This is a genomic window from Streptomyces sp. NPDC054887, assembly GCF_053610585.1.
Genome location: NZ_JBSGYQ010000040.1, coordinates 1 through 57,671, shown reverse-complemented (window position 1 = coordinate 57,671; position 57,671 = coordinate 1). Strand labels below are relative to the sequence as shown.

The following is a 57,671-nucleotide window of genomic DNA, read 5'->3' as shown; positions in this document are numbered from 1 at the left end:
AACAGAGAGCCACCATGAACTGGCCTGCGAACACCATCGGCCATGACCACCAATAGGCCGGGCCGCCGCTCGCGTAGCCGAAGTAGAACAGCTGAAAGGTGCCGGTGAGGATCGAGATGTACGAGATCCCCGCCGCGAAGGTGTGGAAGTTGCCCAGTGTGCGCTTGAGTTCCGGCCGGTAACCGAACTCCGCAAGTTCGGCGTCATCGTCCGCGGGGGCAGCGACTTGCGGCCGTCCGGGGGGTGCAGTGGTCATAATCTGCTCCTGGGTGAAGGGGGGGGGAGGGAGGGGACGGTTTGCTTCGCTAACCGGAGAACCAGCGCTGTGGCCGGGGGGCGATGTTCTGCCAGATGTGCTTGGGCTCGCGGTACTCGTCGAGACCGGCCGGCCCCAACTCGCGCCCGATCCCGGAGCGGCCGAAACCACCCCACTCCGCCTGCGGCAGATACGGGTGGTAGTCATTGATCCACACCGTTCCGTGCCGCAATCGGTGGGCCACGCGCTGCGCCTTGCCGGCGTCTTGTGTCCACACAGCCCCGGCAAGCCCGAATTCGGTGTCATTAGCGATGCGGACGGCGTCATCCTCGTCCGTGAACCGTTCGACGGTCAGCACCGGTCCGAAGGACTCCTCGTGCACCACTCTCATCCCTTGGTGACATTCGTCAAGGACGGTCGGCTGGTAGTAATACCCCCGGGCCAGACGCTCATCGTCCGGGCGGCGGCCCCCACACCGGAGAACCGCTCCTTCGTCGATCCCTGCCGCGACGTAATCCTCGACCTTGGCACGGTGCGCCTCCGATATCAGCGGACCGGTCTCGGCGTGGCTGTCGAACGGTCCACCGAGCCGAATCAGTTGGGCACGACGCACCAGTTCGTCGACGAAGGTGTCATGCAGCGAGTCCTCCACGACCAGGCGGGCCCCGGCGGAACACACCTGGCCGGAGTGGAGGAACACGGCGGTGAGTGCGAAGTCCAATGCCGCCTCGACATCGGCGTCACGGAAGACGACGTTGGGATTCTTGCCGCCCAGCTCGAGTGCGACCTTCTTCACCGTGGCAGCGCTGGACGCCATGATCCTTTTCCCGGTTTCCAGCCCTCCAGTGAAGGAGACCAGGTCCACCTCGGGATGCTCGGCGAGCGGCGCTCCGACCTCGCCACCCGCACCCAGGACGAGATTTCCCACTCCGGGCGGCAGACCGGCTTCCTCCAGCAGCCCCATCAGCATCACCGATGTCGACGGAGTCAGTTCGCTGGGCTTGAGCACGAAGGTGTTGCCCGCCACAAGCGCGGGGGCCACCTTCCAAGCCGCCTGGAGAAGGGGGTAGTTCCAGGGCGTAATCAGACCGCAGACGCCCACGGGTTCGTAGACGATGCGGCTGATGGCGTCCGCCCGCCCGGTGTCAACCACGCGACCCGGGCTGGTTCCGGCAATGGAGCCGAAGTAGCGGAAGCACGCCACGACGTCGGCGACATCGTACTCACTTTCCACCAGGCGTTTGCCCGTGTCGAGCGACTCCGCCCGGGCGACGTCACCGGCCCGTTCCTCCAGCAGGTCGGCGACGCGCAACAGCAGCATTCCACGTTCACGCTCCGGGGTGTGGCGCCAAGGGCCTTCGTCGAAGGCCCGACGCGCCGCGCGGATTGCGTCCTCCGCGTCACTCCGCGCTCCCTCGGACACTGAGGCGACGTGCCTGCCGTCCGCCGGACAGTGGATGTCCCTCTGTCCGGCGGTCGCAGATTCACGCCACTTGCCATCCACATACAGGTCTGCCATGTGTGGTCCTTCAAGCAGGTCATGCACGATTATCGTTGCGTATAACGCATCTCATTGCTCGTGATGGAACACATTCACGTACAGGACTGCACCCGTCAAGACAACGGCGCACCCGATTAAATGCGGGCCTTCCCTAGGTGACACCCCCCTTGACCGGCCCACCGGAACCCGCCCAACATGTTGCGTATAAATCAACGCGTTGTGCAATCAGCACCAGTTGGAGGCTTCATGGCTACTCAGCACAGGCCCGGCCGGGAGTTCGTACTGACCCTCTCCTGCCCTGACAGGCCAGGCCTCGTCCACGCCGTGAGCGGATTCCTCGTCGAGCACGGCGGAAACATCCTCGAGAATCAGCAGTTCGACGACCGACGGGAAGGCCGCTTCTTCATGCGGGTTCACTTCGAGGTGGCGGCCGGTGACGCGACACTCGACGTACTGGCGGCCGGCTTCGGCGCGGTGGCGGAGGCCTACCGGATCGACTGGCGCCTGCAGGACGTCTCGACCCGCACCCGCACGCTGATCATGGTTTCGAAATTCGGACACTGTCTCAACGATCTCCTCTTCCGCCGGCGCACCGGGGGGCTCCACGTCGACATCCCGGCGATCGTCTCCAATCACCGGGATTTCGAGGGGCTGTCGAAGAGCTACGGGATTCCCTTCCACCACATCCCGGTGACACCCCAGACAAAGGCGGAGGCAGAGGCGCGCCTGCTGCACCTGGTCGACCAGCTCGGCGTCGACCTCGTGGTGCTGGCCCGTTACATGCAGATCCTTTCCGACGACACCTGTAAGCAGCTCGAAGGAAGAGCCATCAACATTCACCACTCGTTCCTGCCGAGCTTCAAGGGAGCCCGCCCGTACGACCAGGCACATCTGCGAGGCGTGAAGCTCGTGGGCGCCACGGCCCATTACGTCACGGGGGATCTCGACGAAGGGCCCATCATCGAACAGGACGTCGTGCGGGTGAATCACGCCCACACGCCCGAGGAGCTCGTCGCTCTCGGCAGGGACGTGGAAGCCCAAGTCCTGGCCCGGGCCGTTGCCTGGCACAGCGAGAGTCGCGTGATGACCCGGGGGAACCGCACCGTCGTATTCCGCTGATGCGACGCCAAAGGGGGGAGGCACGCTCGAAGCGTGCCTCCCCCCTTTGGCGTGACCGGGACGGCGGACACCTCAGGGCCGGCCGGCGCGTGTCAGCATGGCCCGACGCCAGCTCTCCGTCTCGGCCAACTGATTGAACGTAAAGACGTGCAGGCCCGCCACACCCATGCCCGGCGCGGTGAGGACTGGAGCACCCGGGTGGAGCAGGCGCTCAGGCACGTAACCTCCGGGCGCCGCGAAGCGCAGGAACCACGAGGGGTGCCGGGCAAGGAATCTGGTCGACTCCCCCACACCGATCTTGACCGCCACAGCAAGCAGCTTGGTCCGGTCGACGGGGCCGGCCACTCCGACGTATACCGGCAGCGTCACTCGACGCCGCCGCACGCGCCTCAGCCATGCCGTCAGAACGCGAGCGTCGAAGCAGAGGTTACTGACGATATACGTAGAGAATGCGCGCTTGTCCCACATGGCCTGGATCGTGACATCGTCATCGATCCGCGGGTGGCTCTCGGGGTAGCCTGTGATGCCCACGTGCTCAAAGGGACCGCCGAGCTCGGCGATACGGCGCAGCAACGGAAGGGCCGCGTCGTACCGGCCGGCCGGGCGATCCGCGTCGCCGGCCGGCACGAACACATCACGGATACCTGCCGCCCGCAAGCTCCCTACGATCTCGTCCAGGTGCCCCTCACTCTCGATCAGCCGGGCCGGGACGTGCGGAATCATGGTGTATCCATGCCGGGCAAGGCGGGTCGTAAGTTTCAGCGTCGGCCCCAGCCCCTTGACGGGCGAGGCGGTGACAGCCAGTGGCACCTCCGCCGGAACATGCCGGAGCACCTTCTCCTCCGTGCTCCGGGCGGGCAGGATCTCGTACCTCATCCCCCTGAGCAGCGGCTGCAGCGCTGACGCCCCGCGCTGCCGCTCGGCACGGTCCCACAGTTCTACGAAACGGCTCACGGCCCGCCCCTCCTCTACCGATTCCCCGGAGCGTTGCCCTGCCCCGCCTCCCTGTGGCGGTAGAACTCCGCCGCGGAGGGAGCCAACGGCTTGTTGCCGAGGATCAGGTCGGCGGCCTTTTCGGCGACCATCATCACAGGGGCATAGATGTTTCCGTTGGTGACGTACGGCAGCACCGACGCGTCGACCACCCGCAGCCCTTGCAGACCGTGGACCTTCATGGTCGCGGGATCGACCACCGACATCTCGTCGACTCCCATCTTGCACGAGCAGGAGGGATGCAGCGCGGTCTCGCCTTCCTTCGCCACCCAGTCAAGGATCTGCTCGTCCGTCTCGACCTGCGGCCCCGGGGACACCTCCCCACCGTTGTAGGGGTCCATGGCCGACTGTCCCAGAATGTTGCGGGACACGCGGATCGCCTCGACCCATTCACGGCGGTCCTGCTCGGTGGAGAGGTAGTTGAACCTCAGCGCCGGGTGGACTGAGGGGTCTTTACTCTTGATCTTCACGGAACCGATCGCGTCCGAGTACATGGGGCCGACGTGTACCTGGTAACCATGGCCGCCGGACGGGGATGAGCCGTCGTATCGCACCGCGATGGGCAGGAAGTGGAACATGAGGTTCGGGTAGTCCACATCCTCATTGCTGCGCGCGAATCCGCCGGCCTCGAAGTGGTTTGTCGCACCCGGGCCCTTGCGGAAGAGCCACTGGAGCCCTACCCAGGGCCGGTGTCGCCACTTCAAGTAGGGCTGCATCGACACGGGCTTCTTGCACGCGTACTGCACGTACACCTCGAGGTGGTCCTGGAGGTTCTCCCCCACACCGGGCACGTGCGCCACCACGTCTATGCCGAGGTTGCGGAGCTCCTCGGCGTTGCCGACGCCCGAGAGCTGCAGCAGCTGGGGACTGTTGATGGCGCCACCCGAGAGGATCACTTCACCGGCCCGCACTCGGTGTGTCTTGCCGCCCCGGGAGCGGTACTCCACGCCGATGGCCCGCTTCCCCGAGAACAGCACGCGGGTAACGAGGGCTCCTGTCCGAACCTCGAGGTTGGGCCGCTTCATGGCCGGGTGGAGATAGGCACGCGCCGCGGAGAGCCTGCGACCCCGGTGGATGTTGCGGTCGAAATGGGCGAAGCCCTCCTGCCGATACCCGTTGACATCGTCGGTCAAGGGGTAGCCGGCCTGCTGCACCGCTTCGAGGAACGCAGAAAAAAGGGGATTGGTGGCCGGGCCGCGTTCGAGAACCAGCGGCCCCGAGTGTCCACGGAACTCGTCGTTGGGGTCGGCCGCCAGACAGTTCTCCATCCTATTGAAGTAGGGCAGGCAATGTGCGTAATCCCAGTCGCCCATGCCGGGATCGCGGCCCCAGCGCTCGTAGTCCATGGGGTTGCCACGCTGGAAGATCATGCCGTTGATGCTGCTCGAGCCGCCCAGGACCTTGCCGCGAGCATGGTAGATGCGCCGACCCCCCATGTGCGGCTCGGGCTCGGACTCGTATTTCCAGTCGTAGAACCGGCTACCGATGGGGAAGGGCAGCGCTGCGGGCATGTGAATGAATACGTCCCAGAGAGGGTCGGATCGTCCCGCCTCGAGCACCAGAACCTGATTGCCGGGCTCGGCAGAGAGCCGGTTCGCCAGGGCACAGCCTGCCGATCCCCCACCGACGATGACGAAGTCGTACTGCTTGAGCGCCATGGATGCCTCGTTCCGCTCGCGCTGTGGATACGCGCCGCATGCTATAGCGAGTAGCGAATTACGCACTAGGTTGCAGAACGCGCAACTTATTGGCGAGTTGAACAGGGGGTCCCCACCCGGCTCACTGTTGAGTTCTTTGCGTATAGTTTCGGTATGAGCAACGACACGACAGCTTCCGAAGCCGCGCACGGCGCTGCGGGCGGCGTCCAGTCCGTCGACCGCGCGGTCACCGTGCTGGAGATCTTGGCCCAGCGGGGCGAGGCCGGCGTGAGTGAGGTCGCGACGACCATCGACGTGCACAAGTCGACGGCATTCCGCCTGTTGGGCGCCCTGGAGGCACGCGGACTGGTGGAGCAGGCTGCCGAGCGCGGCAAGTACCGACTCGGGTTCGGCATCGTACGCCTCGCCGGGGCCGTGAGCCGGAGGATCGACATCACGGAGCAGGGCCGCCCAGTCTGCGAGCGGCTGGCCGAGGAAATCGGCGAGACGGTGAACGTGGCCGTGCGAGAGGCTCACTACGCGATCAACCTGTATCAGGTCCACGGCCCCGGAGCAGTCACCGCCAACAACTGGGTGGGACAGCTCACCCCGCTTTACGCCACCTCCAGCGGCAAGATACTTCTGGCCCAGCTGCCCACGAAGGAGCGGTCCGCGATCCTGGCTCAGTCCGGCATCAAGAAGATCACCCCACACACCATCACCGCGAAGACCAAACTGGAGAAGGAGCTCACGGAGACCCGCAAGAGGGGATACGCCACGAATTACGAGGAATTCGAGATCGGGCTGCACGCCATGGCGGCGCCGGTCCGCTCTCGTGACGGCGATGTCATCGCCGCCATCAGCGCCTCGGGACCTGCCTACCGCTTCACCCGTGAGCGGATGGACGAGCTGGCTCCCCTCCTGGTGAAGGGCGCCGAGGAGATCAGCTTCCGAATGGGTTACCTGGGATAGCGGTCGGGGGCTCCAGCCGGACGACGATGCTCTTGGACGTCGGCGTATTCGACACATCGGCCACAGAACCGAGCGGGACCAGTACGTTCGTCTCGGGGAAGTAGGCCGCACAACACCCCCGTGGGGTGTCGTAAGCGATCGCCCGAAAGGCTGGAGCCCGGCGCTCCGTACCGTCGGACCACTCACTGACCAGATCCAACAGGTCACCGTCTGCGAAACCCCGATCGGCAAGATCATCGGCATGGACGAAAACCACGCGCCGCCCTCCCTTGATCCCGCGATAACGGTCATCGAGTCCGTAGATCGTTGTGTTGTACTGATCGTGACTGCGCAGCGTCTGCAGCAGCAGCCTGCCCGGAGGTACCCGGGGCGCGTACAGCTCGTTCACGGTGAAGTGCGCCCTGCCCGTCGGCGTGGCGAAGCGGCGCTGGTCGCGGGGGCCGTGAGGCAGCACGAACCCTCCGGGACGCCGCACCCTACTATTGAATGCCTCGAACCCGGGGATCACTCGCTCGATGCGCTCACGGATGGCGTCGTAGTCGGCTTCGAAGTCGCCCCACGGAATCGCCGGACCGTTCCCGCCACCGGGGCCGAAGAGTGCTCTGGCCAGCCGGCAGACGATCGCTACCTCCGACAGCAGGTGGGGAGAGGCGGGTGGCAGGTTTCCCCGTGAGGCGTGCACAACGCCCATGGAGTCCTCGACAGTGATGAAGCGTTCCCTGCCGTTCGGTGCCTGGTCCCGTTCGGTGCGACCGAGCGTGGGCAGGATGAGCGCCTCGCGCCCGCACACGCCGTGTGAGCGGTTGAGTTTCGTGGACACCTGCACGGTGAGCGCGCAGCGCCGCAAGGCCTCTTCCGTGGCAGCGGTGTCCGGAGCAGCGGAGACGAAGTTCCCGCCCATGGCGAAGAACACGCGCACTCGACCGTCCCGCATGGCGTGAATGGTCTCCACGGCGTCATATCCGGGATGGTGGGGCGGATCGAAGCCGAACTCCGCACCCAGCGCGTCGAGGAAGTCCTCCGACGGCTTCTCGTAGATGCCCATGGTCCGGTCGCCCTGTACGTTCGAGTGGCCTCGGACGGGGCAGACGCCCGCCCCGGAACGTCCAATGTTGCCCCGCAGCAGTAGGAAGTTGACCACTTCGCGAATGGTGGGTACCGAGTGCTTGTGCTGTGTGAGCCCCATGGCCCAGCAGACCACCACGGACCGGGCTTCGATGACGTCGCGAACAGTGGCCGCTATCTCCTCGTGCGTGAGGGCCGTGGCCTCCAGCACAGCGTCCCAGTCGAGTGAGCGGAGGTGGCTCGCGTATGCCTCGAACCCGTCCGTGTGCGCGGTGACGAAGTCGTGGTCGAGAACCGTCCCCGGGGCGGCGTCCTCGGCGTCCAAAAGCAGACGGGAGAGTCCCTGGAAGAGCCCCAGATCACCACCCAAGCGTATCTGCAGGAAGCGGTCGGCGAGACTGGTCCCACGACCGACAAGGCCGCGTACGTTCTGCGGATTTTTGAAGGCGAGCAGGCCCGACTCCGGGAGGGGGTTCACGGCGATGACGCGTGCACCACCGCGCTTCGCCCGCTCCAGGGCGGACAGCATGCGCGGATGGTTGGTACCTGGGTTCTGGCCGACGACGAGGATCAGATCGGCGCGGTGCAGGTCCTCCAGGTGCACGCTCCCTTTGCCGATACCGATCGTTTCCGTCAGCGCCGACCCGCTGGACTCATGGCACATGTTGGAGCAGTCGGGCAGGTTGTTCGTCCCCAGACTGCGGACCATGAGCTGGTAGGCGAAGGCCGCTTCGTTGGACGTGCGGCCAGAGGTGTAGAACGCGGCACCGTCAGGGCCGTCCAGCTGGCGGAGGTGGCGCGCGATCAGGTCGAACGCCGCCTCCCAGGTAATCTTCACGTAATGCTCGGCGCCGGGGGCCCGGTATACAGGTTCGGTCAGCCGGCCCTGCTGCCCCAGCCAGTAGTCGCTGCGTGCTCCTAGTTCTGCCACCGAGTGACCAGCGAAGAACTCCGCTCCCACCCTCCGCAGTGTGGCCTCCTCGGCCACTGCCTTGGCTCCGTTCTCGCAGAACTCCGCTCGGCTGCGGTGGTCGCTCTCCGGCCACGCGCATCCCGGGCAGTCGAAGCCGTTCTTCTGGTTGACCTTGAGGAGGGTGAGGGCGGTTCGCCGAAGCCCCATCTGGTCATGGGCCATTGTCAGCGCGTGGGAGACGGCCGGTATTCCGGCCGCCCATTGCTTCGCGGGCCCCACGGACAGATGACGCTCGTCAGGGTCTTCCCGCGGGGCCTTGCCTGCCATGACTACCTTTCAAGTGCCACTGTGGGGGGGGGGGGTTGCTACTGCACGGGGCCGATCCGGGATTCCACCCAGCTGTGGAACGCGCCGATGTGGTGCTCGCTCGGCACGAGGACTCCCCCGTGCTTGTACAGGCGTGAACTCATCGTGGGCTGGCAGCGTTCGCAGGCCTCGAAGTCCTGCCGGTTGACCCGGTCGAACAGCTCAACGGAGCGGCTCACGTCCTTGCCCGAGGCGACGACGTCCTTCAGGTAGAGCCAGTCACACTCCACGATCGTGCGGTCCTCGGACACGGGATACATGCGGTGGAAGATGACGTGGTCCGGCACGAGGTTGATGAAAACCTGCGGCCGGACGGTAATGGCGTAGTAGCGGCGGTCCTGGTCCTCGGTGATAGTCGGGATGCGGTCCACACCCTCGGAGCCGTCCACGGTGAAGCCCTTAACCTCGTCCCCGAACTCTGCGCCGTGTCCCACGTAGTACTGAGCCGCGTAACCGTCCGCGAACTCGGGAAGCACTTCGGTGAGTTCGGGGTGGATCGTGGCGCAGTGGTAGCACTCCATGAAGTTCTCGATGATCAGCTTCCAGTTCGCCTTGACGTCGTAGACGATCCGTCGGCCCACTTCCAGCGAATCCACGTCGTACCGCTCAAGCGCCCCGACATCACCCAGGCGGTCCACCACGTCGGCGATGACGGTCTCGTCGAACGACGGGGCATCCTCGGCGGTGCACACCCACACGTAGCCGAGCCACTCCCGGACGTGAACCGCGCTCAGCCCGTACTCCGTGCGGCCGACGTCCGGCATCTTGGTGAGGTTGGGCGCGGCGACGAGTTTGCCTTCCAGGTCGTACGTCCATGCATGGTAGGGGCATTGGAAGGCCCGCTTCACCTCCCCCGTCTCCTCGGTGCACAGTTTGGCGCCACGGTGCCGGCAGACGTTGAGGTAGGCTCGGATGCCTCCGTCTCTGGCCCGTGTGACAAGCACGCTCTCCCTTCCGACGTCCACTGTCTTGAAAGCTCCAGGCTTGGGGAGTTCTGAGGATCGGGCAACGCAGAACCACATCGCCTCGAAGATCCGCTCCTGCTCCAGCCGGAACACTTCGGGGTCCGTGTAGTAGTGGCCGGGGAGGGTCGCTATCAGGCTCTCCGGCAGATTGGTGATGGTCACGGCGCTCCTCGCAAGAGACGTCGAGAACTGGTAGGGGTAGCGGACCCAGCAGTCGAGACGTGGATCCGGCCGACGCCCTTGGGCGACAGCTAGTGTGCACATAAAGAAACGAATTGCAGTGCGCGCAACGCAAGTGTGTTGACGCCCCCTGCCGCTGTCAAGCGGTCCCGCAGCCACTTAGCTCAGCTTCGACCGTTCCTTCATGCGCAACGTCATGCGCGTATTGGAACAGCTTCGCGGGCGTTTCGTGGCCTGGAGGCGTACCCATCCTTGATGTTTGCCGGGACCGCTATCGACTACGCATTGACAACACGCGGCTCGATCAACTTCCGTTGCTCATCACACGATGCATTGCGCATAACGGAACGTTGGGAGTCTCCGTATGACCGGTACTCGCGCACGGAAGCGCACGTCCCTCGCCGTCAAGGCCGCAGCCACTCTGGTGGCCGGGGCATCGCTCCTCGCGATCAGCCAGGCGGGAGAGGCCGCACCCGGGCCCGCCCAGGGGGAGAAGCGGACGGAACTCAAAGCCTGGCCCCAGGCCCAAGGTGACCAGCTGGAGCGGGTCATCAACAAGCATGCCGGCCGAGGGGACTACGCCGTCTTCGACGCGGACAACACCATCTGGCGTTATGACCTCGAGGAGTCGCTGCTGCCCTTCCTCGAGATGAAGGGGGTACTGACCCGGGAGAACATCGACCCGTCCCTGAAACTGCAGCCGTTCCGGGAGAACGAGAGCCTGTACTCGTACTACTCACGGCTCTGCGAGATCGATGACAAGGTGTGCTTCCCCTGGATCGCGCAGGTCTTCTCGGGGCTCACCCTCGCCGAGCTTAAGAAGCACGTGGACGATCTCTACGCCTACACCAAGCCCATCCCCGTGCGGTACTACGACGGCGACAAGGTGGTGGACGGTACCGTCCAGGCGCCCCGCATCTACCCGGCTCAGCGGGAGCTGATCAACGAGCTGAAGCGGCGGGACATAACCGTCTACGTGATGACGGCCGCACACGAAGAGCTCGTACGGATGGTGGTGTCCGACCCGAAGTACGGCCTGAATGTCGACCCGGCGAAGGTCATCGGTGTCACCACCCTGCTCAAGGACACCAAGACCGGCCGGCTGACCACCGCGCGCAAGCAGATCGAGGACGGGCACTTCCTCGACGCGGAGTACACAAAGAATCAGCACATGAGCATGGAGGTCACGCCGTACCTGTGGACTCCTGGCACGTGGTACGTCGGGAAGCTGGCAGGGATCAAGGAGTACATCCATCCCTACGACCGTCCCATGCTCGTTGCCGGGGACGCACCGACCGACTGGTACATGCTCTTCGACGTGGACATCCAGGATGGGGGCGCCCGAGTGTGGGTCAATCGCAAGCAGAAGTACACCGACGCCCTGGAGGAAGAGAAGTCCAAGCGCGCTGCCCAGCAGCGGGAAGCCGGCGTCCTGGTTGACGCCAAGCGCGACTGGATCACCGTGAAGCCGGAGGAGATCGGCGGATAGGTGCCCTGCGCAACAACAACTGTGACTCTGCCCGCCGTCGGGGACGGCGGGCAGAGTCTTTCGTGCTGGGGCCGGAATGCTCAATGGCCCCGCTTGACCCAGGCCTCCAAGTCGGTTGCCTCGTCACCGATGGTGGTGGAGTCCCCATGGCCTGGGTGGACCACGGTCGCCGCGGGCAGGCTCAGCAGCCGCTCGCCTATGGACATGATGATTGTCCCGAAGTCGCTGAAGGAGCGCCCAGTGGCCCCCGGACCGCCGGCGAACAGGGTGTCACCGCTGAACAGCACGCCTAGGGATGGAGCGTAGAGGCAGACGGCTCCCGGGGCGTGACCGGGCGTGTGTAGGACACTCAGTTGCGTCCCCGCGACGTCCAGCTCATCACCGTGCCCCAGGGGACCATCAGGCTTCCGGTGCGGGTGCGTCATCCGCCACAGGACGTCGTCATCCGGGTGGAGCAGAATCGGCGCGCCTGTTCGGTCGGCGACCTCGGGAGCGATCCCGACGTGATCGTTATGGGCGTGGGTGCAGACGATAGCCCTCAGGCGGCGGCCGTCCACCGCCGCGATCACCGCGTCAGCGTCGTGGGCCGCGTCAATGACCAGCACCTCGTCGTCGTTGCCGATCAGCCACACGTTATTGTCCACGTCCCAGCTGCCCCCGTCGAGTGAGAAACGGCCGCTGGTGACGATTCGTTCTATCTGTACGAAGCTCACAGGACGACCACCGAGCGCAGCACATCTCCCCGCTTCATCCGTTCGAACGCCTCCTCCACTTCGCCGAGTTCTACGGTCTCCGTGACGAAGGCACTCAGATCGAACCGTCCTTGCAGGAAAAGATCGACCAGTGCCGGGAAGTCCCGCGACGGCAAGCAGTCACCGTACCAACTCGACTTGAGCGCCCCGCCCCGCCCGAACACGTCCAGGAGCGGCAGCTCAAGCGTTGTGTCGGGGGCCGGTACACCGACGAGCACGACGGTCCCCGCGAGGTCACGGGCATAGAACGCCTGCTTGTAGGTCTCCGGGCGGCCGACCGCATCGATGACCACATCCGCGCCGAAGCCCTCGGTCATCTCGCGCACGGCCTCGACCACATCGTTCCCCGCGGCGCGGACGGTGTGGGTTGCGCCCATCTCCTGAGCACGGCCGAGCTTTCGCTCGTCGAGGTCAATGGCGATGATCTTCGATGCGCCGGCGAGCCGTGCACCCGCGACCGCCGCCATGCCTACTCCCCCACAGCCGATGACAGCAACGGAGTCGCCGCGGGAAACCGCACCAGTGTTCACTGCGGCTCCGAAGCCCGCCATCACACCACATCCCAGCAGCCCGGCGGCAGTGGCGGGGGCCGCCGGGTCAACCTTGGTGCACTGCCCGGCCGCGACGAGGGTCTTCTCGGCGAACGCACCGATCCCGAGCGCCGGCGACAGGGGCGTCCCGTCGGCCAGGGTCATGGGCTGCTTGGCGTTGTGCGTGGCGAAGCAGTACCACGGCCTGCCCCTCCGGCAAGCGCGGCACTGGCCGCAGACGGCACGCCAGTTGAGGATGACGAAGTCCCCCGGTGCCACCTCTGTGACACCCTCGCCGATTGATTCCACTCGGCCTGCCGCCTCATGGCCGAGGAGGAAGGGGAATTCATCACCAATACCCCCCTCGCGGTAGTGCAAGTCGGTGTGGCAGACGCCGCAGGCCTCCACCTTCACCAGCGCCTCGCCCGGTCCCGGGTCGGGGACGATAATCGTCTCCAGAGAGACGGGGTCGCCCTTCCGCCGGGCGATGACAGCGCGGACTTCATGAGCCATGGGTACTCCTGTGCAGCTCGCACGACTGGGAACCGCCATCGCCAGTTGCTTATGACGGCACGCGTCTCATTCGACGCAACTCAATCGGAAGGATTGAGGAGCGACGCCGCCAGGTCAAGAGCCGAAGCCGGTTACGCGAGGGGATCCGCACAACATGGGTACGGCGGCGAGACCCGCACCTCACCCACTACGAAACGCTATCGCCACTCTCGTTCCCGTTACCACCCAATGCAGCCCTGCGGCAATAACCCCGTGCTTCCCGCATTGCAGCGCAACTCATCCAACGGCTTTCCTAGGGGAAGGAACACACCAGCTCAGAGTAGATGGGACAGGGCCATGGCCTTCACATCTTCGCCTCCGACCTCCCTAGGGCGCAGCGCCGCCTACCTCCGCTGCTACCCGGCCGCCCCTTGGGGAATGCCCAGCCACGAGATGGCCCTCCGTGAGTACGCTGTCCAGCTTCGTATACCTGAGCCCTTCATATATTTCGACAACGGCACACGCTCCGATGCGGCACTCCCGGCCCTGGGGCGGATGATTCGCGCTGTGCAGACGGGGCTGCATCCTGTAGTGCTGATTCCTGGCCCCTGGGTGTTTCACCTCCACCCGGAGCCGGCCCGCCGGACTATCGAGATGCTGCAGGAGAACGGGTGCGATGTTCTCCAGCTACCAACTGGCTGGCGACCCGCCCGGAGCCGCCGCCCAGGCACACGGACATCTGCGCCAGTCACATCTGTAACGGGTTTCGAAGGGTCGGGAGCACTGTGATCTCGGCAACCGATGCAGCATGGGCCATATGGGTCGGACATATCGTGTTGCATGACAAGGAGAGTCTCTGTCTGGTCGTGGCGGCGCGGCGATTCGGACGCTGTGACCGGCTGACTCTGCGCACCGCGACCGGCACGCTGATCACAACGAACTCCCGGCACGTAGTTGGTCTGACGGCGCTGGCGTCGCTCGACGCCGGGGGCCGGGCAGCCTTCCTCAGCAGGTTGGCACGGGTGGGCGCCGCGCCGCGCCACCGAGCAACACGGAACGCTCTGAGTGCGGCCGCCCGCTGAGGCACGGGCACCACTGGCTGCGGTGGCTACCTTTCCCGGAACTGTGGCACCCATACGCCGAATTGTGCTCCATACCCATCTCGGCGATGTCTTCAAGCTGCTCCGGTAAGCCTCCCAGCGTCTGGCCCCGAACTGCAACCGCCATGGAACAGGCGGACTCGACTTGCCCTGGCAGCCGTCCTGCCGGCCTTGAAGAGTATGGAGTGCCGGATAGGCGGGCACGTCCGTCCCCGCGGTCGGCCAACGTGGGCGACATCCACAAGCCGGATGCTGCCGATTACTCTCAGCTTTACATCCGAGGTTCCGAACCTTGTTCGACTCGAGGCCTCCCGGCATGGTCGGTTTGCAGGCCCCCTTCACGTACACCTGAAGCGGTCGTTGGGCGAGCAGGCCGGGTCCTCCGCTCACAGCCCAGGAGAGGGGCAGTCCACGATCCACAAGCCTTCTACCATGAGCACCTTCACCCACAACGAATTGGCCCTCAAGGCCTCACGCGCATGGTAGACGGGTCTGTCCAGTAAACGGCTCTGGCTCGTAGTCGGTGGTGAGCCCGGGCAGTCATCCGCGATCATGATCTTGTGATGGTGTCGACTCCCTTATCGGGACGGTGTTGCCTGGACTGTAGGCCCTGCGAGGACGCGACGGACGACGGTGACAAGGTGGTGGTCACGGCCTGCACCCAGGATGGGGGGTGCCGTGTCCGGTGTGCCGAACGGCGACGGCGAGGGTGCACGGGTACCACCGTCGGACGGTGCGGGACGTGCGGGTCGACGGCCGCCCGGTCGTCGTCCACCTGCGCGTACGTAGGCTGGTCTGTCCGGGGCTGGGTTGCTCCCGGCAGACCTTCCGTGAGCAGGTTCCCGGACTGCTGAAGCGTCACCAGCGCCGCACTGTGCCTCTCGCTGGGCAGATATCGCAGGTGGCGCGGGAGTTATGCGGCCGGGCAGCCGCACGCCTCGCCGCTCTGCTGGCCGTTGCCCGTCTCCCGCAGCACCGCACTGCGCCATCTACGGCGCCTGCCGCTGCCGCAGCAGGCCATCCCGCGGGTGATCGGCGTGCACAGTTTCGCCCTGCGCCGCCGCCACGCCACGATCGTCACGGATGCCGAGACCGGCCGACGCGTCGCGGTCCTGCCCGACCGCGAGGCCGCCACGCTGGAGTCCTGGCTGCGCGTGCATCCCGGGATCGAGGACGTGTGCCGGGACGGCTCGGCCACCTACGCCGAGTCCGTCCGCCGCGCCCTGCCCGACGCGGTGCAGGTCAGCGACCGATGGCACCTCTGGCGCAACCTCTGCGACAAAGCCCCACTCGCGGTCCGCGCGCATGCCGGCTGCTGAGCCACGATCAATCCGCCTCCTCCCGGCGGAGTACGCGAGCAGACCACCCGCGAACGTCGGCCAAGGTATCGGCCTGCTCGACTGCTCTCGTCGCCTGGGCCTGGCCCTGAACACCGTCAAACGCTACGTCCGCATGCCTGAACCTCAGGCCCTGCGTCTCACCCCGGCCTACCGACCCACCCTCGTCGACCCTTACCGCGAGCACCTGCGCCGGCGCCGTGCCGAAGAACCAACCGTCCCGGTCACCCACCCCTTCGAGGAGATTCGGGAGTTGGGCTACACCGGCAGCGCAAACCTCCTGGTCCGCTTCCTCAACCAGGGCCGCGCCGAAGGCGACCGCCCCGTCACCACGGTGCGTCACGTCGGCCGCCTCCTACATACCGACCCTGAGAATCTACGCCCGAAGGAAACGGCCCTGTTGGAGAAGATCGCCGCGGCCTGCCCGGAGATGACCGCACTCGCCGATCTCACAAGCGGCTTCGCCGCTCTGCTGAAACCCGCCGAGGGCAACGACACGAAACTCACCGATGGGATCACAGCCGCCCGCGCCGTCGCCCTGCCCCACCTGCACAGTCTCACCAACGGGCTCGAAATCGACCGACCCTAGAGAATCACGAGACAGATGCACGGACGCGCCGGATTCGCGGCGTCACCACCGGCTACGGGCCAATCCGTCTCTTCTACAGTCCCTCGCCAATCGGCCACACCGGTGGCGTGTAGCACGAAGTCGTCACCAGCAATCATCCTCCGTTCTTACGTACTTGAGGCGGAGACCAGGGCTGTGGCATCAATTGCCCACTCACGCCATTTGGCCGCGCGCGCGACATGCGGGTTCGAGCCGCATCCAGGTCACGGCTGCGCAGCGCGAGTTCCATGGCGAAACGAGTGTCTGGATCTCGTAGAGCGTTTCCGAAGACCTTCTCGATCTGACGCATGCGGTAGCGCACCGTTTGAGGGTGTACCTGCAACGCTTTCGCCACCTCTGGTGCCGCACCCCACTTGAGCCACGCGAGGAGAGTCTGCTCGAACAGCTCCCTTCGCCTGGGCGTGAAGCTCGCCAGGGGACGTAGAAGCGTTGTTGCCAAAGCTTGAGCAAGCTCATACGTATGCATGACGATGAGGGTCGATGGATTGTCAACGCTAGAGCAGGTGCGTACGCGTTCCTGTGTAGCCATCAGCAAGCCTTCCGAGCGCAGCAGACGTGCCGCTCCCCTGGGTGGAATGGGTGGGGGGAAAAGGGTAATGGCGTAGGCATGGCGCTCCGTCTTGCAATGGGTCTGTTCGCCGCATGGCAAATAGTCGGTGATCGCATCAATTATCAGCCTGACAACGGTGGTAGATCCAATCGAGGCGCTGCTAGTCGGTACTGAATTTATCTGCGACGGCCAATGTCGATCACTCCCAGTCATAACAGGTATTCTCTCCGGGTTCCGATGTAGGTCGGCTGTGGTATGCGGAGGGCGACGGCTGTCCTGGCGTCGGTAGAGAAGCTTGGGTGGCTGCCGTCATGTTGCCTGTTTGGCCGCCGACTTCCTTCTCGCGGTGTTGATCGCAGTCGTTCTGGCCATGGCGGGGGCCGATGGCGGCGCCTTCGTGCACCCGGTATGGATCGTGGGATTGCGCTCCCGGGACCGGTGTTGGACAGACTCGGTCACCCGTTGCGCGCCCCGTGGCGGGCGGGTAGGGGGTGTGGAGGATCAAGGCTCCTGCCGACGCCGAGGAGCTCACGATTCAACAGTGCTTGTCCGTGGGTGCTCGACCTACGAGTCGGTAACTGGAGAGACGCGATGAAAAGCCAGGGCTCACCCCGTTTCGCTGTCCCCACCAGCTTACCGTCGTGTGCGTTACACACGAATGATGCTGAAGGGGAAATTCTCAGGATGGCGAATGATGATCTGGCGACCGATCCGCCGGCGTGTGTTTCCGTATGTCCCGACAGCGCTGTATGCGAACTCCGGCCGGAACTTACCGATGTGCCGGACGAACGAAGCTCCGTCATTCCGGTAGCGGTGGCCGTCATCGCTGACGACGCGGTGGACAGCGGCTTTCGCGCTCCTTCCAATGTGGCCCACAGTTACGTCGAGGGCATGCTCGTCCTGGTGATCCCGACCTTCGAAAGCGGCCGAGAATATACGCGCCGACTCCTCGAGCATCAGCCCTTCTGCGTGGGACCCGCGGTCGAAATCGCCCACTGGACAGGGTCGCTGCGGTGCGCATCCGACCTGCTGTTCCTACGCCGATCGGGGATCGTCAATGAGCAGGGTGTGGTGCATTGCGATGATCATGCGCCTACTCTTGAGCTCTTCCGTGACCCGCAGCTGCTTGACGTGCTGTCCCGCCAACACCTGGGGCCGCTGGCACCGCTGCCACGAGGGCAAAAGGAGCGCCTCGCTAGGACGCTCCTGACCTGGCTACGGGTGGGTCGCGACGGGGATGCCGTGTCACGACGGCTCCGACTGCACCCAAGGGCGGTGCGACAGCACATGCGTGAACTGGAGGGACTCTACGGAGCGAGGCTCCGCGATCCCGACCTCCGCTTCGAGTTGGAACTCGTACTGCGCAGCCGGCAAACCACCCCACTTGACCCGTTGCGCCCGTCACTTCCGCATGGAGTCCGATCTGTGAGGAGCCCGGCCGACGCCCCCGATTGAGGAGAGGGAACGGTGATAGGGCCGTGCTGCTCGCAGCTCAATGACGCTCGGTTGCAGTTGTCAGCGATGGACAGTTTTCGATCCCTCTGGTTCTTCCCTTTGTGACACGCGCGCCGCCCCCTGGTCACCCTAGGGTCGTGAGAGGTCGGGCATCAGCCGATGGCCGCTGGATTCCACTTGTGGCCGTTTCTGTGATCCGATCTCCTGATTGGTCACTTGGGAGAGTGCATGTTGGACGAAAAACGAACGCTCGCCGAATACATGCGGTGGCGGGCTTACCAATTGAGCGACGAAGTCGCCTATTCGATGCTCTCGTTCCCGGAGACGAAGCCCGCTGGTACATGGAAGTCGCTCACATGGGTCGACACCCACGATCTCGCGGTCAGCATCGCCGGAGAAATTCTGTCCCGCACCGGCGCGGGCGATCGCGTCGCCATCATGCTCCCGCAGGGAACCGACTACGTAGCGTCCTTCCTCGGTTGTCTGTACGCCGGGGTGATCGCGGTGCCGCTCCCGGCGCACGGCCACGCGGTTCACGATGCTCGCTCAGCGGCGGCCCTGGTGGACAGCGAGCCATCCGTCCTGCTCACCGATTCCCGCTCCATCGACGCCCTGCGGGCATGGACGGCTGAGCAGGGCATCGTAGTGCGACACACGCTCGCGGTTGACCGGCTTCCGATGGCGGTGAAACCGGTGAGCCTTCCGGCGCCAGCACTGGAGGAAGTGGCCTACCTGCAGTACACATCTGGGTCGACACGTGAGCCCGCGGGCGTCATGGTCACGCACCGGAACCTCGTCGCCAACGCGCGACAAGCAGCGTCGGCGTATCTGGAGGACCGGCTCGCGGGGCCGACTACGGGCGTGAGCTGGTTGCCGCTGTTCCACGATATGGGTCTCGTGCTTGGGATCGCGCTGCCACTGGTGGGGGGCTATCCGTCGCTGCTCATGGATCCGGCCGACTTCCTGCGTGCGCCCGCCCGCTGGCTGAGGCTGTTGTCGAGAGTGCCCGGTGCCATCACCGGGGCCCCCAACTTCGCCTACGACTATCTCCTGGACAAGGTGCCGGAAACGGAGTTGCTGTCCGCCGACTTGAGCCGAATCCGCGTCATGATCAACGGCAGTGAGCCTGTTCGCCCTAAGACGGTCTCCAGGTTCCAGCGCACTCTTGGCCGAGCGGGGCTTCGCCCCGAGGCACACTGCCCCTCGTACGGTCTGGCAGAAGCAACCGTTTTCGTGTCCACAGACCCGGTGAACCGTCCGCCCGAGACCGTCATGCTCGACCGCTCCGCACTTGAGAAGGGCAGGATCCTGGAGAGCAGTCCTGCCGACCCGACCGCGGTGAGTGCTGTCACCTGCGGCCAACCGACCGGACAGCAGGTGTGCGTGGTCCGGCCGGGCAGCGATACCCCGGCTGATCCGGACGAGGTGGGGGAGATCGCCGTCTCCGGTCCCAACGTGGGAGTCGGCTATTGGAGGCGCGACGGGAGTTCCGCGCACACCTTCGCGACTCGAGTGGGCCACAAGGACGGCGTCTGGCTGAGGACCGGCGATCTGGGGGTTTTGTATCACGGAAGGCTGCTGATCACAGGGCGGCTGAAGGACCTGATCATCATGGATGGCCGTAATCACTATCCGCAGGACCTTGAGCAGACGGTCCAGGAAGCGGTGCAATGGATACGACGAGACCACCTTGCGGCGTTCAGCGTTGACCTCGACGAGCACGCGGCTCCAGGACTCGTCGTCGTCGCCGAGCAGCGACACGGTTTGGTCCTTGGCCTGGAAGACTGCCAAGAGGCGGTCCGTCAGGCTCGTGGCGCTCTGTCCCACCATCACGGGCTACGGCTCCAAGCCCTTCATGTGGCGCCACCAGGAACCGTACCGCGGACATCGAGCGGCAAGGTTTCCCGCTCCGCATGCAAGGCGCTGTACCTTTCCGGGGACCTCGGAATCGGAGGGCGGCTGTCATGAGCGAACGACCTACCGCTGCCAAGAGCATCCGTAGCGCCGTCGTCGAGCGCCTGTGCGCCGATTACGGCATGGCACCGCACGACATAGCCGACGACACGCCGTTCGCCGAGTACGGCGTGACATCCCGCGACGCGATAGCTCTGACGGGTGAACTGAGCGCCTTGACGGGAGCAACGCTCGCGCCGACTTTGCTGTGGGAGTACCCGACGCTGGGCCAGGTCGTGCGTCATCTCTCGGAAAAGATACACACAGCATCGCCAGAGGGCGACCTGCATCAGGAGTCAACGTCACTCGACGAACCGATCGCGGTAGTCGGCATCGGTTGCCGTCTGCCTGGAGGGGTGCACAGTCCGGCCGATTTCTGGCGGGTGCTCCGGGAGGGGCGCGATGTGGTCAGCACAGTGCCGGAGGGCCGATGGCGGTCATTCGACGCCGGCGGCGACACCCAAGTCACCGGTGTCAGCCGGCACGGCGGGTACCTGGACGACATCGCGGGGTTCGACGCCGATTTCTTCGGCATCACTCCGCGCGAGGCGTTGGCTATGGATCCTCAGCAGCGCTTCCTTCTGGAAGTCTCCCGAGAGGCCTTGGACCACGCGGCGATACCCGTCCGGGACATAGCGGGCACCAGGACAGGTGTGTTCGTCGGCATCAGTACGGCGGAGTATGCCCAACTCACCGCCCAACGTCCGGAAACGGTCCATGCCTGGACGGCGTCCGGTGTCGCGTTGAGTATGGCCGCGAATCGCCTCTCGTATGTGCTGGATGCCAAAGGGCCCAGCATGGCGCTCGACACCGCCTGCTCATCCTCATTGGTCGCCGTCCACCAAGCGGTCCGCAGCCTCGTCACCGGAGAGAGCGACACAGCACTGGCCTGTGGTGTAAATCTCCTGCTGGCTCCCGCCACCACGCGTGCCCTGCAGGAGACGGGAACCATGTCACCGACAGGGCGTTGCCGTGCGTTCGACGGCACAGCCGACGGTATGGTCCGCGGCGAAGGATGCGTGGTCGTCGTCCTCAAACGACTGGCGGACGCCGAGCGCTCGGGCGCCCGTGTACTGGCCGTGATCCGTTCCTCCGCCGTCAACTCCGACGGCAGGTCCAACGGCCTACTCGCCCCCGACGCAGCCGCCCAGCGTGCGCTTCTCCACGAGGCCCACCACATCCGCGGCCCCGTCGCCCCTTCCCACGTTGACTACATCGAGGCGCACGGTACGGGTACGCCCGTGGGGGACTTGATAGAAGCCGGCTCGCTGAGTGCGGTCCTGGGGCAGGACCGTGACATGGACAGGCCGTTGCTGATCGGCTCAGTTAAGAGCAACACTGGCCATCTGGAAGCCGCAGCCGGAATCACCGGCCTGGTCAAAACTGTCCTCGCGCTGGCTCACGACGAGATTCCGCGGTCCCTTCACTACTCGGTGCCCAACCGCCACCTCGACGTGGCCGAAGCTGGCCTGAGCGTCGTCAGCGCGACGCGGCCCTGGCCCCGGTACTCCGGCCGTGCCACCGCTGGTGTCTCAGCATTCGGCATGGGCGGGACGAATGCCCACGTCGTCCTTCAAGAGCACCAGTCGGCCACACCCGCTGCAGGGACACGGGACGCCACGGTGCCGGCCCCTTCCGTGCTGTTGCTGGATGCGCCTACAGCCTGGCAACTAAACGCACAGGCGGACAGTCTTGCTCAATGGTTCGCCGTAGGACGCGGCAGGCACACCGTCCTGAGTGATGTCGCCCGCACGCTCGCGGGACGCGTCGGCCGGGGCACGGCGCGGGCGGCGGTGGTGGCGCACGACAACGAACAGGCCGCCACCGCCCTACAGCGGCTCAGCGCTGGACAGTCGTCACCGCGCATCGTCCGCGGGGCAGCCGACCTTACTGGGGGGCTCGTCTGGATCTTCCCAGGGTACGGCGCACAGTGGCCCGGCATGGGCAAGCGGCTGCTGGAGACGGAACCGGCCTTTGCCGCAGAGATCACCAGACTTGAGCCCTTGATCGCCGAGCACTGCGGCTTCGGCCTGCGAGCCTTCCTGCAAGCCGACACCGACTTCGGCGGTCCCGAGGTGGCTCAACCCGTCCTGTTCGCCGTTCAGATGGCGCTCGCGGGACTGTGGCGGTCCTACGGTGTGCATCCCACTGCCGTCATCGGTCATTCCATGGGAGAAGTGGCCGCTGCGGCCGCGGCCGGCGCGCTAGACCTCGACGACGCCGTGCGGGTGATCGCGACACGGTCCCGCTTGCTCGCCGGTCTCTCTGGCGGTGCCATGGCTGTGGTCGACCTGCCGGGGGAAGCGGTGCGCGAGTTCGTCCCGGACGGCGCCGGCATCCATGTCTCCGCGTACGGCTCACCCACACAGTGTGTGGTGGGCGGTCCGGTGCAAGACGTCCGCTCCTTCGCCGAGAGACTGGGCCGACAAGGTCGAACCGTTCGGCTCGTACCCGTGGGCGTGGCAGGCCACACACCATCCGTCGAACCGCTGCTTGAGGACTTGCAGGCTCGGCTCGCCGCACTCCGCGCGCGGCGACCGCACACGACGATGTACAGCACCACTGACGAGGACGTACTCAAGGATCCCCATTGCGATGCGTCGTACTGGGCAGCCAATATGCGCAGGCCGGTGCGCTTCGCGGATGCTGTGCAAGCGGCGGTCCGCGATGGCGGGCGCACCTTTGTCGAGCTGTCACCACACCCCACGCAAACGTCCGTTGTCTTGGAAAACCTGCGGGCACTCGACATCCACGACGCCTTGGTAATCCCCTCCATGCGAAAGGACACGGACAACGCGGAGACCTTCCGGACCAGTCTGGCGAGTCTCATCACCTGCGGTGTGGAGGTGTCACCGGAGGCTCTCGCACCACGCGGGCACGTCGTCGATGTGCCGTTGCCGCGCTGGCGGCATCAGCGATTCTGGCCCGTGGCTCCCGACAGAGACGGTCCTCATTCATCAGGGAAGGGCGCTCCGGAGGAGCGACAGCCGTCCGCCATCCGAGCGATCCCCGGCTCTCCGCCGCACGACGAGCAGGTACTACCCCAGCTGCACCGCCTCGTCGCCTCGATCACGGGCTACTCGCCGGACCGGCTCGACGTCGATGCCCCCTTGACCCAGCTCGGTCTCGACTCGCTCTTGGCCAAGCGTATTCAGGCGGCGATCATGCGCACCTTCGACAAGGAACTTCCGGCGAGTCTTCTTACTCGGGGGGCGTCCCTGCGTGAGACGGCCGCTCACCTCGAACGCCCTAGGACGGCTTCCGCCGGACCTGACCGGCCAGCCGTCGCTCCCCGGGACGAGGCAGAGCGGCTGGTACTGCACACCTGGAACACGGTGGCCGGCAGCGAGCCTCGCGAGACTGACATCCGGGTGGTACCGGCACTTCTGCGTACGGAGCCAGAGGCCATGGAGCGATTCGCGGCGACTCTCTCCACGAGACTCGGCACCAGCATCTCACGCCGAGAACTATGGCTTACGGGCGGATCGCTGGCCGAAATCGCCACCGTTGTGCGACCCCGCATACAACACGGATCGGTCGGCTGCTTGCGCACACTGCGGTCCGCAGGCACTGAGGCCCCTTTGTACCTGGTCCATCCCGCCGGTGGAACGTCGTCGGTGTACCAGAGTCTTGCCGACAGGCTCAAGCCCGGACGTCCGTGCTTCGGCCTGGACCGTTTCGACGATGTTGTGGACGTAGAAGCCCGAGCCCAGCGCTACGCTGAAGTGATCACGGCCCGGCACCCTCAGGGGCCTTGTGTCATCGGCGGCTGGTCCTACGGCGGAGTAGTCGCTCAGGAGACCGCACGCCTGCTCAGTGAAGGCGGCGTCCGGGTGGAAGCGGTCGTCCTGATCGACTCCATCCTGCCATTGCCTGCCCCGGGGCTGTCGCCCCACGACGAGGCAGTGCGCCGCTACGCCGGTTTCGCCCACTACGTTGAACAGACCTACGGGAAGCGACTGACACTGGACTACGACCTCCTGGCTGCACTGAACGACACCGAGCAGGTCCGCGTCATCGCCGATGCACTCGCAGAGCTGAATGCTCTGCCACCAGCGGTCCTCACTCACCAGCGTGACTCCGCCATCGACCTCCGCAGCGGTGAGCGCCACACCCCCAGGCCATATGGTGGCCGCACCCTGCTGTACCGGGCCTCAGAGCCCGCACCTCACACTGTCCGTGAGATGAGGTACGAGCGGTCCGAATCTTGTCTCGGCTGGAGCGCCTATTGCCGCAACCTCGCAGTGGTTGATGTGCCCGGGCACCACCTCGAAGTCCTTGATCCTCCTGCCGTCGATGTCCTCGCAGAGAGGCTCCGTCGCGACCTTGCGTCGTCTCACGTCGACCAAGGTCGAGGAGGACCGCGACCCTGAGCGGCGGACGTTGGAGTCGAGCCCTGACCGAAGAAGCTCGACTCCAACGTCCAACAGCCCAATCATGGCTGATGCACGTCCTTCCAACTACTCGCCACCACCTTCTTAGCCGCCGTGATCTGCGCGATAGTGGGGGCCTCTGTGGGGGCGCGATAGCTCATCGGGAGCCAGCCAGCAGCCGGCAGATGGAGCGTCTTGTCTCGCTCCATCGCGGTCATCAAGACAGGACGTGCGAAACCTTCCAGCCGGAGATTCTGTGCCTCAGGACTGAACAGGTACTCCTGCCACAGCCGTGCGGCGGCCGGATGGGGAGCGCGCACGTTAATCGCCATTGCGTAGTACCGCGAGAATTCGCCATCCACGGGGATGCACGTTGTCCAGAGCTGCTCGCCGGCCACCTCCTGCCAGTGCTGCTGATTGAGGTAGTCCCAGTCGATGACAATGGGGGTCTCGCCACTCACGATGGTCTTCCGCGAGGGCTGGGTGGAGATGTAGATGCCGTCGTGAGCGAGTTCCCGAAAGAAGTCGATACCGGGACGTACGTCGTCGAAGGATCCGCCGTTGGCAAGGGCCGCGGCGAACACTGCGCTAAGCGCTGAACCGGAGTGCCGAGGATCACCGTTCAGCGCGACCTTGCCCCTGTACTCCGGCTTCTTCAGGTCGGAGAAGGTCGTTGGGCAGGCTGTCCGAGTACCGGCGTCACAACCAATGGAGACATAGCCGCCATAGTTACTGTAGAACCGGGCCATCGGATCCTTCTGGGCCGCGGGTACGTCTGCGTAGGTGGCGACACGGTAGGGAGCGAACAGCCCCTGCTTTGCCGCGGTCTCGGCGTGAGCGGGGTCTATGTCCACCACGTCTGGGGCCTGCGGGGAAGCCCCTAGGCGTCTCAAGGCGCTGACGGCCTCACTGCTTGAGCCGGAGGGGTTCCGGATGTTCACTTTGACGCCATATCGTCTCTCGAACTCATCAATCAGGGCTCCATAGTTCGCCCAGTCTCTCGGAATCGCGACAGCGTTCAACGTCCCTTCACGCTGGGCAGCTGCCACCAACTGCTTCATCCCCCCCAGATCCTCGGCAGAGGTCGCCGACCGCACCGCGGCAACGGTGGGGATGGGCACCTCTTCGCCACAAGCAGACAGAGACAGAGCGAGGAGGGCAAGGACACTGGCCGCTGCCAGCGGACGGGCAGGAAGCATGGCTGAGCTCCGGTTCGTTGGTCGGATCCTGGGCACAGGTCGGGAGCGCGGACGACGCGGCCCCGTCATTCGCCCGGGGAGTGGCCGGAACGCCCTTGACGGCCTCAGTGTGCGCTTGACCATCCGATGACGGGACATATCCGTCAAGAGCAATGCGCTTGTAACGGAGATGAATAGGAGTTGCCTGGGCACGGTCCGAGGCCTTCGAGTGGACCGGGTGCGCACGACCAAGGACGCGGAGCTGGTGCTGCTGGGAAGCTACGTACTGACCTTTCCGTCGAGTTGTCGTGTTGAGCGAGAGGCCGGTTTCGGCGAGGCAGCCCTCGATGAGGTCGGTGCGTCGTTGGATGCGGCGCAGGCCCCTGCGGACGGCTTGGACACGGTGGTCGCGGTCGCGGAAGAGGACGTTGGCGGTAGTGCTGCGTCGGAGCAAAGACCAGATGCCCTCGACCGGATTGAGGTCGGGTGCGTAGCTGGACAGCTGGACGATAGTGAGCCAGTCTTGCTCGGCCGCGTACTCACGTAATCGACTGCAGCGATGAACATTCAGATTGTCCCAAATCACCACGACGGGACCGCCGAGCTGAAGGTGTGCCCGCACGAGCAGGTCACGGTAGTCCTGCCAGGTGAAGCCACGGTGGGCACCTCGGTGATGGCCCTGGATGCGAGGACGGTAGATCTGACGGCTGCGTTCGCCGGCCTTGAAGCACACCAGTGCAGCCATCGAGATGCGGCCGCGGGACGCGCCGTTGAACCGCACCACAGGCGTGTTCCCTCTGGGCGCCCAGGTGCGTGCGTGGTGCGACGTCATCGAGACAGCGGCTTCATCCTCGAAGACCAGCCATGCCCCGAGCGTCGCCGCGGTGGCTTTGCCTGCGGCCATGTCTCCTTCACCCAGTCGGCCACCGCCGTCTCGTCCCGCTCGACCGCCCGCCGGGCAGGCTGCCGACACGACCAGCCGTGCCGCCGCAACAACTCCCACACTCCGCGGACCGACAACGACACTCCCAACTGCTCTGCAATCAGCAGCCGCACCCGCGAGAGCGTCCACCGCTCATCCGCCCAGCCCTGAGCCATCGCGCCTTCCAGCAACAGTGGCTCCAACACGGCGAAGCCACTGTCACCCACCTTCGGCCGCTTGGCCGGCCCCGAAGAGCACAGTGCCTGTCGCCCTCCCTCGCGCCAGGACCGGCGCCACCGCTCCACCGACCGGACGCTGACCCGCAGTTCTGTCGCGATCACCGTGTTCTTCTCACCCCGCGCAAAGCCATCGACGGCCAGCATGCGCACCCGCTCCCGCGCGGCCTGGCCCTGCGGAGTGAGACCACCACCCTGTGCATATCTCATGGCCACGGCGTACCGCAGGGATCTAGCAATGTCAGCCCCGACAACCAGACGGAAAGGTCAGTAACAAGACGGGGAGCCTCCCGGGGGGCGCCTCGGGTCGGTCAACATGGCGTCCGCCGCCTTGGTGGGCAGTGAGCCGGCCGCTCGGGTTTCGCGCGCGGCGAAGGATGGGGCTGGCATGTCGTTGTAGGTGGCATGGACGGAGCCGCTTCACACGTCTGGCATCGCGCTGCGCCAGGGATGACAGCCCTGGGACAAGCAGTACTGGTCGCCGTCGGACTGTCGGGCGGCGCACCGCAGACGCCGTCTGAAACGTCGCTGTCAGCCTCGTTGCAGGGCTGACGGTCCTGCTGCGGTCGCTCCTCACCCTGCCGGGTTGACCAGGGCGGCGGCGATACCTGGGGCTTCCCGCCGGACGAGCGCGGCTCCGCCAGCGCCTGTCGGGCGGAGCTCGGCAGCGAGGTGCGCAAGCGTGCGCGTGAGGCACATGGACTGACGCTGGCGTTCGTGTCTCTGTGTCCTGACCCCGACGGATGTAACCGGCCCTGCGGCGGGGTGCCTCGGCTTGGACTCGCCCGGTGGGCGCCGACTGACTGCCGCCGGAGGGTTGCGCATTAACCGCAAGGTGCCGACGGAACGCCGAACCCTGACGTACCGCACCCATCTCGTTCGCCGCAGGGCACATGAGGGCGGCCAGCTCCCTCCGTAAAACCCAAGGGTTGTGTTTCGTTTCAGTAAGCGCAACCCTTTGCGTTAAACGCAACATTGAGTAGGGCTTGGCGAAGGAGACCCAGCGTGTTGATCAGCGTGTTCGACCTATTCAAGGTTGGCATAGGGCCGTCCAGCTCGCACACGGTGGGTCCCATGAAGGCGGCCGGCATGTTCGCATGCGGTTTGGCGGCAGCGGGCCATCTGATGCAGGTGGATCGTGTCAAAGCCGAACTCTTCGGTTCTCTTGGAGCCACGGGACGCGGACACGGCACCGACAAGGCCGTACTGCTGGGGCTGGAAGGGGAGGACCCGGCCACCGTGAACACGGATGTTGTGGAGAGCCGCGTCCGGCTCATCAGGGAGACGGGGCGCCTCACACTGCTCGGACGACACGAGGTTGCGTTCGACGAGCAGGCAGACCTCGTGCTCCACCGTCGGCGCGTCTTGCCCTTTCATCCCAATGGCATGCGGTTCCGCGCTCTGGGACGGGACGGGAAGGAGATAGCCCAGCGTACTTACTATTCCGTGGGCGGCGGCTTCGTCATCGACGAGGCTGCGAGTGGTGGGGAAGCGGTCGAGCCGGACGACACGATGGTGCCCCATCCGTTCGTATCGGCTGCTGAGTTGCTGCTACGGACGAGTGAATCCAGGCTCCCCATCAGCGGAGTGATGCTTGCCAACGAGGAAGCCTGGCGCTCCGAAAGCGCGGTTCGCTCGGAATTGCTCGGCATCTGGGAGGAGATGCGGGCGTGTGTGCGGCGAGGTTGCAACCGGACTGAGGAGACACTCCCCGGAGGACTCAGGGTCAGACGGAGGGCGCCGCAGCTCCACCGCATGCTCGTCGAGAAGCGCGGTCGTACGGAAGACCCACTGGACGTCATGGACTGGGTGGCTCTCTACGCGCTGGCGGTCAATGAGGAGAACGCATCGGGAGGCCGTGTCGTGACTGCCCCTACCAATGGCGCTGCGGGGATTGTCCCGGCGGTGCTGCACTACTACGTGAGTTTCGTGCCGGGAGCGGACGAGGACGGCGTCGTCCGCTTCCTGCTCGCCGCCGCCGCCGTAGGTGCCCTGTTCAAGCAGAACGCGTCAATCTCCGGGGCGGAGGTGGGCTGCCAGGGTGAGGTCGGCTCCGCGTGCTCGATGGCCGCTGCGGGCCTGGCGGAGGTACTTGGGGGTACACCCGAGCAGGTTGAGAACGCTGCCGAAATCGGCATGGAGCACAATCTCGGGCTGACCTGTGACCCCGTGGGCGGCCTGGTACAGATCCCTTGTATAGAGAGGAACGCCATTGCCGCCGTCAAGGCCATCAGCGCCGCCCGAATGGCGCTTCACGGTGACGGTGCCCATGTCGTTTCCCTGGACAAGGTCATCAAGACGATGAGAGAGACGGGTGCCGACATGAAGGTCAAGTACAAAGAGACCTCCCGGGGCGGACTGGCCGTGAACGTAGTGGAGTGTTGAGCCAGGACCGCCGCGTCTAGCGCCGCATCAGGCAACGTTCGCCCTGTTCACGACCTCGCGGAGGCGTTCGCCGGCGGCATGTTTGTTCCGCCAAATGGTGTAGCGGCGGATCAGGGTGTGTCCAGTAAACGATGTGACCGTGGTTGGCTCGTAGTGTCCTGAGTCAGGGAGCTTTTCAGGGTGGTCACCGATCGGGTGAGGTCGGTGGTGGGGCCGTAGCGGCACAACGGGCGGGGCTCCCATGCAGTTGAGGGAGGAGTCTGACATCTCATCTCGCTTGCCGGGGAGCCCCGTTGATTACGTATCCTGCCGCACTCGACCGTCCGCACGCTCTCGTAGAGACGGTAACGATGCTGATCGTCCTCCGTGAGGGTGACCGGCGGTGCAAAGTACCTGCGCGCCAGCGTGCGCTGGTCGCGCTGGTGTACTTGCGCCAGCACACCACCCTCGCCCAGATCTCGGCCGGTTTCCGGATCAGCGTCGACACGGCGCACGCCTACGTCCGCTCCGTCGTGACACTCCTGGCCAAGAAGGCACCGGGGCTGACCCGCGCCCTGCGCGAAGTCAAGGCGCGAGCGGGGTACGTGCTGGTCGACGGCACTCTGGCGGAGTGCGACCGGGTCGGTGACGCACGCGGCGACTACTCGGGAAAGCACCGGCGCCACGGAGTGAACGTTCAAGTGGTCACCGCTCCGGACGGCACGATCTTGTGGATCTCAGTGGTGCTGCCCGGCCGCACCCACAATCTCACCGCGGCCCGCAGACACCGCATCATCAACACGTGCCGCCGACTGGGCATCCCGGCACTGGCCGACCTGGCGAACCTCGGAGCCGGCGGCACCTTCGCCAACGGGCAAAGGCGCCGCCCTGGCAAAGAACTCAGCCTGCGCCAGCAGGCGTTGCACAAGGCCCACGCCCGCCTGCGCTACCCCGTCGAGCGAGGCATGGCCCGCCTCAAGACCTGGCGGATCTTCCGCACAGCACGCTGCAGCCCGACCTGGCTCACGACCGCAGCCAAAGCCGTCCTCACCCTTGAACTGCACTTCTGCCGCGTTGACTCAATGGCTGTGACGTGCCGCCGTCAAGGGGGCGGCTGAGGAACTTCTCCTGCAGAAACTCGAACCTCGGGCTTGTTCCCCCAGGTTGCGACGCGCCTCAAGAGTTTTACGGGCAGGTGCCCCTACGTAATACGTAAACTTTCGTTCTTGAATGCACCCTTGCCTGCAAACGGCTTACAGTGCGTCGCATGGAAATGCGCAGTGCAGGAGCGCCGGAAGCAAGTGCGGGAGCACGAGGGTATCTCACGTCGCAGGTTTCGCGAGCTTCTTGTAGCCGGCCAGGGCGAGAAGAGCGAGGAAGTGCGAGCCCTTCCTTCGTATCGGACGGTGAGGCGACGGTAGCGGACGGAGCCAAGCGATCGACCATTCGATCTTCCAGCGGTGTCGACCGAGGCGTTCGCCGAACTCGATGCCGGGCCGCGGGACGAGCCTGCACTCGCGCGGCCAGGCCCGGGATTCGGCGGAGAAGTACGCCATGTCCGCGCGGCGATTGACGGGCCGGCGCCTCCGTGGTCCCCGACGGGACCGGAAGGCGGGTATCGACGCCGCCGATCACCGGGAGACCGTCCGCCCGCCCCGGCCGACAAAAGCGGAAGATTGTCGACGACAGGCGCACCACGAGGCGGCCGGGTGCTGGTCGCGGGCCGGGACGCCCACACCCACGGAGCGCAAGCTACTGTGCCGCGAGGTGCGGAGACGCGCCTGTCCAAGTTGCCGCGGGTGCGGGTGTCTCATCGGAGACGGGCCAGCACGATGGTGTAGAGGGCGGAGTCGGCCTGCCGGTTTCCGCCCCGGTTGAGGCGCCGACGTTGGTTTTCCCTGAGGAGGCTTCGACTGGGCCGACGCCGCAGAAGGCTGCGAACGAGGCCTCGCTGCGGAGGCGTTCCGGGTGGTCACCTGCTGCAATCAGAAGCATCGCGGCAGTGTCGAGGGGCCGACGCCGTAGCAGGCCAGGAGTTGCGGATTGTGCTGCGTGATGACGTCTCCGATCCGCGTGGTGAGATCTTCGGTCTCCTCGGTGAGGTGCTGATCCGGGCGGGCCAGCAGTCTGAGCGTGGGGGCGGCGGCACCTGCCGTTCCGGAGGCCGAGCTGTCGAGCCCGGCGCAAGTGCGTATCAATTTGGGGTTGTTCAGGCCAGCCAGAGACTCGCGGAGCTCGGGGTCGATGGCCACAAGAACGGCCTTGAGCTGGTTGATCGCCTGAGCCCGGGACTTGATCGAGGAAGCCTTGACCATCTTGAACAGCCTGAGTTTCTCCACGCCCCGTCGCCGGCCTTCGCGGTCGGGTGGCGGTCGTCTGAGGGTCGTTCCTGCGCGGCGCAAGTTTGTGAGCCCTGAGTGGTAGGTATAAAACTCCGCCTTGGCCCGTTGAGGCGCCCGATTGCTCAGCGGCTCCTCCTGCGGACAGGTGGTGCAACGCAGATGCCACACTTGGGCTGCGGGAACCGTCGCAGTAGTCCTGATGCAAGCCGAATCGCCAAGATACGTAGGAGTGTCGAATCGACAGGAATGGCTGCATACGTGTCGCGTGTGACGGTGACGTCGTAGCCGACACACCAAACGCGGCCGACTGCCCGCGTTCCGGAGCGGAAGATCGCGGCGAGGCGAGATTCCCCTCGCGGGAAATCGTGGTGATTGCTAGGTGATCGAGCGGTCATGACTGGGCTCAATACCGTGGCAGCATGTGGCGACCGGAAGTGGGGCGGTGGACCAACGGGCCAACGCCAAGGGGCGGACAATATGGAGGGCTGGCGTTCCACACAACTAGGTTGACCACGACCACCTCTCGACACTGGCATCACTTGATCCAGAAGGTGGTTCGGACCGGCCCCCCCGCGTCTGCTCAGTGCCGCTCAGGCGCCGGCGGTTCGGCTCCGGCGGCGGACCGACGGTCAACGGCTGGGAACTGCGGCCGTACTGGCGCGCACAATGAGGCGTAGTTCGACGGCGTGCGGTTTGGGTGGGGCACCGGGCGCCTCAATCTGACGGAGCAGGTGTGTCACCGCAAGGGCGCCCACCTGCTGAAAAGGCTGGGCAATGGTGGTCAGCGATGGCGAGCAGTATTCAGCAAGTTCTATGTCGTCGAACCCGACCACGGAGATGTCCTCCGGTATGCTTCGGCCAGCCTCGTGCAAAGCTCGAATCACCCCGAACGCCATCTCGTCGCTGGCGACAAAGACGGCGGTGACGTCGGGGATCCTGGCTAGGACGAGTCCGTTACGGTACCCAGAAGCTGGCGACCAGTCACCTTCCAGCGGAGGAGGCACCGAACGGCCCGCGGCTTCGAGGGCTGTCTGCCAACCGTGGTGACGCTGTGCCGATTCGAGCCATTCGGGCGGACCGGAGATGTGCCAGACAGTCTCATGGCCGAGATCGAGGAGGTGCCGGGTGGCGATGCGAGCGGCCTCAGCCTGATCGAGGGCGAGGACCCCCGTGGCGGCGGTGCGTGATCCGTCGATGGTAACGGTGGGGGTGGACCGGGTGAGCTGCTCGATCCGGCCGTTGGTATGGATCAGCGGTACGGCGAGGACGACCCCTTCCACACCCTGGTCGGCCAGCCGGGACAACGCGTTCTCAATGGCAGAAGTGTCCAGCGAGGTGGTGGTGGCGGTACTGACCGCGTATCCCGCCTCCTTGGCCGCGTTCTCGATGCCCGAGGTGACCGCCGCCCTCGAGTAGAAGTTCGTCCGGAGAGTTACGACTCCGATGGTGCGACTGCGGCCAGAGGAGAGTATGCGCGCGGCGTTGTTACGCCGGTAGCCGAGCTGGTCAACCGCGGCCAGGACCCTCACGCGGGTCTTCTCCTGCACGTTGGTATGCCCGGCGAGTACCCGCGAGACGGTCTGTGCGGACACGCCAGCCACTCGCGCGACATCCGCCATGCCCGGCGGGCGAGTCCCATTGCTGCTGTTGCCACTCTTCCCCATGAGATCCCTTCCACACGATGAACCCTCTCAATGATATCGCCCACATCGGCGCTCACGTGCGGTTCGCCCGGTAGGGGGCTCGCTCTATCACCACTGTTGGCATCGATAACATTTGATGCCATAGTCTCAGCCATCGACACGCATCGCGTAGTCGTTTCCCCACGGTCGGCCAAGCGGCCCGTCCAAGACGCCGCCATAGCCGGCCATGGCACTCAGGAGGAGCTGTGAAGCGCAATCTGGTTCGCTTTGCCGGAGCGATAGGCGGTCTCGCCCTCACTTTGTCGGCCACTGGCTGCTCCGGATCGGACTCTGGCCTAGATTCGGTCGACAACAAGAAGGCATCGGTAACATTCTGGGGCTGGGCTCCGGGCTACGAGGACGCTGTAAAGGCTTTCAACGCCAGCCACCCGAACATCCAGGTCACGTACCAGACAGTGCAGCCCGGGGCGAAGGGCGGCTACCAAAAAATGCTGAACGCCGTGAAGGCCGACAACGCCCCCTGTCTGGCACAGGTGGGGTACGAGACCATGCCCAGCTTCGCCGCTCAAGGCGCCCTGAAGGACGTCGCGAAGTACGCCGCCTCCTCCAAGCAGGACTACCAGCCCGCCGCCTGGAACTCCGTGAGCCTCGGCAGCGCTGTCTACGGCGCACCCGTCGACACTGGCCCCATGGCCCTTTTCTACAACAAGAAGCTCTTTGATTCCCTCGGCCTCCAGCCGCCCACCACCTGGGCCGAGTACCGCGACGCCGGCAAGAAGATCCACGCCTCCGACCCCAAGCGGTTCATCTCCTCGCCCTACCTCGATTACGACTATGCCGGCCTCGCGTGGCAGGCCGACGCCGACTGGTTCAGCGTCGACAACGACTCCTGGAAGGTCACCATGGCTTCCGCGGAGAACAAGAAGGTGGCCGACTACTGGCAAGGTCTGGTCGAGGACGGCCTAATCAGCAGCGCCCCGATGTACGACCAGGCCTGGTACACAGGCCTCGGCAACGGCAACATCGCCACGGTGGTGGGGGCCGTGTGGCAGGCAGGAGTCATCAAGGGTGGCGCCAAGCAGGGCGCCGGACAGTGGGCCGTCGCCCCCATGCCTCAGTGGGAGAAGGGCAAAAACGAGGTCGGCAACGCCGGCGGTTCGGCTACGGCCATTCTTAAGGGCTGCGAAAACACAGCGGCTGCCTGGGAGTTCGCCCACTGGCTGAGCACCGATGAGCATGCGTTCGGGGGACTGATCGAGAAGGCCTCGCTCTATCCGGCAGCGAGCGGGCTGCTGCACCTGCCGCAGCTAAAGGCCGATCCCTATTTCGGCGGGCAACAGATCTACGACGTCTTTGCTACCGCCTCCCAGGATGTCGACCCCGAGTGGACCTGGGGCCCTCTGATGACCAGCACGTCCGCAGACCTCAACGACGGCCTGGGCAAGGCTTGGACCGGCAAGGGCACCATCGCGCAGGCACTGCGCGACACACAGAAGTCCACCGTGACCGAGATGCGCAAGCAGGGCCTGGCCGTCGCCCCCTAAGCAGGTCCCCGGGCGGGGGTCCCATCTCCCGCCCGGCGGGTCGCCGCCCTGTCAGCCGACCGTCGCCTGGACGCCTGTCACCGGTCCGACGACGGCCATAGTGAGGAACGCCCGTGACCCAAGCCTCCACCGCGCGCCGCGCCCCCGGACGGCGTTCGGCAGCCACCGCCCCGTCCCACCAGGCGCGGCCCGACCGCCCCCGGCGGCTACGCCCACTGCTGTTCTGTGCTCCGTACGTCGTTCTGTTCATCTCGATGTACCTCGCGCCAATCGTGTACGCGGCCTACAGCAGTCTCTTCGTCATTCGCCGGTCCGGCCTGGGGCTGACCGCGCCCACTGAGGCTTTCGCACCGCTGGACAACTACACCCGTGCCCTGCATGACGGTTCGTTCACCGCCTCGCTTGCCCGTGTCGCGCTCTTTGGCATCGTCCAGGTCCCCCTCATGCTAGGCATCGCCTTGGTCCTGGCCCTGCTCATCGACTCCAAATCCGCCCGAGGGCGGGGCTTCTTCCGCCTTTCGAGCTTCGTTCCCTACGCGATCCCCGGCGTCAGCGCCGCGCTCGTGTGGTCCTTCATGTACTCGTCGACGTCCAGCCCGCTCAACCGGCTGCTCGAACCGCTCGCCGTCACCATCCCCTTCTTCGACGACGACCTCGTGCTGTGGTCCGTGGCGAACATCGTCACCTGGAGCTGGGCCGGTTACAACATGATCATTATTTACGCGGCCCTGCAGTCCATCCCGGCGGAAGTGCTGGAAGCCGCGCGGATGGACGGAGCGTCCGCCCTACGCATCGCTTGGAGCGTCAAGATTCCTTCTGTACGGGGGGCGTTGGTGCTCACTACGGTGTTCTCGATCATCGGCTCGGCACAGCTGTACAACGAACCGGCCGTGCTCCAGCCGGTTGCCAACGGGTCTATCACCTCCGCGTTCACCCCTCTGATGTCGGCGCAGAACGCCGTCTTGTCCGGTAACTACCCTTACGCGGCAGCCCAGTCAGTCCTGCTCGCCGTGGCCGTAGGGGTGGTGTCGCTCATCTTCTTCAAGCTGACCCGCCGAGGAGACCACGCATGACCACGGTGATTCCCACCACCGCCCGGATCAGACCGCGACGCGAGGCCAGCCCCGCCGGCCGTGTCACCGTGCTCGCCCTCCTAAGCCTGTCCGCCTTCTATTTCCTCTTCCCCCTGTGGTGGCTGTTGGTGGCGGCGACCAAGCCCTTCGGAGAACAGTTCAGCGGTAGCGGCCTGTGGTTCGACGGCTTCGGGCTGTTCGAGAACATCACCCGGCTCAGCAGTCAGGACGACGGGATCTTCTGGCACTGGATGCTCAACAGCATCCTGTACTGCGGTGTCGGCGCGCTGGTCGGCACGATTCTCTCAGCCCTCACCGGCTATGCCCTGGCCAAGTATGACTTTCCCGGCCGCGCAGTGCTCTTCTTTCTGGTTCTGGCCGCTGTCCTCGTGCCTAAGGTGCTGTTCACGCTGCCGCTTTACCTACTGTTCTCGGACGTCCACCTGATCGACAGTCCCCTCGCAGTCCTGCTTCCGAGTATCGTCAGTCCCTTCGGCGTCTACCTCGCCAGAGTCTTCGCGGAACAGAGCGTGCCCGACGAGGTCCTCGAAGCCGGGCGCCTCGACGGCGCGGGCGAGTTCCGGGTCTTCCGTACAATCGCAGTTCGGATGATGCAGCCCGCCCTGGTAACGATCTTCCTCTTTCAGTTCGTGGAGATCTGGAACAACTACCTCCTCCCGGCCATGGTGCTGGGCGACAGTCAGCTCCAGCCGGTCACGGTGGGTCTGGTCGGATGGAACGCCAGCCATGTCGCGGTGCCCCCACCCCTCGTCGTCATCGGATCACTGGTGTCCATCGCCCCGCTCCTGGTCGCCTTCCTAGCACTCCAGCGTTTCTGGCGCGCGGGCATGACTGCCGGAGCCGTCAAGTGACTCCTTGCCTTCCCACCGCCGGATTCGAGGCCCCCGTCCCCGACTTCACGAAGACGCGGGCACGTCCCGCACTGACTTGGATCGACGGCACGTTCCTGCGCCACGGACGGCCACACCGGATCCTGTCCGGCTCCCTGCACTACTTCCGCGTCCACCCCGAGCTGTGGGCCGACCGCCTCCAGCGGCTCGCCGCTCTCGGACCCGCCCCGTCAACACCTATGTGCCGTGGAACTTCCATGAACGCCACCGCGACGACAACCACTTCGACGGCTGGCGCGACTTGCCGGAGTTCCTCCGACTCGCGCAGGAACCCGGCCTGGACGCCATCGTCTGGCCCGGCCCGTACATCTGCGCCGAATGGGACAACGGTGGGCTGCCTGCCTGGCTGACCGGGCGACACGGCGTGCGTCCTAAAAGGGGCCACCGGGACTGCATCAACGAAGTAAGCCGCAGATTCGATGTCCTGATTCCGATCATCGCCACTCGTCAAACCGCACACGGCGGCCGCGTCGCCGTGCAGATCGAGAACGAGTACGGCAGCTACGGCGACGACCGCGTCTACATGGGCTGGTGGCGCGACAGCCTAGCTCACGCGGAATCACGGGTTCACAGCTGCGCCTGCCGCAGCCGCTCCTCAGGTCGGCGAACAGCAGGAACGTGTCGTCGCCGACTGTGCGTATCTGACGTAGCTGGGCGACGGAGGGGATGACCGCGCGCTTCGGATCGTACTGGGGTCTCTTGACGCCCTCCAGGGGGTTGTCGTCGTAGATGCCCAGCCGGTGGCGCCAGGAGGATCGCCTTCAGCTTGTCGAAGGCGATCGACTGCGTGGCCAGACCAGCGCCGTTGCGCTCCATCGTGCGGATGAAGCCGTCCACGGCCTTGTGGTCGAAGGTTGTCATCCGGCGTTTTGAACCGGAGGCCGGCGGCCGGTCCCTGCGTTACCCGGCGTTCGCGACGGCACTCCGCTCCCGATCAGGGTACGGGTGGGCTGTCCCCGGCGAAGTGGCACGCCGCCGCATGGTCCTCCGCCAAGGGAAGGAGCAGCGGGTCCTCCTGCTCGCACCGCCGACGCTCTGTGCTTGACAGAGTAATGTAGCGAGGGCAGCGCCCCCGGAAGCGGCACCCATCCGGAATAGCCGCGGCGCTGAGCGGCTCGCCTAGCAGCGGGACGCGCCGCCTGCCGCGTTCCCGCGCCGGCTCGGGCAGGGGAGCGGCGGAGAGCAGCACGTGCGTGTAGGGGTGACTAGGCCGGGCGAACACGGACGCCGCGTCTCCCAGCTCGACGATGCGACCGAGGTGCATCACGGCGACTCGGTCCGCCAGGTACCGTGCCACGGCCAGGTCGTGGGCGACCAGAAGGCAGCTCAGACCGAGTTCGGACTTCAGTCCGCGCAGCAGGTTCAGCACCGAAGCCTGCACGGACACGTCGAGCGCCGAGACCGGCTCGTCGAGCAGCAGCAGCCGGGGCCGCAGGGCCAGGGCTCTCGCGATGCTCACGCGCTGCGCCTGTCCTCCGGAAAGCTGCGAGGGGAAGCTGTCGGCGTGATCTTTGTCGAGGCCCACGAGATGAAGCAGTTCTGTTGTTCTAGTGGCGATCTGCCGACGGGGCCAGCCGTGCGTGAGCAGGGGCTCGGCGAGGATGTCCGAGACTGGCATGCGGGGGTCCAGCCCGGCGACCGGGTCCTGGGCCACCAGTTGCACCTCGCGACACAGCAGCGTACGCTCCGCGCGTTTCAGGCGGTGGACGTCCTGGCCCACGACCAGCACTCTGCCCTCCGCTGGACTCGGGGAGCGCCTCGCATCGATGATCTCCCGCAGGAGCGTGCTCTTGCCACCGCCGGATTCGCCGACCAGGGTGAGGGTCTCTCCGTGCCTGATGTCGAGACTGACGTCGTCTACCGCCCGGATCATGCCTTCTTGCCGACGCAACAGCGTGCCCCGCTTCACGGGGAAGTACCGGCGCAGCCGGTCGACATCCAGGACAACAGGGCGCTGGTCGCGCGCCCGTGTACTTGGCCGGGGTTTTCCGCCGTACGCCCCGGATGTGCCGCCCGTCACCACGGCCGGGACGGGGAAGACGGCGGTCGGGTCGAGCCCGCCCCCCTCCTCGAACTCCGCGCTGCGGATGCAGGCCGTGGGGTGGGTGTTTCCGGCCCGGGGGCGGAGGGCCGGCTCGCCCGCCCGGCACGCGTCGACGGCCAGTGGGCACCTCGGGACGAAGGGGCAGGAGTCCGGGAGGACGAGCGGGCTCGGAGGTCCGCCTTCGATGGGGGTCAGTGCGCTCTGGTCGGTGTCCGGGCGGGGCACGGCTCCGAGGAGGCCGATCGTGTAGGGCATCCGGGGATGTGCGTACACGTCGTTCACCGGGCCTTCCTCCACGAAGCGGCCCGCGTACATGACGTGCACGCGGTCGGCGAGGCCGGCGACCACGGCGAGATCGTGCGTGATGATCACGACTCCGGCGCCGGTGACACGGCGGGCCTTGTCGAGGATGCCCAGGATCTGAGCCTGAGTGGTGACGTCCAGAGCGGTAGTGGGTTCGTCGGCGATGATGACCTTGGGGTCATTCGCGATGGCCATGGCGATGGAGACCCGCTGACGCATCCCGCCGGAGAACTCATGCGGGTAGGCATCCATGCGGCGTGCGGCGTCGGGGATGCCGACGAGATCGAGCAGTTCGACGCCACGCCGACGGGCGGTGGCCCTGTCAATGTGCTGGTGGATCCGCAGCGCTTCGACGATCTGGTGTCCGACGGTGTACACGGGTGTGAGCGAGGTCAAGGAGTCCTGGAACACGATGGACAGGTCGTTGCCGCGAACGCGGGTCAGGCCGCTCTCTTTAAGTCCGGTGAGTTCCTCCCCGTCCAACCACACGGAACCACGGACGTCGGCCGCCTCGGGCAGCAGTCCGAGGACGGCGGACGCGGACACGGATTTCCCCGCGCCTGACTCCCCGACGATGGCGACCACCTCACCGGGGCTCACCGTGTAAGAGATGCCTCGAACGGCGTGTACGGTCCCTCTCGGGCCAGGCAGGGACACGTGCAGGTCGCGTACCTCCAGCAATGGCCTCGCCGCGGTGCCTTTCCCGGTCGCGGCGCGGGGTTCCTCGTATCGGCCGGCGGTAGTGGGCGGGATCTGCTTCCGGCGGACGGTCTTCATACGCTGCGCGGTCGGGTCGAGAGCGGCCCGCAGACCGTCCCCGAGCAGGAACAGCGACAAGCACAGCAGGAGCAGGCAGCCCGCCGGGAAGTAGAACAGCCAGGGAAACGCCGTCGCCGAGGACGTCCCGGCTGCGATCACCGCGCCGAGCGACACCTCTGGAGGCTGCACCCCGAAGCCGAAGTAGGAGAGTCCCGCTTCGGCGATGACTGCGAACCCGAACTGCAGGGTGGCGTCGATGATGAGGAACGAGGCAAGGGACGGGACCACGTGGCGTTGGACCACGGTTCGTCCTCGAACGCCCATGTAAACGGCGGCGCGTACGAAGTCGCTCTGCCGAAGGGAGCGGGTTGCGCTGCGGACCGCCCGGCCGGTGATCATCCAGCTGAGCACCGACAGGAGCACCACGAGGAGCAACCAGCTCGTCTCGTCGATCAGCGGTGACAGCACCGCCACAAGGAGGAAACCGGGCAGGACCAGGAAAAGGTCGATCACGCTGAGTGCTGCACGGTCCGGCCAGCCTCCGGCATAGCCCGCCGTCGTGCCCACGGCGGTCGCGATAACGGTGCTGATGAACGCGGTGAGCAGCCCGATCACCAGGGATTTCTGCACTCCACGCATGGTCATGGCGAAGACATCCACCCCCGCGGAATCGGTACCAAACCAGTGGGTGTTGTCGGGGGGTGCCTGAAGAGCCGTGTAGTCCAGATCGATGTGGCTCCAGGGGTACAGCAGCGGGGCGATGAACGCGAGCAGTGTGATGGTGAGCAGGACCGAAAGGCCGATAACCGCCTCGGGACTGCGTCGCAGCCGGGACCACACGAGACGGCCGCGCCCGTTCCTACCGCGTTCCAGCGCCACCCCCGCTGCCGGGAGGGTGTCGCCGTGCTCGGTCGGCAGCAAGGCTCCCGGATCAGGCAGGGCACTCATGCCGCTCTCGCTCTCGGGTCAAGAACGGCGTGCAGGAGGTCCGCGAACAGGCCGGCGACGAGGACGAGCGCGGCGGTGAACAGTCCGACCGCAGCGACCACGTTCACGTCATTGGTCAGGATGGAGTCGACCAGCCACTCTCCCATGCCGTGCCACCCAAAGATCTTCTCGATGAACGTGGCTCCGGTGAACACCAGCACCGCGTTGTACGCGAGGAAGGGAAGAAGGGGGAGGACTGCCACTCGTAGCCCGTGGCGTCCTAGAGCGGCGCGCCGGGTGAGGCCCTTGGCGCGGGCGGTCCTGACGAAGTCGCTGTGCAAGACGTCCAGCATCGTGTTGCGCTGGTACCTGCTGAAGAGGGCCGCCTGAAGGGCGATCAGGGCCAGGCTCGGCAGTATCAGGTGTTGTGCCCGGCTCAGCCATTCGTCCCAGAGTCCGGACACGCCGGGCGAGTACTCGCCGGTGTACTCGAAGACGGTATGGCCCACGACGTCGTTCACGTTACGCGCCCAGAGTTGCAGGGCCACCGCAGTGACGAATACCGGGGTCGCTAGAACCACGAAGGCGAGGAGCGTGACACTCCGGTCCGCCCACCGCCCCCCTTGGTGAACGGCACTCCACGCTCCAAGCAGGACCCCGCCGACTGAGCCGACGAGCGTGGCGAACAGCAGCAGCCGGACGCTGGTCAGCGCACGGCGGACAAACTCGTCCCCCACATCGGCACCGGTCACCGAGCGGCCCAGGTCACCGCTGAGCACACCGCCCACCCATCGGACGAACCGCGTGAAGACCGGCGTGTCCGGATTGAGGTTGTAGGCATTCAAGGTCGCCGTGATCTCGGCGGGTGACGGGGGCGGGTTGCGCTGCACGAAGTTAGACCGCGGGTCCAGGCTCAGAGCCGCAAGGAAGTACGTGAGGGTGCCAGCGATGATCACCAGCAGCACGTTCACGGCCAGTCCACGAGTAAGGTGACGGAGCACGGCGTTGACCCCCTGTCCAGGACACCATCCCGCAGGATGCTGTCAGACCCCTCCCCGACACGCCTCTGCTCTTGCGGCGTGATACGCGTTCGGCCGATTCGCAGCAGTCTCGCTCCTCCGAGCCTTCACCCGTCAGGATCGAGCCACGATGCACCGCCCTGACTCCCCATTTAGACTGCAACGGCATTTGGCGTGACTGCTTGCCGCGCGGTCGTTGGCCTGACTATCGGTGCGGTGCTGGGTTACGTGAGGACGTGGGAGGCTGAGCGACTTGCACGAGCGGTTCGACTATCGTTTCGCCAGGTCGGAGCCGCAGGAGTCGGCGCTTGTGCCGAGGAGGCCGGTCATGCGGCTCCCGAGCGGACGCACCGCCTGTTGAAGCGGTGCGACTGGGACGCCGATAAGGTCCTCGCCGATGTCCGTGACCATGTCCTCGAGCAGGGCACCGAACGAATGATCGCCGCCGCGCTGGAAGCGGAGGTCAACCAGTACATGGCGGAGTTGGCTGCCGAGCGAGACGAGCGCGGGCACCGCCTGGTGGACCGCAACGGCCGGCACCGGCCCCGCGCCGTGGTCACCGCCGCCGGGCCAGTCGAGATTACCGCGCCGCGGGTGAGCGACCGCCGCGTGGACGACCACCGCAGAACGTAAGCGGTTCTCTTGAGAAATCCTGGCCCTGTGGTGCCGTAAGTCCCCGAAGGTCCGACGTCCTGCCGCTGCCCTACCTGCACGGACTGTCCTCGAGAGCCTTCGACCCGGCCGCGGCGCTGGAACAGTTCCTCTCCTCAACGGCCGGGCTGTCGCCGGCCACGGTGACCCGGCTGACCAGGCAGAGGCAAGACGACCACGCCGCCTTCCAGCAGCGCGACCTGTTGGACCCGACTTCGTCCGCGTGTGGGCAGACGGCGGGCACCCCAAGGTCCGGCTCGGCCAGGCCCACTCCTACGTGCTGGTGCCGCTCGGTGTCCGGCTGGACGGTAATAAGGAGTTGCAACGTCACAAACGCGCTGCCGAAGTCCGCACAGCCGAGCGCGACGAAGGACGTGCAGGAGATCTACAACGTCGAGGATCGTTCCCACGAGGAGAAGGCGATCCAGGCGCACGAAGACCTACGGCGCGAAGCGGCCCAAGGCCGTCGCGAAGATCACCGACGACCGCGAGGAACTACTGACGTTCTACGACTTCCCGGCCGAGAACTGGATCCATCTGCGGACCACGGAACCCCATCGTTTCTGCCACGTCTACGCACGCGGCGACCGCGGCAAGGACCAATTCGTCCCAGGCTGGCAGTACTCCGTCGTCGCCGCTCTGGAAACAGGCCGCACCTCCTGGTGCCGGCGTCCTGGACGCCTTGCGGCTCGGGCCCACGGACGATGCGACACTCGTTACCGCCACCCAGCTCCGCGAGGTCGTGGAATGCCTGACCCACGCGGGACACTGGACGCTGGACGACCCCGAGATCCTGATCGTGATGGACGCCGGCTACGACGTCACCTACCTCTCCCACTCCCTGCGGGACCTGCCGGTCGTGCTGCTCGGACGACTGCGCTCGGACCGCGTCATGCTCCGCGACCCGGGCCCCGCCCGCTCCGGACCGAAGGGCGGCTGGCCCCGCCGACACGGCGGCGTCCTCACCTTCGCCAAGCCCGACACCTGGCACCAACCCGACGTCACCACCGCCACGGACACCACCCGCTACGGCAAGGCAGAGACGACGGCGTGGAACCGTATGCATCCCCGACTCACCCACCGCGGCCCCTGGCTGGAGCACGCGGACGACGAACTACCCGTCCTGCACGGCACATTAATGCGCCTGACGGTCGAGCGCCTGCCGGGCGACCGCGAACCGAAACCGGTCTGGCTGTGGTGCTCCGCAACCTCGGCCACGTCGGCGGACGTGGACCGGTGGTGGCAGGCCTTCCTCCGCCGCTTCGACCTGGAACACACCTTCCGACTGATGAAACAGACCCTCGGAAGGACTGCACCGCAGATCCGCCGCGCCGACACCGCCGATCTGTGGACCTGGCTGATCATCGCCGCACATACCCAGCTTTGTCTCGCCCGGCCTCTCACTGAAGACCTCCGACGGCCCTGGGAACGACGAACCGAACCCCGTCGCCTCACCGCCGCCCGGGTCAGGCGGGGGTTTCGCAACGTCCGCGCGACCGGGCGAGGCTGTCGCGTAACTGCTGCTCGTTGGCCGTCAAGTACGAGTCGGCGTTCGATTCCGGTCTTCTGCGCCGCCTCGGAGCCTTGCTCTGTGGGGCAGAACTTTCTCCCGTGCGACCGTGACCGTGTTCTTGAGATGCCGCAGGATGTGCGGGAGTGGCTGCCGCCGGACCACCTGTGCTGGAAGGTGCTCGACGTTGTTGATCAACTTGACCTGACTGCGTTCGTGCACAGCTACCGCGATGACCGTCAGGGGCGGGCGGCCTATCCTCCACAGACTCTGATCGCGTTGCTTCTGTACTGCTACAGCAAGGGAATCCGGTCTTCTCGCAAGATTGAGCAGGCGTGCTTCGATGACGTGGGCTGCCGGATCATTACCGCGAACCGAAGAGTCGACCATTCCACGTTCGCTCGGTTCATCAGACGTCATCGGGCGGCATTGAAGCTACTGTTTGTGCAGGTCCTGGCGGTGTGCGGTCGCCAACAGGGTCTGGTGAACCTTGCGGCTGTTGCGGTGGACGGCTCTCCCATGGAGGCGAACGCAGCACGCAACTCCAACCAGCGGCTGCAGCGGCTGGAGAGCGTCATTTCGGAATGCGAAGCCGAGATCGACTCGATGGTGGACGACTCACTGGAACTCACCAGGTCGTGTGAGGCGGCACGGAGAACGGACGCGGAGAGCGACGTGGCGCCGAATGAGTGGCCACGGCTTTCGCGATAACTCGACCGGCGCAACCGGGCAGTCGTGGCCAGACAGAGGTTGTTCGAGCGGGCTCTTCCCTCGGCTGGGGAGATCCGGCTCAAGGTCGAGGCCGCCGAGCGCATGGTGGCCCGGGCGGAGAAGCGACTGGCCGCAGCATCTGCGGCCCATCAGAAGAAGCTGGAGAAGTACGCCGCGCGAACCAGTGCGGACTTGGCGGCGGGCCGCCGCGGGGCCAACGGCCGGCCGCCAGTGCCGATGGAGCACAAAACCGTAATCATCCGGCAGCGGAAACGGCTGGTCAGAGCCCAGGCATGGCTTGAACGGGCGCGAAGCCCAAGACCCGTTCCTTCTCCGACCGCCCGCGCCTCTCTCAGCGATCCTGATTCACGGATGATGCTCAACAAGCGCGGCGGGTTCGTTCAGGGCTACAACATCCAGATAGCTTGCGCCCGCCGCCAGCTCCTCCTGGCGATCGAGGTTCAGGACAACCCGTCAGACATCACAGCCCTCGTCCCCATGGTGAACAAGGCACAGGTCAACCGCCTTTCCGCCGGGATTGAGCACCCCATCCTGCTCTGGCTCGCCGACAGCGGATACGCCTCTACCTCGGCATTCGAGGCCCTCGCTGATCTCCCGCTTTTGGTCTCGGTGACCAGCGAGGCCTACCAGGCAGGCTTCGAAGCGAAACGAGAAGGTCCTCGCGGCGGTCAGCACGAGATGGCAGCCCGCCTCGCCACACCTTTGGGCCAGCAGCAGTACCGACAACGAAGTGCCCTGGTGGAGCCCGGATTCGCCCAGCTCTTCCAACGTTTCGGACGCCGGCTCAACTACCGCGGACGCGACGGCGTGGACACCGAGATCAAACTCCTCGGGGCGGTCCACAACCTCAGCAAACTCTTCGACCACAAGGCCAAAACAAGCTCTTGACCACTGCCGGACAGCAGTTACGCGACAGCCTCCGGCCCGCCCGGCAGCCGCACCGAAACCCTCCCGACCCGGCCCCGGACGACCCCCGGGATCAAAGAACAAGCACAGGGCCAGCCACCACGGCGTCGGCAAGACGGTCAAACGCGCCGAGCCGATCAAGGAACATCAAGCCCGCACAGGATAAATGCCAAGCTGAGAGGCTCGAAGATCAAGGCTTCGGTCGAGAAACCAGCGCCAAACCTTGTCGAGCCAAAGCGGTTACGTCCCAGGCCCTTTCTCAAGACCAGGCATCGACGCGAGTCGTAGATCGGCTGACCATTGCACCTATCTATCGCCCACTCATTGGCCGCGGCTCGTGAGCGGCGTTGATTCAGTGTCTCATTGCTATTGACCAGCACGGGGGTATGGCTGAAGTTGGACTGACATTCTGCGGGTGTGCGGACCCCCGAGTCGAGAGGGTGAGACTCATGAGAAAAATCCGGATCAGATTGAGACGCACGCCACGCTCGAGTGTTTTGTTGATCGCGCTTGCGTTGCTGCTGGCGGCGATTGGAATGAGTACGCCGGCGCACGGTGCGGGGACCGGTACCGTCGGTGTGAACCAGATGTCGTACGCGCCGGGTGAGGCGATCACCGTCTCCTATACGGCTTCGCAGCCGTCCGTGGACAATTGGGTCGGTATCTATGCCGACGACGTGATACCTGACGGCGATCCATCTTCGACCCTGTGGGAATGGGCCAGATCCAGCACCGGCACGGTAGCCTTCGCTGCTGAAGAAACGCAAAAGCTGACCACTCGGGGTTACAACGTCTTTTTGTTCGCCGGGAGTGGTTACGACACAGTTCTGTCGAAGAAGCACTTCTGGGTCACCGCTGAGGCGGAACGGACCGCGCAGACAAGTGTGGTGTGCACGAGCCAGACCGACTATGGCAAGGGCCAGAAGTTCTCCGTCTCCTACGCCACGACCAAGCCGTCGACCACGAACTGGATCGGGATCTACCCCGAAGACGTGACACCGAGCGGCTCTCCGGCCACTCTCATGTACAAGTATGCGCCAGGCGGATCGGGGACCTTGCTCTTCGACAACACCCTTCCCACCGGCCGCTACAAGGCACACTTCCTCGCCAACGACGGGTACACCAAGCTCATCGAACCGGCCACCTTCGTCGTGGGGGACAGTCCGGCCACGATGAGTCAGAACCTCATCGTCAACGGCGACGCTGAATGCGCCAACGGTTCGACTTCTGGCTGGGACGCAGTGACTCTGCCAGGCTGGGAATTGAGTGGCGGGCCGACCGCCATGCGGTACGGCATTGAAGGTGGCTATGTCGGTCCTGGGGACCCGGGTCCGGCCGAGCGGGGTACGCAGCTCTTCTCGGGCGGCATCGCCGGCGCTTCCAACTTCGCGCAGACCGTGGACGTCTCCAGTGCCGCCTCCCAAATCGATGGTGCAGGCGTCACTTACAACCTCTCAGGATGGCTCGGCGGGTACACCACCTATGTAGGCACTGCTGCAGTGGACATCTCCTTCCTGAACGGCAGTGGTACAGCAATCGGCACTTCGGCAAAGATCGGACCCGTGACACCCGCCGACCGGGGCAGCGTCACTAAGCTGCTGCAACGCACTTCAACGGGAAGCGTCCCCGCCGGCGCCCGCAAGATCAGGGTCAAGGTGGACATGCCCGCCAGTCAGCCCGTCGCGGCGCATAAGCGGTGGAACATGGGCTCCGCGGACAACCTGTCGCTCACCCTGTCCGTGCCCGGACTCGCCCCAGCCGTCCTCCAGCCACCTGCCTCCACCGTGCCTCAGCTGGACCACGTCTTCGTCGTGATGATGGAGAACAAGGACTACGGCGAGATCATCGGCAACAGCGATGCCCCGCACATCAACGCTATGGGGAAGAATCACGTCGTCCTCACGAACTCCAACGGCGCAACCCGCCCCAGCGACCCCAACTATTGGACCATCGCCGGCGGCAGCACCTTCGGCCGTACCGACAATCCGTTTTCGATCGCTGACGACCCTGCAAAGAACGTACTGGCTCAGGGCACCTTCGCCTCGCCTCACATTGGGCAGCGCGCCGAGGACGCGGGCAAGACGTGGCGAGCCTACGGACAGGACGCCCGCTTCCCTTGCGACATCCAGCGACGGGCAATCACGCCCGCGAATGCGTTCTACGACCCGGACAACGTACCTTTCATGTTCTTCAAGGACCTGAAGTCCACTCAGCGTTGTGAGGACAAGCTGAAGCCCCTCACACAACTGGACCAGGATCTCGCGTCGGTATCAACCACGCCGAACTTCGTGTGGTTCGAGCCCAACTCCTGCAACTCCATGCACGACGACCCATGCCGGAATCCCTCCAGCGGTCCTGACCAGTGGGTAAAGGCAACCACCGACAAGATCTTCGCCTCTCCCGCATGGCAGACCAAGAAGTCCCTCCTCGTCTTCACCTTCGACGAAGATTGGACCGCCCACACCCAGCGGATCCCCACCATCGTTGCCGGCTCACCCGGCCTCACCAAAACTGGTCCTTCCGACCAGCACGTCACGCACTACAGCATCGGCCGCACGATCGAACAGGGCCTCGGCCTCAGGCCGATGACCCAGAACGACCAGTTCGCCCTCCCCCTCAACAACATCTGGAAGTAGCGACATAGTGAGAGCCCCCGCTTGGACATTCAGCCCGAGCGGGGGCTCCGGCCTTGTCAGCAGCGGCTTCACCAGCCCTGTCGACACGCGCCCTCTCCGAGTAATGGCTCATGTACCAGCTACCAGGACCTGCAGACGTGCCGCTTCTTTACCACAGCAACATGTGCCGGGCCGGGATCCGCGTCCCCGATCCCGGAAGCCGTAAAGGACGAGAGGACCGGGTGGAGTTCAAGAAGTTTCTGACCAAGCTCGACCGCGAAGTACAGGCCGACCTGGATGTCCACCTGATTCCGGACAACTACGTCACACACAAGGTGCGACTGGATCCTCGTGGCTCAATCTCCTCGAGAGATGGTTCGCCGAACTCACCAAAAAGAAACTCCGCCGCGGCGTCCACCGCACTCGAGCGTGACATCTGGGCCTGGCTCGCCGACTGGAACGACCAGCCAAGGCCCTTGGTGTGGACCAAAACCGCAGACGAGACCCTCGACAGAGTCGCAACGTACTCTGACTCAGGACACTAGTCCGAGCGAGGACGGCCTACACCAAGGGGGCGCTGGGCGGACCACGCCGTCACGCTCATTAGCACCGCGTTCGCCGGGGAAGGTCTTCGGCTGGCACGGCATGGGGAGTGGCTGGTGAACTCCATCCTGCCCAACGTTGTGAAGGTGGTCGCCGCGGTCGCTTTGTCCACCGGCGCCCTCGTCCTCCTCGCCGGCCTGCTCGCGCACCCCCTGCGCGTCATTCTCGACCCGAGGGAAGAGCGACTATTTGGTGAATCCGATGTCCTGATACACCGGCGTGGCGAAGCCCTGGGCGCCGAGGTTCGCCAAGGTCTTCTTGGACGCGATGATCTCGGGGACTTGGTAGAGAGGGATAACTGCGGCTTGCTGCCAGATGAGGCGGTCGGCGGCATTGAGGTGGCTGATGGCCTCGTCGCGGTCTAGTTCGGCACCGGCCTGCTTGAGCAGTGTGTCGATTTGGGGCGTGCCGATTCGGGCGGAGTTCAGCTGAACGTCTTTCCCTTTAGGTGCGATGTAGATGCTGGCACCGCCCGTGACGGGGAAGGCGCCCCCGACCCAGATGAACTGGGTGAGGTCAAAGTTCCCCGGGTTGACGTACTTTTCGAAGAAAATATTACCGGGGATGGGCTTGATCTTTACCCGAATTCCCACGTCGCCGAGCATCTTCTGAACTAGTCGGGCTTCACCGGGAGACTCGGGAGAGTCTGTCGCATACAGAAAGTTCAGCTCAAGGGGCTTCCCACCTTTAACGCGAACTCCTCCCGCGTCTTTCCATCCTGCCGCATCCAGCTCTTTGCGAGCAGCTTCGGGAGAGAAGTTTCCGACTTCTCCAGAGTTGTCCTTGTAGCCCTCTTGTTGCGGGTAGAGAAAATGGTTTCCGAGGGTGGCGGGTTTCACGTCGACACCCTGCAGAGAAGACTTTGTGATCAATGTTCGGTCGATCGCCCGCGCTACAGCCGTCCGGACGCGTACATCGCGCAGCAATGGGCTTTGGCCGTTCATGGTGACATGCCGGAATCTAGGTGCGCCGCCCTTCAGGATCTGCGCACCGGGAACGCTCTGCGCCTGTTTGTATGCGGCCGCGTCGACACCGACGCGGAGGAAGTCGATTTCCCCGTTTGCAAATGCGCCCGGGGTCGCACTGTCGTCCAGTGCTCTGAATACGATGCGGTCGAGCATCGCTTCCTCGCCCCACCAGCGCTCGTCGCGAATCACCGAGAGAGTCTTGGTGGTCTTGTCGAAGCCTGCGAATTTGAAGGGACCGGCGGTGACCGGGACCTTTCCGAGGTAGCCCTCGTTGAAGCCCTGCGGTGTCTGGATTACCGAAGCGGGATACAGCGGGTTGAACAAGGACTTCCACTCGCCGAACGGGCTGGAGAAGGTGATGACGACGTCCCGATCCGTAGCGCCTCGCGTCACGGTGGCGATCGTGTCATATCCGGTGCGGCTGCCCGTCTGGAAAGTGGGGTTCTTCCCGCTGCGGGCTTTCCAGTTCGCCTCGAAGTCGCGGTAGGTGATGGGCGTCCCGTCCGACCAGCGCGCTTTCCCGTTGATCCGGTAGGTGACACGCTGTCGGCCCGACTCCTGGGTGGCTTCGGCAGTGTCCAGGTAGTCCGGGTTCCTGTTCACGCTCCCCTCTGCGTCACTCACCATGATCACGGGCATCATCGACGCGACAATGTCTCCAGTGTCGACGTTCGCCCCGTCGATATGGGCAGTGTTGAGATTGTCCTGGATCACTCGGACAGGCCAAGTGAGGACTCCACCTCGCCGCAGGTCGGCTCGGCTGTGTTCGTTGATCTGACTCCCCGCTGCTGTGGACGAGCCGGACGCCTTGTCGTCGGACGAGCAGCCGGCCAGAGCCGCAATACAAGCGATGCTTACGGCGACGGCAACAGCGGGTGCGCCAAAAGGCCGGTGTGATGGCATGCGGGCCGCCTTCCCAGCGCCGCCACGACAGGCAGCTGGTGTAGATCGATGGTCGGGTGATGTGGTGTACCCCAACAGGACATTTACACAGTAAGAGGGAGTATTCTGAGTTTCGAGACTTAGTACTCCAATTGGTCCGACAGGGGCAGCAGTGCAGCAAGGGAAGGCGGTGGCGGGCAGGTGCCTTCCGTGGTGGATGAGGCGCAGCTACCTGGCAACGGGTTCATGCTGGTGGGGCGCGAGGTAGAGCTCGGCAGCATCCTTGAAGCGCTCAAGGACCTCCCCGCCGTGGTGCTGGTGGAGGGTGAGTCGGGGTGCGGGAAGTCCCGGTTGCTACATGAGGCCGAGCGGGCACTGAGTGCTAAGGGCGTGTGCATGGCCACCGGCCTGTGCCACCCGTTGCGTGAGCCTTTTCCGTACGGGCCAGTGCTGGAGGCAGTGTCGGCGCTGGCCCATCGGATACCCACCGGGACGGTGCTGCCGGAGTGGGCGGGAGTGCTGAACCTTATTCCGGGTTTCTCCGCGTTCTTTCCGAATCCCCCACAGACCACAGGCGTAGAGCTGGACCGCGCGACCCTTCTGCAGGGGATACGTGCGGTGCTGGAAGTGGTCAGACCTGTGGTGCTGATGGTGGAGGATCTGCACTGGGCGGACGAGGCGACGAGGGAGCTGCTGTTCCTCCTGGCGCGCAAGCCACCACCAGGCGTCGGCCTCGTCCTCACCTACCGAGGCGAGGACCTGTCCCCTTCCCAGCCGGTGCTCGGCAGCCCGTATCGCAGGCCGATCGGCGTCGCAGGTGCCGAAATCAACCTGCGCCCGCTAAGCCTGGATGACGTCACCCGCCTCACCGGGACGGTCCTGGGACCGGTCGCCAGCCGTATGCTCGGGCCGGTCCTGTATCGGCGCAGCGCCGGACTCCCCCTGATCGTGGAAGAAGGTCTGCTCACCCTTTTGGAACGCCGTGGAAAGGCAGGCCCGCAGAATCCCGGTGAAGAATTCGCCTTTCTGGAATCCTCTCCCGTTCCGCGGGCTTTGGAGGAAGCCGTCCACGAGCGTCTGGCGAGACTTCCGGACTTCGCCGCACACGTCGTCGAGGCCGCCGCGGTGCTGGGCGTGCCAGCAACGCAAGAAGTGCTGGCCGAGGTGGCCGGGCTCGAGTCTGCGCAGTCGGCCGTCGCCATTACCGAGGCGCTGGAGAAGTCTTTGCTGCACGAGGCCGGGTCGGCGTCATACGCCTTCCGGCACGTACTCGCCCAGCAAGCCGTCTACGGACGTCTGCCTGGACCCCGGAGGCTGCACCTGCACCGGCGAGCCCGCCTCGTCCTCCACGCCCAGCAGCGGCCTCCGCTCGTGCAGATCGCACACCACACCCGGGCCCTGGGCGACACGATGGGCTGGCTGCGCGACGCCGAGGCCGCCGCCAGTCAGGCCATCGCCATGGGAGACGACGGCATCGCCACCCGCCTACTACAGGACATCCTCCAAGAACACGATGCTGGAGTGGAACAGCGTTCACGCGCCGCGATCACCCTGTGCACGACTGCTCACCGGGGGACGAATTGGCAGAACACCCTGCGTCTACTCCGCAGTCTCGCCTCGGATCCGGACCTCTCTGTCCGAGCACACGGCTGGGCCCATCTCACCCTTTCCACCATGATGACGAATCAAGTGGGCGACCGGGAAGGCGCACAACTCGCGCTGGAAAGGGCCATTGAGGAACTGGAGCCATGGCCCCTCGACTGCGCAGGGGCCATGGCCACCTTTGTCATCCACGAGCGGACCCAGCCGTTGGCCGCCATCGAGAGATGGGTGGAACGGGCCGAGTCGGCGATCGAGGGGCGCGACGTCGGGGGGTACCGCGACGAAGGAATCGTGAACGCCGTCGCGGGTAACAAACTGCTGGTGTTGTCGCGGGCGGGGGATCCGCACGTCTGGGACCGGCTGGCAAGCCTTCGCTCGAGCCGGACGTCCCCCGAAGTCCGAAAGCAAGTCACAGCAGCGACCTACAACGTCAGTGTGTCCGGTCTTCACAGGGGCGAGGACGCGCGCGCCCGCGAAGGGATGGAGGAGGTGATCCGTCGGGTGGCGGAGGTCAGTTATCCGCTGATTGAGTGCTTCGCTCGCACACAACTGCTGCGACTTGACTGGCTCGCCGGCGAGTGGACGAACATTGAGCAGCGCTACGACGAACTCGACGCCGAATTTCCCGACATGGCAAGCGTGCACCGAGAGCGCACGCTGACCAGCGGGCGTATCGCGACGTCCCGGGGGGAGTGGGCCAAGGCCCTGGAGTGCCTCGCCGCCGCCACCGCCGCCGGAGCACGGCACGGCGATGTGACCGGAAGCCTGGAAGCCGCCGCCGCCACCGCAGATGTCCACCTCGCCCGCGGTGACGCGGAGGCCGCGTGGACGACAGTCGACCCCGCCGTACAGCTGCTGCGTTACTCCAGCGCATGGCCCCGCGCCGTGGGACTGGTCCCCACCGCGGTCCAAGCGGCGCTCTTGACGGGACGGCGCCAGGAGGCCGAACGCTTGGTGGCCGATGCGGGGCGCGACGCCGAGCGCGAGCGGGTCGCGCCCGCGGCCGACGCCGAGATCCACTTCGCCCATGGCCTGCTCGCGCAGGACGCTGACCCTCGGGCGGCAGCGGAACACTTCCATCAGGCACGGGCGATGTGGCAGGCCATCGGCCGCCCCTACCCAACAGCGCGTGCTACCGAGCTCTACGCCCAGAGCATCATGACCGACCAGGCCCAGGCCGCAACCGTGGCCTTCGCCGAAGCCATCGACACCTGTACCCGTCTCGGCGCAACCTGGGACGCTGCTCGCTGCCAGCAGGCAGCGGGGCAGAAGGCGTCGGCTCACCGCTCCACTCGCGGCCGGCGCGGTTATGGCGACACACTTTCGCCCCGGGAAATCGATGTGGCCCGGCTCCTCGCCACCGGGGCGACCAATCAGGACATCGCCGCCGCCCTGTTCCTATCCGTTCGCACCGTCGAACATCACGTCGCCCGCACTCTCAAAAAGCTCGGCGTCACCCACCGCGACGAAGCGGCGAAGCTCGGAACATATAGCCACCAGGGCCACACGCACGAAGCCGACGAACGCAGACCGCCAGACGCCCCCCGTTACTGACTTCAGCTCTTTGGGGTGGATCGTTGCGAAGTTCCTGCGGAGCGTGGGTCGGGCTGCGCCGGGACCTGCGTAAGACTCGCCAAGACTTGAGCCGTGCGACGCCGCGCTCGACCGGTGCCCGGGCTGCGGACAGTCTGAAGGGCGTCGCCACCCGTGGGCCGGCTCCCATCAGGCGCGGTTGGCGAGGACGGGGAGCCTTGCCGTTCTCAGATCCGGATAGTCCCCGCGGTCAGGTCGTGGGCACAGCCGGGCAGGGCGGGCGAGAGCCACAGCAACCGGCCAACCGGGTCAGTCACCACCAGCACGTTCACGCCGTGTCGGCGGTGCTTGTGCGAGTAGGCGGCCCGACTGTCGCCGAGCTTGTGGCACTCCGCCCAAGTGCCGTAGAGCAGGACGTAGCCGGCGTCGCTTCGCGCCAACGCGCAGCAGGCCAGGCGCGCGGTCGGCGAGCAGGTCTACGACGGCTGCCGTGTATGCGTGGGCGGTGCCCACCGAGATACCGAAACCGACGGCGATCTGCGCGAGGGTGTCGTGTCTGCGCGGGTACACCAGGCGCACGAGCGCACGTTGCTGCGGCGGGAGCTTGCACCGACGGTCACCCTCGCGCGTGACGATGAGCATGGTGACCCACTCGACCAGGGCGTGCGGCAGGTCGAGTGCGGAAGGACGGAAATCCAACGCAGCTCCCGGCCAATCGGTTGAGACGACGAACATCTCCCCCAACGGCACGGGACCCTCGTGCGTTGCGCACACCAGCGACAACACCCGATCAGTGGCCATACTGAAAGGCTCAGTGTCTCCTTGATGCTGCGTCATACGGGATGGAACACCAGGCTGCAACGGGGATGGCAGCCTGACTCGGGGGCCGGCGCGCTTCGATGGCCAGAACTATGACAGGGAATGTGGCCGATGCCTATGGGAGGACGGGACAGCCAGGCGGCGTTGGTGCTGCGGGGACTCGTCGCGCGGCCAAGCGGGTGCTCGCCGCGACTGCCTGGGCTGACCTGTCGCAAGGATGCTGCACCACGCCAGCCGCTCGGCAGGAGGCTACGGGGCACGCCCAGTGCGAGCAGGCGGGCAGCCGCGCTCACACCATGCAGCAAGGGAGGGGACATGACCGAAGAGAACAGTATCAATCAAGAACAAACACTTGTACTCAATGCTGCCTCAGCCTTACAGTCCATCCAACTCACAACGCGCGCTACCAGGCCGAGTTGAGCAGTGGCGGACCGCCTCGCGCTCCCCGAGACGCACGCATCGTGCGAATCGCTTCTCCGGCCTTCATCGGCGAACGGCATGTGCGTCCACTCCCCTTCCATTCGGCGCCACGGGCATGTACCGCGCGCGACGGCGACGGAGACGGACCCGCACATGCCTTGCCCAAGAAAGGTGGTCAAGTAATGATTCCCAAGCTCGGAAGAGTGACGTTGGTGCTGCTGATGGCCTCCGCTGCGGCGATCGACCCCCTGGTTGCCTCAGCCGCGCCTGTCGGCTACTACGTCGATTGCAATGCCAGCAGCGATGGTGACGGCAGTCACTCCGCACCGTGGAACAAGCTCAGTTCGGTGAACGCCCGCACCTTCACCCCGGGTGACATGATTCTGCTCAAGCGCGGTACGACTTGTACGGGGCAGCAGTTGTCCCCGAAAGGCTCGGGCTCGGCCGGTCAGCCGATCAAGATCGACGCCTACGGGGAAGGAGCCCGACCTGTGCTCGCCGGAGACGGCAAGGTGACCGACGTAGTCCTGCTGTCCAACCAACAGCACTGGGAGATCCGCAACCTCGACATCTCCAACACAGGGGCCACCGAGGCCACACGGCGGGGTGTCTATATCACCCGCACGGACGCTGGCACGGGCAATCACTACGTGCTGGAGAACCTCAGGATCCATGACATCAACGGCAACAAGACGAAGAAGGACGACGACGCCAGCGCCGGCATCTTCTTCGAGGTCCTCGGCCACACGACGAAAACCCGCTTCGACGACGTGCAAGTGCTTAACAACAGCATCACTACTGTGGACCGCTACGGCATTCATCTGTGGACTCGATGGATGACCCGCCCTGCGCTCGCCAACCCCAACTGCGGCACAACCTGCGGTACCTGGAACCCACAAACCCGGGTCGTGGTCCGTGGAAACACCGTGTCCGACATTGGCGGGGACGCGATAGCCCTGCATCACACTGATGGAGCACTCGCGGAACATAACCGCGTCGATGGGTTCCGCATTCGCGAACCCAAGCACTGCGCGGCAGGCTTGTGGGGCTGGAACACTCAGGACGCCCTCTTCCAGTTCAACGAGGTCAGCGGCGGTCGTAGTACGTGTGACGGGCAAGGCTTCGACCTCGACGAGGCCAACATAAGGACCACGTACCAGTACAACTACAGCCACGACAATGAAGGCGGCTTCCTCCTGTTGTGCAACGGCCGCGGGTCCGTCACAGACCGTAGCACCGTCCGCTACAACATCAGCCAAAACGACCAGGGGCAGCTCTTCGACTTCGTCTGCGACAAGGGCTCCAACGCCGCCATATACAACAACACGTTCTACCTGAACAAGAAGGTGGAGGTGGTCTACAACGGCAACCAATCAACTGCAGCCAACGCTGCCTTCTGGAACAACATCTTCCACGTTGCGACCCCGGAGGCCTCCTATCACAACGCCACAAGTCTACTGTTCGACTCCAACGTGTTCCACGGACACCATCCGGCCGGCGAACCCGCGGACAAGAACAAGATCACGTCCGACCCCCGGCTGACCGCTCCCGGCACCGGTAGCTCTCTGACCGCCGTCGACGGGTACAAACTACAGTCCGGCTCCCCTGTCATAGGTACCGGACGCGTCGCACTCACCGCGAACGCGCGGGACTACTTCGGCAGCGAAGTGCAGACGGGGTGCCGTCCCGACCGTGGCGCTCATCAGCTGAGCCAAGCGTGTGTTCCACAGCAGACTGGGCCAATCACGGAAGGTATGTACCAGCTCGTTGCGGGCACCAAGGCCCTGGACGTACCAGACTGGTCCACTACTCCCGGGACCAAGCTCGTTGTCTACGACCAGAACAACGGAGCCAATCAGAAGTGGCAGGTTCAGCGAAACACCGATGATACCTTCACACTGATGAGCGTCAGTTCGGGCCTGTGCGCCGACGTTCTGGGAAACTCCACCAGCGCCGGTGCGGAAATCGGTCAATGGACGTGCTCGGGTGGTAACAACCAGCGCTGGACCGTCGCCCCCAATGGCTCCGGCTACACCTTCACGTCCCTACGCAGCGGCATGCTTCTCACCGCCCCGGCTCTGACCAACCTCACGGTCCTGAGGCAGGAACCATCCTCCGCGAGCGGAACCCAGGTGTGGGGGCTCAGGGCCACCTCATGAGTACCGGCCTGCGACGCTCTCTCCCCCCATCCGGCTGCTCTGCAGCGGCACACGGGCCTCGCGATCTCGGGGAGCGGACGCGGTGAAGCATGCGCCTGGCATGACGATACGAGGTGCACCTCCGCACGATGTGGGTACTCGTATGACGCTCAAGTTTTCGGCCCCCGACCAGGGTTGGTCCAGGCCGGCATCGACGTCGGGAAGCTCCGTGTACGCGTCCACTGCGAGCGTTCCGGGCGCCAGCTGCGCTAGCGTGTGTTGTCCCGGGACGTTGGCGACACGCGTGTTACTGAGGTTTTCAGGGTGGGGTCGGTGGGTTGAGGCCGGTGGCGGTGAGGCAGCCGTTGATCAGGTGGGGTCGGAGCTGGATTCTTCGTAAC

Annotated in this window: 34 protein-coding genes and 8 pseudogenes (1 of these 42 running past the window's edge); 22 read left to right on the top strand and 20 right to left on the bottom strand. The window is 65.3% G+C overall.

What is annotated here, in order from left to right:
• Both ACWGH0_RS22480 and ACWGH0_RS22475 read right to left on the bottom strand, forming a co-directional pair.
• Positions 1-256, bottom strand: partial view of an APC family permease gene (locus ACWGH0_RS22480; RefSeq protein WP_453405972.1) — the 5' end (the start) only. 1,292 nt of this gene lie to the left of the window's left edge; 256 of the gene's 1,548 nt are visible here — the first part of the coding sequence; it begins with the start codon at positions 254-256; its stop codon lies beyond the left edge, outside the window.
• Between the two features lie 49 nt (positions 257-305).
• Complete coding sequence (locus tag ACWGH0_RS22475; RefSeq protein ID WP_453405971.1) at positions 306-1,775, bottom strand: aldehyde dehydrogenase family protein; 1,470 nt, start codon at positions 1,773-1,775, stop codon at positions 306-308.
• A gap of 228 nt (positions 1,776-2,003) precedes the next feature.
• Between ACWGH0_RS22475 and purU the strand changes: the two genes are divergently transcribed.
• Positions 2,004-2,876, top strand: coding sequence for a formyltetrahydrofolate deformylase (purU, locus tag ACWGH0_RS22470; protein WP_453405984.1), 873 nt, complete (start codon positions 2,004-2,006; stop codon positions 2,874-2,876).
• Between the two features lie 72 nt (positions 2,877-2,948).
• On the opposite strand, the gene ACWGH0_RS22465 is transcribed toward purU, so the two are convergent.
• Together ACWGH0_RS22465 and betA are read right to left on the bottom strand one after the other, a co-directional pair.
• Positions 2,949-3,752 carry a methylenetetrahydrofolate reductase gene (locus ACWGH0_RS22465; protein ID WP_453405983.1) on the bottom strand — a complete coding sequence of 268 codons (804 nt, stop codon included), beginning with the start codon at positions 3,750-3,752 and terminating at the stop codon, positions 2,949-2,951.
• Positions 3,753-3,844: 92 nt separating this feature from the next.
• Positions 3,845-5,527, bottom strand: a complete 1,683-nt coding sequence (gene betA, locus ACWGH0_RS22460; RefSeq protein ID WP_453405970.1) for a choline dehydrogenase — start codon at positions 5,525-5,527, stop codon at positions 3,845-3,847.
• 153 nt (positions 5,528-5,680) lie between these two features.
• Between betA and ACWGH0_RS22455 the strand changes: the two genes are divergently transcribed.
• A complete protein-coding gene (locus ACWGH0_RS22455; protein ID WP_453405969.1) occupies positions 5,681-6,478 on the top strand; it encodes an IclR family transcriptional regulator in 798 nt (265 codons plus the stop codon).
• Here the strand turns inward: ACWGH0_RS22455 and ACWGH0_RS22450 are convergent.
• Positions 6,450-8,783 (bottom strand): FdhF/YdeP family oxidoreductase, encoded by a 2,334-nt coding sequence (locus ACWGH0_RS22450; RefSeq protein WP_453405968.1) that lies wholly within the window; start codon positions 8,781-8,783, stop codon positions 6,450-6,452. The genes ACWGH0_RS22455 and ACWGH0_RS22450 overlap by 29 nt on opposite strands.
• 38 nt (positions 8,784-8,821) lie before the next feature.
• Complete coding sequence (locus ACWGH0_RS22445) at positions 8,822-9,949, bottom strand: aromatic ring-hydroxylating oxygenase subunit alpha (RefSeq protein ID WP_453405967.1); 1,128 nt, start codon at positions 9,947-9,949, stop codon at positions 8,822-8,824.
• 382 nt (positions 9,950-10,331) lie between these two features.
• Here ACWGH0_RS22445 and ACWGH0_RS22440 point away from each other — a divergent pair, with 382 nt between their 5' ends.
• Positions 10,332-11,456: a haloacid dehalogenase-like hydrolase gene (locus tag ACWGH0_RS22440; protein WP_453405966.1), complete on the top strand. Its 1,125-nt coding sequence runs from the start codon at positions 10,332-10,334 to the stop codon at positions 11,454-11,456.
• A gap of 80 nt (positions 11,457-11,536) precedes the next feature.
• Here the strand turns inward: ACWGH0_RS22440 and ACWGH0_RS22435 are convergent, their stop codons facing one another.
• Positions 11,537-12,169, bottom strand: coding sequence for an MBL fold metallo-hydrolase (locus ACWGH0_RS22435; protein WP_453405965.1), 633 nt, complete (start codon positions 12,167-12,169; stop codon positions 11,537-11,539).
• On the bottom strand, positions 12,166-13,251 hold the full coding sequence (locus ACWGH0_RS22430) for an S-(hydroxymethyl)mycothiol dehydrogenase (RefSeq protein ID WP_453405964.1): 1,086 nt from the start codon (positions 13,249-13,251) through the stop codon (positions 12,166-12,168). Before ACWGH0_RS22430 ends, ACWGH0_RS22435 begins: the two co-directional genes overlap by 4 nt.
• A gap of 1,621 nt (positions 13,252-14,872) precedes the next feature.
• On the opposite strand from ACWGH0_RS22430, the pseudogene ACWGH0_RS22425 reads away from it, so the two are divergent.
• Positions 14,873-16,253: pseudogene (locus tag ACWGH0_RS22425) on the top strand (ISL3 family transposase); the annotation flags it as partial.
• A gap of 136 nt (positions 16,254-16,389) precedes the next feature.
• Here the strand turns inward: ACWGH0_RS22425 and ACWGH0_RS22420 are convergent.
• Positions 16,390-16,761 (bottom strand): PucR family transcriptional regulator, encoded by a 372-nt coding sequence (locus ACWGH0_RS22420; protein WP_453405963.1) that lies wholly within the window; start codon positions 16,759-16,761, stop codon positions 16,390-16,392.
• A gap of 732 nt (positions 16,762-17,493) precedes the next feature.
• Complete coding sequence (locus ACWGH0_RS22415) at positions 17,494-17,841, bottom strand: hypothetical protein (protein ID WP_453405985.1); 348 nt, start codon at positions 17,839-17,841, stop codon at positions 17,494-17,496.
• Here ACWGH0_RS22415 and ACWGH0_RS22410 point away from each other — a divergent pair.
• From ACWGH0_RS22410 to ACWGH0_RS22400, 3 genes are all read left to right on the top strand, one after another.
• A complete protein-coding gene (locus ACWGH0_RS22410; RefSeq protein WP_453405982.1) occupies positions 17,737-18,300 on the top strand; it encodes a PucR family transcriptional regulator in 564 nt (187 codons plus the stop codon). The two genes, ACWGH0_RS22415 and ACWGH0_RS22410, sit on opposite strands and share 105 nt — an antisense overlap.
• Positions 18,301-18,528: 228 nt before the next feature.
• Positions 18,529-20,268 carry a fatty acyl-AMP ligase gene (locus ACWGH0_RS22405; protein WP_453405962.1) on the top strand — a complete coding sequence of 580 codons (1,740 nt, stop codon included), beginning with the start codon at positions 18,529-18,531 and terminating at the stop codon, positions 20,266-20,268.
• A complete protein-coding gene (locus ACWGH0_RS22400; protein WP_453405961.1) occupies positions 20,265-24,626 on the top strand; it encodes a beta-ketoacyl synthase N-terminal-like domain-containing protein in 4,362 nt (1,453 codons plus the stop codon). Before ACWGH0_RS22405 ends, ACWGH0_RS22400 begins: the two co-directional genes overlap by 4 nt.
• A 62-nt stretch (positions 24,627-24,688) precedes the next feature.
• Here ACWGH0_RS22400 and ACWGH0_RS22395 read toward each other — a convergent pair whose 3' ends face one another.
• Entirely contained in the window at positions 24,689-25,687 is a 999-nt protein-coding gene (locus ACWGH0_RS22395; RefSeq protein WP_453405960.1) for an ABC transporter substrate-binding protein, read from the bottom strand.
• A gap of 427 nt (positions 25,688-26,114) precedes the next feature.
• Positions 26,115-27,172 (bottom strand): annotated as a pseudogene (locus tag ACWGH0_RS22390) (IS630 family transposase); the annotation flags it as partial.
• A 795-nt stretch (positions 27,173-27,967) separates the two neighbouring features.
• Here ACWGH0_RS22390 and ACWGH0_RS22385 point away from each other — a divergent pair.
• Positions 27,968-29,347, top strand: coding sequence for an L-serine ammonia-lyase (locus ACWGH0_RS22385; protein ID WP_453405959.1), 1,380 nt, complete (start codon positions 27,968-27,970; stop codon positions 29,345-29,347).
• 27 nt (positions 29,348-29,374) lie between these two features.
• Here the strand turns inward: ACWGH0_RS22385 and ACWGH0_RS22380 are convergent.
• Positions 29,375-29,461: pseudogene (locus ACWGH0_RS22380) on the bottom strand (transposase); the annotation flags it as partial.
• A gap of 179 nt (positions 29,462-29,640) precedes the next feature.
• Between ACWGH0_RS22380 and ACWGH0_RS22375 the strand changes: the two are divergent.
• Positions 29,641-30,444: a transposase family protein gene (locus ACWGH0_RS22375; RefSeq protein ID WP_453405958.1), complete on the top strand. Its 804-nt coding sequence runs from the start codon at positions 29,641-29,643 to the stop codon at positions 30,442-30,444.
• A gap of 634 nt (positions 30,445-31,078) precedes the next feature.
• Here the strand turns inward: ACWGH0_RS22375 and ACWGH0_RS22370 are convergent.
• From ACWGH0_RS22370 to ACWGH0_RS22360, 3 genes are all read right to left on the bottom strand, one after another.
• Complete coding sequence (locus ACWGH0_RS22370; protein WP_453405957.1) at positions 31,079-31,321, bottom strand: transposase; 243 nt, start codon at positions 31,319-31,321, stop codon at positions 31,079-31,081.
• Positions 31,312-31,665: a hypothetical protein gene (locus tag ACWGH0_RS22365; protein WP_453405956.1), complete on the bottom strand. Its 354-nt coding sequence runs from the start codon at positions 31,663-31,665 to the stop codon at positions 31,312-31,314. Before ACWGH0_RS22365 ends, ACWGH0_RS22370 begins: the two co-directional genes overlap by 10 nt.
• Positions 31,666-32,297: 632 nt before the next feature.
• Positions 32,298-33,287 (bottom strand): LacI family DNA-binding transcriptional regulator, encoded by a 990-nt coding sequence (locus tag ACWGH0_RS22360; RefSeq protein WP_453405955.1) that lies wholly within the window; start codon positions 33,285-33,287, stop codon positions 32,298-32,300.
• A 269-nt stretch (positions 33,288-33,556) separates the two neighbouring features.
• Between ACWGH0_RS22360 and ACWGH0_RS22355 the strand changes: the two genes are divergently transcribed.
• From ACWGH0_RS22355 to ACWGH0_RS22335, 5 genes and pseudogenes are all read left to right on the top strand, one after another.
• Positions 33,557-34,855, top strand: a complete 1,299-nt coding sequence (locus tag ACWGH0_RS22355) for an ABC transporter substrate-binding protein (protein WP_453405954.1) — start codon at positions 33,557-33,559, stop codon at positions 34,853-34,855.
• 113 nt (positions 34,856-34,968) lie between these two features.
• Entirely contained in the window at positions 34,969-35,928 is a 960-nt protein-coding gene (locus ACWGH0_RS22350; protein ID WP_453405953.1) for a carbohydrate ABC transporter permease, read from the top strand.
• The gene (locus tag ACWGH0_RS22345; protein WP_453405952.1) at positions 35,925-36,800 is read left to right on the top strand and encodes a carbohydrate ABC transporter permease; all 876 of its coding nucleotides are present in this window, start codon (positions 35,925-35,927) and stop codon (positions 36,798-36,800) included. Before ACWGH0_RS22350 ends, ACWGH0_RS22345 begins: the two co-directional genes overlap by 4 nt.
• Positions 36,797-36,949: pseudogene (locus ACWGH0_RS22340) on the top strand (hypothetical protein); the annotation flags it as partial. The gene ACWGH0_RS22345 and the pseudogene ACWGH0_RS22340, both read left to right, overlap by 4 nt.
• Positions 36,950-36,963: 14 nt before the next feature.
• Positions 36,964-37,509: a beta-galactosidase gene (locus tag ACWGH0_RS22335; RefSeq protein WP_453405951.1), complete on the top strand. Its 546-nt coding sequence runs from the start codon at positions 36,964-36,966 to the stop codon at positions 37,507-37,509.
• Positions 37,510-37,773: 264 nt separating this feature from the next.
• On the opposite strand, the gene ACWGH0_RS22330 is transcribed toward ACWGH0_RS22335, so the two are convergent.
• Positions 37,774-40,893 (bottom strand): dipeptide ABC transporter ATP-binding protein, encoded by a 3,120-nt coding sequence (locus ACWGH0_RS22330; protein ID WP_453405950.1) that lies wholly within the window; start codon positions 40,891-40,893, stop codon positions 37,774-37,776.
• Positions 40,890-41,843 carry an ABC transporter permease gene (locus ACWGH0_RS22325; RefSeq protein ID WP_453405949.1) on the bottom strand — a complete coding sequence of 318 codons (954 nt, stop codon included), beginning with the start codon at positions 41,841-41,843 and terminating at the stop codon, positions 40,890-40,892. Before ACWGH0_RS22325 ends, ACWGH0_RS22330 begins: the two co-directional genes overlap by 4 nt.
• Positions 41,844-42,135: 292 nt before the next feature.
• On the opposite strand from ACWGH0_RS22325, the pseudogene ACWGH0_RS22320 reads away from it, so the two are divergent.
• The 6 genes and pseudogenes from ACWGH0_RS22320 to ACWGH0_RS22295 all read left to right on the top strand — a co-directional run.
• Positions 42,136-43,097, top strand: a pseudogene (locus tag ACWGH0_RS22320) (transposase); the annotation flags it as partial.
• Positions 43,098-43,103: 6 nt separating this feature from the next.
• Positions 43,104-44,037: pseudogene (locus ACWGH0_RS22315) on the top strand (transposase); the annotation flags it as partial.
• A gap of 141 nt (positions 44,038-44,178) precedes the next feature.
• Positions 44,179-44,763 (top strand): transposase, encoded by a 585-nt coding sequence (locus tag ACWGH0_RS22310; protein ID WP_453405981.1) that lies wholly within the window; start codon positions 44,179-44,181, stop codon positions 44,761-44,763.
• A 24-nt stretch (positions 44,764-44,787) separates the two neighbouring features.
• Complete coding sequence (locus ACWGH0_RS22305) at positions 44,788-45,672, top strand: transposase (protein WP_453405948.1); 885 nt, start codon at positions 44,788-44,790, stop codon at positions 45,670-45,672.
• Positions 45,673-46,139: 467 nt separating this feature from the next.
• The gene (locus ACWGH0_RS22300) at positions 46,140-48,326 is read left to right on the top strand and encodes an alkaline phosphatase family protein (protein WP_453405947.1); all 2,187 of its coding nucleotides are present in this window, start codon (positions 46,140-46,142) and stop codon (positions 48,324-48,326) included.
• Between the two features lie 194 nt (positions 48,327-48,520).
• Positions 48,521-48,850 (top strand): annotated as a pseudogene (locus ACWGH0_RS22295) (IS630 family transposase); the annotation flags it as partial.
• 243 nt (positions 48,851-49,093) lie between these two features.
• On the opposite strand, the gene ACWGH0_RS22290 reads toward ACWGH0_RS22295, so the two are convergent.
• Positions 49,094-50,590: an ABC transporter family substrate-binding protein gene (locus ACWGH0_RS22290; protein ID WP_453405946.1), complete on the bottom strand. Its 1,497-nt coding sequence runs from the start codon at positions 50,588-50,590 to the stop codon at positions 49,094-49,096.
• Between the two features lie 378 nt (positions 50,591-50,968).
• Between ACWGH0_RS22290 and ACWGH0_RS22285 the strand changes: the two genes are divergently transcribed.
• Positions 50,969-53,914 carry a helix-turn-helix transcriptional regulator gene (locus tag ACWGH0_RS22285; RefSeq protein ID WP_453405945.1) on the top strand — a complete coding sequence of 982 codons (2,946 nt, stop codon included), beginning with the start codon at positions 50,969-50,971 and terminating at the stop codon, positions 53,912-53,914.
• Between the two features lie 49 nt (positions 53,915-53,963).
• Here the strand turns inward: ACWGH0_RS22285 and ACWGH0_RS22280 are convergent.
• Positions 53,964-54,628: pseudogene (locus ACWGH0_RS22280) on the bottom strand (transposase family protein); the annotation flags it as partial.
• 686 nt (positions 54,629-55,314) lie between these two features.
• On the opposite strand from ACWGH0_RS22280, the gene ACWGH0_RS22275 reads away from it, so the two are divergent.
• Positions 55,315-57,291 (top strand): RICIN domain-containing protein, encoded by a 1,977-nt coding sequence (locus ACWGH0_RS22275; protein WP_453405944.1) that lies wholly within the window; start codon positions 55,315-55,317, stop codon positions 57,289-57,291.
• The last annotated feature ends 380 nt before the right edge of the window (positions 57,292-57,671 follow it).

Coding starts and splice junctions, on each gene's coding strand:
- ACWGH0_RS22475 (WP_453405971.1), bottom strand. CDS start 1,775: ATGGCAGACCTGTATGTGGATGGCAAGTGGCGTGAATCTGCGACCGCC.
- purU (WP_453405984.1), top strand. CDS start 2,004: ATGGCTACTCAGCACAGGCCCGGCCGGGAGTTCGTACTGACCCTCTCC.
- ACWGH0_RS22465 (WP_453405983.1), bottom strand. CDS start 3,752: ATGAGGTACGAGATCCTGCCCGCCCGGAGCACGGAGGAGAAGGTGCTC.
- betA (WP_453405970.1), bottom strand. CDS start 5,527: ATGGCGCTCAAGCAGTACGACTTCGTCATCGTCGGTGGGGGATCGGCA.
- ACWGH0_RS22455 (WP_453405969.1), top strand. CDS start 5,681: ATGAGCAACGACACGACAGCTTCCGAAGCCGCGCACGGCGCTGCGGGC.
- ACWGH0_RS22450 (WP_453405968.1), bottom strand. CDS start 8,783: ATGGCAGGCAAGGCCCCGCGGGAAGACCCTGACGAGCGTCATCTGTCC.
- ACWGH0_RS22440 (WP_453405966.1), top strand. CDS start 10,332: ATGACCGGTACTCGCGCACGGAAGCGCACGTCCCTCGCCGTCAAGGCC.
- ACWGH0_RS22430 (WP_453405964.1), bottom strand. CDS start 13,251: ATGGCTCATGAAGTCCGCGCTGTCATCGCCCGGCGGAAGGGCGACCCC.
- ACWGH0_RS22420 (WP_453405963.1), bottom strand. CDS start 16,761: ATGCATACGTATGAGCTTGCTCAAGCTTTGGCAACAACGCTTCTACGT.
- ACWGH0_RS22410 (WP_453405982.1), top strand. CDS start 17,737: ATGCTCGTCCTGGTGATCCCGACCTTCGAAAGCGGCCGAGAATATACG.
- ACWGH0_RS22405 (WP_453405962.1), top strand. CDS start 18,529: ATGTTGGACGAAAAACGAACGCTCGCCGAATACATGCGGTGGCGGGCT.
- ACWGH0_RS22400 (WP_453405961.1), top strand. CDS start 20,265: ATGAGCGAACGACCTACCGCTGCCAAGAGCATCCGTAGCGCCGTCGTC.
- ACWGH0_RS22395 (WP_453405960.1), bottom strand. CDS start 25,687: ATGAAGCAGTTGGTGGCAGCTGCCCAGCGTGAAGGGACGTTGAACGCT.
- ACWGH0_RS22370 (WP_453405957.1), bottom strand. CDS start 31,321: ATGCTTCTGATTGCAGCAGGTGACCACCCGGAACGCCTCCGCAGCGAG.
- ACWGH0_RS22360 (WP_453405955.1), bottom strand. CDS start 33,287: ATGGCGGATGTCGCGCGAGTGGCTGGCGTGTCCGCACAGACCGTCTCG.
- ACWGH0_RS22345 (WP_453405952.1), top strand. CDS start 35,925: ATGACCACGGTGATTCCCACCACCGCCCGGATCAGACCGCGACGCGAG.
- ACWGH0_RS22330 (WP_453405950.1), bottom strand. CDS start 40,893: ATGAGTGCCCTGCCTGATCCGGGAGCCTTGCTGCCGACCGAGCACGGC.
- ACWGH0_RS22310 (WP_453405981.1), top strand. CDS start 44,179: ATGCCGCAGGATGTGCGGGAGTGGCTGCCGCCGGACCACCTGTGCTGG.
- ACWGH0_RS22300 (WP_453405947.1), top strand. CDS start 46,140: ATGAGAAAAATCCGGATCAGATTGAGACGCACGCCACGCTCGAGTGTT.
- ACWGH0_RS22275 (WP_453405944.1), top strand. CDS start 55,315: ATGATTCCCAAGCTCGGAAGAGTGACGTTGGTGCTGCTGATGGCCTCC.